The 57,671-nt window shown below is 40.3% G+C and carries 46 protein-coding genes (1 of these 46 running past the window's edge); 21 read left to right on the forward strand and 25 right to left on the reverse strand.

From position 1 onward, the window contains the following. The 9 genes from CRJ00_RS08175 to CRJ00_RS08215 form a co-directional block, all read right to left on the reverse strand. A partial coding sequence (locus CRJ00_RS08175) for a transposase (RefSeq protein WP_144038127.1) occupies positions 1-925 on the reverse strand: 925 nt, incomplete at its 3' end. Positions 926-1,073: 148 nt separating this feature from the next. Continuing rightward, positions 1,074-1,874, reverse strand: coding sequence for a hypothetical protein (locus CRJ00_RS08180; protein ID WP_099366386.1), 801 nt, complete (start codon positions 1,872-1,874; stop codon positions 1,074-1,076). 18 nt (positions 1,875-1,892) lie between these two features. Then, positions 1,893-3,434: a RagB/SusD family nutrient uptake outer membrane protein gene (locus CRJ00_RS08185; RefSeq protein WP_099366387.1), complete on the reverse strand. Its 1,542-nt coding sequence runs from the start codon at positions 3,432-3,434 to the stop codon at positions 1,893-1,895. Between the two features lie 19 nt (positions 3,435-3,453). Further along, a complete protein-coding gene (locus CRJ00_RS08190) occupies positions 3,454-6,624 on the reverse strand; it encodes a SusC/RagA family TonB-linked outer membrane protein (protein WP_099366388.1) in 3,171 nt (1,056 codons plus the stop codon). Between the two features lie 647 nt (positions 6,625-7,271). After that, a complete protein-coding gene (locus CRJ00_RS08195; protein WP_099366389.1) occupies positions 7,272-8,771 on the reverse strand; it encodes a SusD/RagB family nutrient-binding outer membrane lipoprotein in 1,500 nt (499 codons plus the stop codon). A gap of 5 nt (positions 8,772-8,776) precedes the next feature. After that, entirely contained in the window at positions 8,777-11,839 is a 3,063-nt protein-coding gene (locus CRJ00_RS08200; protein WP_099366390.1) for a SusC/RagA family TonB-linked outer membrane protein, read from the reverse strand. A 609-nt stretch (positions 11,840-12,448) separates the two neighbouring features. Beyond that, the gene (locus CRJ00_RS08205) at positions 12,449-13,327 is read right to left on the reverse strand and encodes a DUF7015 domain-containing protein (RefSeq protein WP_099366391.1); all 879 of its coding nucleotides are present in this window, start codon (positions 13,325-13,327) and stop codon (positions 12,449-12,451) included. A gap of 11 nt (positions 13,328-13,338) precedes the next feature. After that, positions 13,339-14,769: a SusD/RagB family nutrient-binding outer membrane lipoprotein gene (locus tag CRJ00_RS08210; RefSeq protein ID WP_099366392.1), complete on the reverse strand. Its 1,431-nt coding sequence runs from the start codon at positions 14,767-14,769 to the stop codon at positions 13,339-13,341. 10 nt (positions 14,770-14,779) lie between these two features. Continuing rightward, positions 14,780-18,022, reverse strand: a complete 3,243-nt coding sequence (locus CRJ00_RS08215) for a SusC/RagA family TonB-linked outer membrane protein (RefSeq protein WP_099366393.1) — start codon at positions 18,020-18,022, stop codon at positions 14,780-14,782. A 397-nt stretch (positions 18,023-18,419) separates the two neighbouring features. Between CRJ00_RS08215 and trmD the strand changes: the two genes are divergently transcribed. The 5 genes from trmD to dusB all read left to right on the forward strand — a co-directional run bounded on the left by trmD (position 18,420) and on the right by dusB (position 23,165). After that, positions 18,420-19,100: a tRNA (guanosine(37)-N1)-methyltransferase TrmD gene (gene trmD, locus CRJ00_RS08220; protein ID WP_099366394.1), complete on the forward strand. Its 681-nt coding sequence runs from the start codon at positions 18,420-18,422 to the stop codon at positions 19,098-19,100. A gap of 242 nt (positions 19,101-19,342) precedes the next feature. After that, positions 19,343-20,746: an anthranilate synthase component I family protein gene (locus CRJ00_RS08225; protein ID WP_099366395.1), complete on the forward strand. Its 1,404-nt coding sequence runs from the start codon at positions 19,343-19,345 to the stop codon at positions 20,744-20,746. Next, on the forward strand, positions 20,746-21,315 hold the full coding sequence (locus CRJ00_RS08230) for an anthranilate synthase component II (RefSeq protein ID WP_099366396.1): 570 nt from the start codon (positions 20,746-20,748) through the stop codon (positions 21,313-21,315). Before CRJ00_RS08225 ends, CRJ00_RS08230 begins: the two co-directional genes overlap by 1 nt. Positions 21,316-21,346: 31 nt before the next feature. After that, on the forward strand, positions 21,347-22,129 hold the full coding sequence (gene trpC / locus CRJ00_RS08235) for an indole-3-glycerol phosphate synthase TrpC (protein ID WP_099366527.1): 783 nt from the start codon (positions 21,347-21,349) through the stop codon (positions 22,127-22,129). 37 nt (positions 22,130-22,166) lie between these two features. Beyond that, on the forward strand, positions 22,167-23,165 hold the full coding sequence (dusB, locus tag CRJ00_RS08240; protein ID WP_099366397.1) for a tRNA dihydrouridine synthase DusB: 999 nt from the start codon (positions 22,167-22,169) through the stop codon (positions 23,163-23,165). An 81-nt stretch (positions 23,166-23,246) separates the two neighbouring features. Here dusB and CRJ00_RS08245 read toward each other — a convergent pair whose 3' ends face one another. From CRJ00_RS08245 to CRJ00_RS08255, 3 genes are read right to left on the reverse strand one after another with little or no spacing between them, the layout of a single operon-like run. Next, positions 23,247-24,731 carry a lipopolysaccharide biosynthesis protein gene (locus CRJ00_RS08245; RefSeq protein ID WP_257213722.1) on the reverse strand — a complete coding sequence of 495 codons (1,485 nt, stop codon included), beginning with the start codon at positions 24,729-24,731 and terminating at the stop codon, positions 23,247-23,249. A gap of 1 nt (position 24,732) precedes the next feature. Continuing rightward, positions 24,733-25,014 (reverse strand): acylphosphatase, encoded by a 282-nt coding sequence (locus CRJ00_RS08250; RefSeq protein WP_099366399.1) that lies wholly within the window; start codon positions 25,012-25,014, stop codon positions 24,733-24,735. A 34-nt stretch (positions 25,015-25,048) separates the two neighbouring features. Continuing rightward, positions 25,049-26,212 carry an amidohydrolase family protein gene (locus CRJ00_RS08255; RefSeq protein ID WP_099366400.1) on the reverse strand — a complete coding sequence of 388 codons (1,164 nt, stop codon included), beginning with the start codon at positions 26,210-26,212 and terminating at the stop codon, positions 25,049-25,051. 342 nt (positions 26,213-26,554) lie between these two features. Between CRJ00_RS08255 and CRJ00_RS08260 the strand changes: the two genes are divergently transcribed. The 3 genes from CRJ00_RS08260 (at position 26,555) to CRJ00_RS08270 (ending at position 30,077) form a co-directional block, all read left to right on the forward strand. Continuing rightward, a complete protein-coding gene (locus CRJ00_RS08260) occupies positions 26,555-29,017 on the forward strand; it encodes a TonB-dependent receptor (protein WP_099366401.1) in 2,463 nt (820 codons plus the stop codon). A 165-nt stretch (positions 29,018-29,182) separates the two neighbouring features. Next, the gene (gene dtd, locus CRJ00_RS08265; protein ID WP_099366402.1) at positions 29,183-29,641 is read left to right on the forward strand and encodes a D-aminoacyl-tRNA deacylase; all 459 of its coding nucleotides are present in this window, start codon (positions 29,183-29,185) and stop codon (positions 29,639-29,641) included. A 103-nt stretch (positions 29,642-29,744) separates the two neighbouring features. Next, positions 29,745-30,077 (forward strand): nucleotide pyrophosphohydrolase, encoded by a 333-nt coding sequence (locus CRJ00_RS08270; protein WP_099366403.1) that lies wholly within the window; start codon positions 29,745-29,747, stop codon positions 30,075-30,077. A 297-nt stretch (positions 30,078-30,374) separates the two neighbouring features. On the opposite strand, the gene CRJ00_RS08275 is transcribed toward CRJ00_RS08270, so the two are convergent. Continuing rightward, positions 30,375-31,133 (reverse strand): endonuclease/exonuclease/phosphatase family protein, encoded by a 759-nt coding sequence (locus CRJ00_RS08275; protein WP_099366404.1) that lies wholly within the window; start codon positions 31,131-31,133, stop codon positions 30,375-30,377. 65 nt (positions 31,134-31,198) lie between these two features. Here CRJ00_RS08275 and ggt point away from each other — a divergent pair, with 65 nt between their 5' ends. Then, a complete protein-coding gene (gene ggt, locus CRJ00_RS08280; protein WP_099366405.1) occupies positions 31,199-32,893 on the forward strand; it encodes a gamma-glutamyltransferase in 1,695 nt (564 codons plus the stop codon). A 127-nt stretch (positions 32,894-33,020) separates the two neighbouring features. Here ggt and rmuC read toward each other — a convergent pair whose 3' ends face one another. After that, complete coding sequence (gene rmuC / locus CRJ00_RS08285; RefSeq protein ID WP_099366406.1) at positions 33,021-34,340, reverse strand: DNA recombination protein RmuC; 1,320 nt, start codon at positions 34,338-34,340, stop codon at positions 33,021-33,023. 27 nt (positions 34,341-34,367) lie between these two features. Next, a complete protein-coding gene (locus CRJ00_RS08290) occupies positions 34,368-35,555 on the reverse strand; it encodes a formimidoylglutamase (protein ID WP_099366528.1) in 1,188 nt (395 codons plus the stop codon). 111 nt (positions 35,556-35,666) lie between these two features. Here CRJ00_RS08290 and CRJ00_RS08295 point away from each other — a divergent pair, with 111 nt between their 5' ends. Both CRJ00_RS08295 and CRJ00_RS08300 read left to right on the forward strand, forming a co-directional pair. Beyond that, positions 35,667-36,632, forward strand: a complete 966-nt coding sequence (locus tag CRJ00_RS08295; RefSeq protein ID WP_099366407.1) for an SDR family NAD(P)-dependent oxidoreductase — start codon at positions 35,667-35,669, stop codon at positions 36,630-36,632. A 24-nt stretch (positions 36,633-36,656) separates the two neighbouring features. Continuing rightward, entirely contained in the window at positions 36,657-37,952 is a 1,296-nt protein-coding gene (locus tag CRJ00_RS08300) for an HAD-IB family phosphatase (RefSeq protein WP_099366408.1), read from the forward strand. Positions 37,953-38,104: 152 nt separating this feature from the next. Here CRJ00_RS08300 and CRJ00_RS08305 read toward each other — a convergent pair whose 3' ends face one another. The 7 genes from CRJ00_RS08305 to CRJ00_RS08335 all read right to left on the reverse strand — a co-directional run bounded on the left by CRJ00_RS08305 (position 38,105) and on the right by CRJ00_RS08335 (position 44,554). Then, on the reverse strand, positions 38,105-38,677 hold the full coding sequence (locus CRJ00_RS08305) for a 5-formyltetrahydrofolate cyclo-ligase (protein ID WP_099366409.1): 573 nt from the start codon (positions 38,675-38,677) through the stop codon (positions 38,105-38,107). A 71-nt stretch (positions 38,678-38,748) separates the two neighbouring features. Further along, positions 38,749-39,309: an elongation factor P gene (efp, locus tag CRJ00_RS08310; protein ID WP_099366410.1), complete on the reverse strand. Its 561-nt coding sequence runs from the start codon at positions 39,307-39,309 to the stop codon at positions 38,749-38,751. 49 nt (positions 39,310-39,358) lie between these two features. Further along, positions 39,359-39,979 (reverse strand): ABC transporter ATP-binding protein, encoded by a 621-nt coding sequence (locus CRJ00_RS08315; RefSeq protein ID WP_099366411.1) that lies wholly within the window; start codon positions 39,977-39,979, stop codon positions 39,359-39,361. A 19-nt stretch (positions 39,980-39,998) separates the two neighbouring features. Further along, entirely contained in the window at positions 39,999-40,793 is a 795-nt protein-coding gene (gene lpxA / locus CRJ00_RS08320; protein WP_099366412.1) for an acyl-ACP--UDP-N-acetylglucosamine O-acyltransferase, read from the reverse strand. Positions 40,794-40,801: 8 nt separating this feature from the next. Further along, positions 40,802-42,199, reverse strand: coding sequence for a bifunctional UDP-3-O-[3-hydroxymyristoyl] N-acetylglucosamine deacetylase/3-hydroxyacyl-ACP dehydratase (locus CRJ00_RS08325; protein WP_180268452.1), 1,398 nt, complete (start codon positions 42,197-42,199; stop codon positions 40,802-40,804). A gap of 39 nt (positions 42,200-42,238) precedes the next feature. Then, complete coding sequence (gene lpxD / locus CRJ00_RS08330; RefSeq protein ID WP_099366414.1) at positions 42,239-43,276, reverse strand: UDP-3-O-(3-hydroxymyristoyl)glucosamine N-acyltransferase; 1,038 nt, start codon at positions 43,274-43,276, stop codon at positions 42,239-42,241. A gap of 15 nt (positions 43,277-43,291) precedes the next feature. Continuing rightward, positions 43,292-44,554: an HD domain-containing protein gene (locus CRJ00_RS08335; protein ID WP_099366415.1), complete on the reverse strand. Its 1,263-nt coding sequence runs from the start codon at positions 44,552-44,554 to the stop codon at positions 43,292-43,294. A 324-nt stretch (positions 44,555-44,878) separates the two neighbouring features. Between CRJ00_RS08335 and CRJ00_RS08340 the strand changes: the two genes are divergently transcribed. The 6 genes from CRJ00_RS08340 to CRJ00_RS08365 all read left to right on the forward strand — a co-directional run bounded on the left by CRJ00_RS08340 (position 44,879) and on the right by CRJ00_RS08365 (position 50,122). Next, positions 44,879-46,432: a PglZ domain-containing protein gene (locus CRJ00_RS08340; protein ID WP_099366416.1), complete on the forward strand. Its 1,554-nt coding sequence runs from the start codon at positions 44,879-44,881 to the stop codon at positions 46,430-46,432. 1 nt (position 46,433) lies between these two features. Then, positions 46,434-46,844, forward strand: coding sequence for a tRNA (adenosine(37)-N6)-threonylcarbamoyltransferase complex ATPase subunit type 1 TsaE (gene tsaE / locus CRJ00_RS08345; protein ID WP_099366417.1), 411 nt, complete (start codon positions 46,434-46,436; stop codon positions 46,842-46,844). Between the two features lie 65 nt (positions 46,845-46,909). Next, entirely contained in the window at positions 46,910-47,473 is a 564-nt protein-coding gene (locus tag CRJ00_RS08350) for an RNA polymerase sigma factor (protein WP_257213723.1), read from the forward strand. Then, positions 47,454-48,188, forward strand: coding sequence for a hypothetical protein (locus CRJ00_RS08355; protein WP_099366419.1), 735 nt, complete (start codon positions 47,454-47,456; stop codon positions 48,186-48,188). The genes CRJ00_RS08350 and CRJ00_RS08355 overlap by 20 nt, the downstream gene beginning before the upstream one ends. A 4-nt stretch (positions 48,189-48,192) precedes the next feature. Continuing rightward, positions 48,193-49,002: an outer membrane beta-barrel protein gene (locus tag CRJ00_RS08360; protein WP_099366420.1), complete on the forward strand. Its 810-nt coding sequence runs from the start codon at positions 48,193-48,195 to the stop codon at positions 49,000-49,002. 61 nt (positions 49,003-49,063) lie between these two features. Further along, positions 49,064-50,122, forward strand: a complete 1,059-nt coding sequence (locus CRJ00_RS08365) for an ABC transporter ATP-binding protein (protein WP_099366421.1) — start codon at positions 49,064-49,066, stop codon at positions 50,120-50,122. Here the strand turns inward: CRJ00_RS08365 and CRJ00_RS08370 are convergent. Continuing rightward, positions 50,088-50,960 carry an alpha/beta hydrolase gene (locus tag CRJ00_RS08370; RefSeq protein ID WP_099366422.1) on the reverse strand — a complete coding sequence of 291 codons (873 nt, stop codon included), beginning with the start codon at positions 50,958-50,960 and terminating at the stop codon, positions 50,088-50,090. The genes CRJ00_RS08365 and CRJ00_RS08370 overlap by 35 nt on opposite strands. A 20-nt stretch (positions 50,961-50,980) precedes the next feature. Then, a complete protein-coding gene (locus tag CRJ00_RS08375) occupies positions 50,981-52,192 on the reverse strand; it encodes an alanine dehydrogenase (RefSeq protein ID WP_099366423.1) in 1,212 nt (403 codons plus the stop codon). Between the two features lie 131 nt (positions 52,193-52,323). Between CRJ00_RS08375 and CRJ00_RS08380 the strand changes: the two genes are divergently transcribed. The 4 genes from CRJ00_RS08380 to CRJ00_RS08395 all read left to right on the forward strand — a co-directional run bounded on the left by CRJ00_RS08380 (position 52,324) and on the right by CRJ00_RS08395 (position 56,314). Continuing rightward, complete coding sequence (locus CRJ00_RS08380) at positions 52,324-54,249, forward strand: polysaccharide biosynthesis protein (protein ID WP_099366424.1); 1,926 nt, start codon at positions 52,324-52,326, stop codon at positions 54,247-54,249. 81 nt (positions 54,250-54,330) lie between these two features. Next, a complete protein-coding gene (locus tag CRJ00_RS08385; RefSeq protein WP_099366425.1) occupies positions 54,331-54,993 on the forward strand; it encodes a tetratricopeptide repeat protein in 663 nt (220 codons plus the stop codon). A 61-nt stretch (positions 54,994-55,054) separates the two neighbouring features. Next, positions 55,055-55,543 (forward strand): 6,7-dimethyl-8-ribityllumazine synthase, encoded by a 489-nt coding sequence (gene ribH / locus CRJ00_RS08390; RefSeq protein WP_099366426.1) that lies wholly within the window; start codon positions 55,055-55,057, stop codon positions 55,541-55,543. 207 nt (positions 55,544-55,750) lie between these two features. Beyond that, entirely contained in the window at positions 55,751-56,314 is a 564-nt protein-coding gene (locus CRJ00_RS08395; protein WP_099366427.1) for a hypothetical protein, read from the forward strand. 78 nt (positions 56,315-56,392) lie between these two features. Here CRJ00_RS08395 and CRJ00_RS08400 read toward each other — a convergent pair whose 3' ends face one another. Next, positions 56,393-57,671, reverse strand: the 3' portion of a protein-coding gene (locus tag CRJ00_RS08400) for a family 20 glycosylhydrolase (RefSeq protein ID WP_099366428.1). Its footprint extends 1,238 nt past the window's final position; only the last 1,279 of its 2,517 coding nucleotides appear in the window; its start codon lies beyond the right edge, outside the window; it ends in the stop codon at positions 56,393-56,395.

Raw genomic sequence — 57,671 nt, forward strand, 5'->3', positions numbered from 1 at the left:
GGTGTTCGGGCAGGGTTGTGGTATCTRCGGCCGTTTGATGGATGCTATAATGGGTGATGAACTGCTCTTCGGTGCTGATCTGGGTATTGTAGGCCGGTTTAAGCTGGCCATTTTTCATGTGGTCCTCTTTCATCCGCATAAACACGGCATCGGTATCGGTCTTGCTATAACTATTGCGATCTCCCAGTACTTCCAGTTGCTCCTCATATTTCTCTAGTCGGGGCAGATAGTCGTCTTCAAGCTTCCTCAGCTGCCTATCGGTAGATCTATCCACTCCTTTGAGCTTGGCATTGATCGATTTGATCTTTTCCCTCAGCTGGGCACTATCGATGGCCCTGCCGACCTGCTGATCCCCTAATGAAGATTGGTCCTGGCTGATCTGTGCATCGATATCCGAAAGGACCGAAGCGATGTTCGCCTCCAGCTTTATCTTGTTCTTCTCGATCGATCTCTTCCAAACGAACGTATAACGACCGGCGGCCGATTCGATCTTGGTACCATCTACATACTGGACTTTCAGGCTGACATACTCCATATCATGCAGCATCCGAACGATACTGGCAAACAGCTCCTGTATCTGTCCCTTAAGACGCTTTCCCCTGAAATAATTGATCGTACGGTAATCCGGTGTACTGTTGCCCGAAAGCCACATGAAATGGATGTTCTCATGCAGGGCGCGCTCGATCTTGCGGCAAGAATAGATATTGCTCAGATACGCGTAGAACAGTACCTTAATGAGCATCCTGGGATGGAAACTGGTCGTTCCCCCTCCTTTATACTGACGGATGATATGTTCCAGATCCAACTGGTCAACAACCTGGCTCACCAAACGAACCGGATGGTTCAAGGAGATACGGTCTAAAATATTCTCAGGAAAAAGACTAGGACTATTGGATGGAAGCGCTTTGAATTGTATGTTTGCCATATTGTTTTTTGGTTGCACCTTAAGATACAAAGTCTTGAGGACAAAAAACAGAAAAACCCCGCCATTTTTTAATGACGGGGTTCTCTTTTAAGAGACCTTTTTAGACAGCCTCTTCTTATTTTAAACTCAAACTATTATTAGTTTTTCTTTATGGTAATGTTAATATTTCCACACCAGAACCAAAGGATCCAGCAGATACATTGTAACCAGCAACATTAATAGTAACTGTTTTTCCAGATACCGTACCTGTAACATTCGTCATAGAAACCGGTCCATAATCAGGATGGTTATAGATAACTTGGTTAGGGAAAGTCAAGGTTTTACCGTCGGATTTAATCATGAATGCAAAGCTACCACCACCAAATGGGTTCACCACTTTATACACATTCGCACCTTGTGCTTTTTGAATCTTAACATCCAATACAGCGCCTTCCCATCCTCCTTTAGAATCCAATTTAGTAGTACCTAAATCTTCAAAAGTCAAAATATTGGAAGCATTGATATTGATTTTCTTGATATTGCTATAGCTGATGTTTTTATCATCAATATTAAGAGAGATCGGGAAAGCCAAACCAGCCCTAACATCCGTTCCTACTGCAGAAACAGATAGGGTACTAGGGTCAATTTTAGAGAAATCTCCGTAATTGATTTTAGCATAAGCTTTACCTTCACCTGCTTTGAATTCAACTGGACCAGCCACTTGGAACACGTCCGTATATCCTGCTCCAGTTGCTGTAAGGGTAACAGGAACAGAAAGGTCGCCAGCTGTTGAAGTACGACCAACAGGGATTTCCAACACACCAGATTCCATTGCAAGACTTGTAGTACCACTCATGAAGCTGATTTTGTCTTCCGGTCCTTGGTACAAAGGTCCCTCTGTTTTGTCACAAGAAGTCATGCTTAACACAAGAGCAAAGACCCCTAAAGCGTTTAATATATTCTTTTTCATTTTATTCAAATTATATAATTACATTGGGTTTTGATCCTTTGTAGCATCCAAACTTTTATTACCATCAAATTCCTTTTGCGGAATGGTCAAGATCATTTCTTTGTTCGCTGGTTCTAATGTATTCCAGTTTACGAAGAAAGAGTGGTTGGTATTTCCTGCTTTTCTATCAAATCCAGTTTTTAAACGTAAGATATCGAATGCACGTTCTGCTTCACCCCAAAGTTCAATACGTCTTTGAAGAATAATGTGGTCCATCAACGTTCTTGGAGCTCCGATAGATCCCATGGTCAAGTCTTTAGACATGGTCACATTCGCTAACATAGCTTGGTAACCAGATGGGTTTCTTAGTTTCAACAAATCCTCAAGCGCTGTTTTTGCTTCCGCTAAACGTCCAGCATTTGCTAAAGCCTCTGCTTTTACCAATTGCATTTCTTCTGCACGCATGAAGATATAATCTCCCAAATCAGACGCTTTATCAGCATATCTGAATTTTACTTGGTTATAAGGTTTTGTTTCTGCCTCACCTCCATCAGTTTGATTATTCCACCATTGCTTACGAATATCGGAAGCAGGGATCTGATCATACAACCAGTTGTAAATACATTTACGTGAAGATGCTGCATATCGATCTGCAGAAGCATCCATATGAGAGAAAAATGAAGCATAGACAGTTGCTTGATCCGCAATGATTTCAGCGCCCCAAAGTACATTTTTCAAACCGGTATTATTGAAACCTGATAATAGTTCATCACCAGAGATCATCGCCAAACCTGGTTTTGTTAAAGCTTCCTCAGCGTATTTAGCTGCATCATCCCATTTGTTCTGAACCAAAGAAACATTTGCTTTGATCGCATTAGCTAAATAATAATCGATATTGGTTTTTTGCAACTGCAATCCTTTATTCTTCGCGAAAGCGGTAATGGCATCATCCAAATCTTTATTGATTTGCGTGTAAACTTCTTCCACGGTACCTCTACCAGCTCCTTGAGAAGAAGAAGTAGTAGGTTCAGTATACAAAGGTACACCTGGAGCAGATTCATGGCCTTTGTAAGTCTGTTGGAATGCTTGGATCAATTGGAAATAAGCGTACGCACGAATGGCACGTGCTTGAGCCATTACATTCTCAATTTTATCAGCATCACCTGTTACGGTAGTTTCCGCTGCTAGGATATAGTTCGCATTACTGATCAAGGTGTAATAGAAGTTCCAAGTTGCATACGATCTCCAAGTAGTAGCTGTGTAACGACTACGAACATCGAATTTATAGTCAAAATAGAACCATCCGTTTCCTTGCGCGTCCTGAACCATATCCTCTCCCATTAGGGAAGTATACAATTTGGTAGACATGATACCAAAGTTCTGGTCTGTATTACCAGTAGACCAACCACTAAGGTATAACATACGATAGATACCGTTCATGGCAACTTGTGCACCATCAGCATTTTCCAACATGGTTGGCGCATCAATTCTATCGGTAGGGCTTGTTTCTAAGAAATCCTTTTTACATGAGGTCATACCTAATGCTAAAGAAATAATAGAAGCATATATTAATTTTTTCATGATTATCTTCAATTAAATATTAAAATTTAACATTTACTCCGGCAGCAATTGTTTTATTCGGTGAATAAGAATAATCTGTTGTACCAGTAAAGTTGTATTGTGGATTCAGACCTTTACGTGCTGAGAAGATGGCCAAGTTATCACCTTGTGCGAATACTCTCAATGATTTCAGACCGAAACGTTCAAATCCAAAAGTATAACCGATAGAAATGTTTTTGATAGCAAAATAAGATGCATCTACCAACGCTCTGTCAGTTAATGTATGCGTATCTTCTTTTTGTACACGAGGAACATCTGTGATATCTCCTGGTTGTTTCCAAGCTCTCAAGATCTCACGAGAGAAATTGTTACCAATATACAATGGGTTGTAGTAGTTGTAACCGATTACATCGTAGATTTTACCACCAATTGAATAGGTAGTCATCATGGAGAAATCAAAGTTTTTGTAAGCTACATTGGTTGACAATGAACCACTGATTTTCGGAATACGGTTACCTTGGATGATACGGCTTGCTGCAGCTTTGCTTTTATCACTAGAGATGTAGTGTTTGCTTAAGTCTGTTTCGTCAGCTTTATTGTCGTATACCCAGTATAATTGGCTACCTGTTGCTGGATCAACCCCTGCACTTCTAGCCATATAGAATGAGTTGATCGCTTCACCTTCACGAATAATAGAAGAACCACCGATGATCTCTTTATTTTCATCCGTTAATTTGATGACTTTGTTATTGATTTTTGAACCCATTGCAGTCACATTCCACAACACGCCATTGTCTTTCAAAATATCATATCCGATCGATAAGTCAAAACCTTTGTTTTCCATATCACCGATATTATCAAAATAACCATCAAATCCTAAAGAAAGGGCTAATGGACGGTTTAATAACATATCGGAAGTTTTTCTGGAGAACCAATCGAAAGTCACGGTTAAACGGTCGTTTAAGAAACGTCCATCAAAACCTACGTTAAAGTTTCTGTTTTTCTCCCAAGAAGTTTTCTTGTTTTCTACGGACACCACCCCAGCACCATTGCTGTTACCATTGTTGTAAGTTAGGTCGTAGAAAGCTTGCCAAGCATAATATGCTTGAGATCCAGATGCGGTTAACAAACCATTGTTACCTTGCTCACCATAGCTACTCTTAAGGGTTAAGCTGTTGATCCAATCATTTCCTTGAAGGAATTCTTCTTCAGAAATTTTCCAAGCACCTCCTAATGACCAGAAGTTACCCCATCTGATATCTTCATGGAAACGAGAAGAACCATCTGTACGGAAACTACCAGAAAGGAAGTATTTGTTGTTATAATCGTATTGTACTCTGGAGAAATAAGACTCAAGCGTTTCGTTATTCTCGTAAGAGTCAGATCCTGTAATAGAAGAACCTGGAGCCAATTCAAAGATTCCACCAAAAGGGAAACCTGTTTTTTGACCAGATAATAAATTGAATTTAAAAGCATAGCTTTCATGTCCAATCAAGGCATCCACGTTATGTAGTCCGAAAGAACGGTTATACGTCAATAACTGGTTGAAAGTATAAGAGAATGTTTTAGTCCATTCCTTATTCAAACGTCCAGATCCTGCCGCATTACCGAAATACGGGTTGTAATAATAGGTATATGCATTAGAAACATAGTCAGTTCCTAGGTTGAATGCTAAAGCAAAACCTTGGAAAGCACCATATTTTTCATCTCTTGTATTGAATTCGATGGTACTACGAACTCCGGCATTATCGCGGAAGTCAAAATATCTATCATCGTATAATACGGCGATGGAATTGAATTTTTGTTGCGCTCCTGAAGCACGGTTCGGGCCATAATCAAATAAACGCTCACCATCTGCATCCAAAACATATCCACCATCAGCATCACGTTCCCAGATCGGATAGATTGGAGCCATTTGCTCAGCAGAATACCATACGTTCGAAGTTGATGAACCTGTAGCATTCAACATATTTGATGATGTTTTGGAGAAATTACCACTCAAAGAAGCTTTAAACCAATCAACAGGTGTGAATTCGTTGTTCAAGCGACCAGAATAACGATCAAAAGCCGTAGTTTTCAATAAGCCTTGGTCTTTCAAGTAGTTCATAGATGCCATAGCTTTAAACTTATCGGAACCACCAGAAGCATCAAATTGATATTCTTGACGAACAGGATTGTTTGCCATCACCTCGTCTAACCAGTTATCTTCCCATTTCAAAGAAGCATTAGGGTTGATTTTTCCAGTAGCTAGATCGAATAATTGATCAACAGGAACATTATATGGGTTATATTGCTCGTTAAGACCAAAAATTGGATCTACAGTACCTTTCATTTTGTTTACCGCATTTTGTCCCGCTTCAGATTCAGGAACGCCTAACAAAAAGATTTCACGGTTTTTATAGGATTGGAATACAGTTTCAAGATATTCTTGTGAATTCATCACATCATATCTTCCAACTGCTCTAGAATTTACACCTACATTAGCTTTGAAGTTAATGTTGATTTTACCATTCGTATTCTTACCAGATTTTGTAGTGATCATCACCACCCCATTCGCTGCTCTAGAACCATAAAGAGTAGATGCTGCTGCATCTTTCAAGATGGTTAAACTTTCCACATCATTAGGGTTGATGGAGTTCAAATCGCCATCGAAAGGAATACCATCAACAACATATAGAGGATTCGAAGAAGCATTGATTGATCCGAAACCACGAACTCGCACTGTTGCATTTGAACCTGGCTGGCCAGTACCTAAGGTAGAAACCACACCTGGAGCTGCACCATCTAATGCTTTTGTAATACTCGAGATGGAACGGTTTTCGATTACATCTGACTTAACGGTTGAAGCAGATCCTGTAAATGATGATTTCTTAGCTGTACCATAAGCTACAACCAAAATTTCGTCCAATTCTTGGTCTGAACCTGTCAAAGAAACGTTAATGGTAGTTTGAGTACCTACCGCAACACGTTTGCTGGTGTAACCAACATACGAAAAGTTAAGTGTAGCATTTTCCCCAACAAAAATGCTGTAGTTTCCTGAGGCATCAGTTTGTGTAGCCGTACTTGTGCCGACCAAATTTACTGATACTCCGCCAAGCGGTGTTCCATCTGCTTCAGATGTCACTTTACCACTCACTTGACGATTTTGTGCAAACGCCAACCCAATAAGGCATGTTAACACAAAAATTAAGCTGAGTAACTTGTGTTTCATAAAGTTTTTTAATAATTAAAAATTTTAAAACAGAGACTGTTAAATTTTGTTAAACAATTGTCAAATATAGCCTTTGTTTAAATATTCAACAAATTAATGCGCTGTTAATTCAAATCTTGATAAAACTATCCTCTAAAAAGTTGCTAATTCAACCTATTTTATTTTGCTCTATAATTTTTTTAATGTACAGATTATATTTAATAAAAAAATGGCAAAAAATGATAAACATAATACTAAAAAGTGGGATAAAATCAGCTATTATCTTTCTGTTTTTCAGAGGATTGAATATTACTTGAATATTATTAAAACGTGAATTATTTTTTAAGGATAGGATGGTGTTAATGCAAGAAGTATTAAATAACGTATAACGTTATATTAGAAAAATTTTAATTCAATTCTTATTCAAAAAAACAACTTCTAAAACAGCTAAATAATGTAACACAGAATTTTATATCGTCAACAAAATGATTTTCATAAACTCAATTAGACGGTTGTAGAAAATGGATTAAATCGTAATTGTAACAATTATGCATTATTTGGAAAATTTTAAAATTTGACAGGAAATATTCATTTAAAAATGGGGATTTACAAAAAAGGCCGACAATTGAACTTGTCGGCCTTAATCCATTAATTTTCAAGAGTTATCTCTATTTAGTATCCCAGAAAATCTTGGAAGTGAATGTATCGATATCTCCTTGTTTTTCTACTTCATCCCCGTTTCTACCATATTCAGAAGAAGGGTAAACTAATCTTTTAGGATGGATAGGCTTAATAGCGTTCAACGAAAGCGGGTTGTCCGTAGGGAATTTAGTACGTCTAAATTCTGTCCATGCTTCCCAACCACTGACACTGTTCAATGCCAACCATTTTTGGTATATAATGGCTTCCACTTTATTGGTAGATGCATCATATCCTACTTTATTGATTGCCTGTCCAGCATAGGTTGCAGCAGCTGCAGCTGCATCAGGCACCCCTAAGAAAACAAAGGATTCTTCAATGGCTTTGTTGTACAATGCTTTAGCATCACCTGTCATCCATCCTCTTGCCACTGCTTCAGCCTGTAAGAACAGACTTTCAGAAGGCAACATAATGACTGCTTTTTGGGTTGCGCTTTTTAGTATCCCACCATTGGTAAGAAATGCAGAGGTAACTGATGACTTATATAAAGCCGCTTCTGAGTCTCCGGTATTTCTTCCTAATTCAATACCTTTAAATGCTCCAGAGACCTTCAGGTACATTTGATCAATACGTGGGTCATTATTTGACAAATAATTGTTGACAATGTATTTTGTAGGTCTAGTCGCTTTATAGTTACTGGTAGCCGACCCAGCGGAATTGGCATAATAGCCTTCCCAAAATGGGTTCATTTTAGTTGCTGAAGAGGTGTACCCCGGCTGACCATACACTCCTGCATCACTAAAACCAGAACCTTCTGACACGATTTTCGCAATCTCGGCTTTGATGGTCGCGTCTTTTCCAGGTATTTCCGATTGACGCAATAGGATACGTAATTTCAGCGTATTGGCAAACTTGATCCAGTTGGTCATGTTTCCTGCAAAATAGATATCTTCTCCCTGAGGTTTAGCTTCTGTTTCAGGAGCAGATTTGATCAACGCAATAGCTGCATCCAATTGTTTGATCAAATCATCATAGATTGCCTGACCTTCATCATATTTGGGACGGATGTTCTGCGTGTTTTTCAATGCTTCGGTATATGGCACATTATTATAGGCATCCACTAAATTTTGGAAGTGGTAGGCCTTCATGATACCTGCAATACCTTGGTAGTAGTTCAAGTTTGCAGCTACTGCAGCATCTTGAACCGCTTGGAAATCACTTAGGATATCAAATGACGTTTCAAAAACTGCCGTACCGAAGTTAGGCGTTACGTTATACTGCTTATTGTTGATATACCATAAATAATCGGTTGCTGGAGCCCAATACCCTGCCCAAACCGATCCAATCTCATTTAAAGTGGTACTAACTAAGGCAGATGTTCTATTTAAACCCGATGTTAAAATCAGGTTAGGTGTTGCAGTAACGGGTCTATTTGGATTTTCATTAATGTCCAAAAACCCCATTCCGCATCCTGCCAGAACGGTCGATGCAATTGCAATACCAGCTATATATTTGAAAATCTTTTTCATTGTTCTTAGAATGTAATATTAAGATTAAAACCATAAATCCTGGTTGGAGGATTGATCATATCAGAAATACCTTGACTGTTTCCATCCGTGAAACTGAATTCTGGATCGGTGTAGATATTTTCTTTTGGCAACCACATGAATAGGTTACGACCAACCAAACCGATAGAAGCACGTTTAACTACTTTTTGGTTTTCCAACCATCTGTACGGCAAGCTATAGGTTAATGAAACCTCTCTTAGTTTTAGGAAAGAAGCATCTTTAACATAGTTTTCTTGGATGGTATTGTGTTGATTGTACCAATATTCAAAACCGCCATCTTGGGTTTTGATCGATGTGTTTTCGATGTAATTACCATTTTCTAGGTAAACAGAATTTGGAATCACGAATGGCTGACGGTCATACTGCGCACTTTCCCATGATAAACCGGTGAAATTGTTGGTATTACCTACGCGGTTGTAGAATACATTACCGGTACGGTAATCCAATTGTGCGGCAAGCGTTAATTCTTTATAACGAACTGAAGTGTTCAAACCAAAGTTTTTAGGCGCATTGGTCTGTCCCATAATTTTCATTGCTGCGGCACGAACAGGATAACCTGTTTCTTTATCGACAACAATTCTTCCTTGCGGGTCGCGCTCGTAAGCGGTAGTCTTGATTACCGGATACGCTTCACCTTTCACTGCATAAACATATGCGGAGTTTGCATAACCTCCCAATGGGATCTCATCCAAACCTTGGTAAAGATCGGTAACCTTGTTATCGTAGTGGGTAAAGTTCATACCGATATCCCATTTCCAGTCATTAGTTAATACCGGTGTTCCTCTCAAGGATAATTCGATGGTATTATTGGTTACTGTACCAGCATTTACGTAAGCACGATCATAACCTGTTGCCCAAGAAGTGGAGATCGGGATGATCTGACCATCGGAGATACTGTATGCATAAGTACCTTCAAAATTCAACCTGTCGTTGAACATACCCAATTGGATACCACCTTCATAAGAGTTTACAAATTCTGGTTTCAAATCTGGATTAGCGAAAGTATTACCAACTGTAAATCCAGGTCTATTGCCATAAGGGAAACCAGGAGCGATATCAAATGCTGTCTGTAGGTTGTAAGCACCTAAGTTAACATTCGCTGTTCTATTACCTGAAGCATATAACTTCAAGAAGTTAATAGGCGTAGTTTCTTTGATGGAAGGAAATGCTTCCGATGCGATGAATGACAAGGATACTCCTGGATAGAAGTAACTTCTTTTTGTTTCATCCAAAACAGAAGTCCAATCATTTCTACCACTTACCGACAGGTATAACATGTCTTTGTAGTTTACATCAATCTGACCGAACAAGCCGACAGTCGTTCTTTTTGAATAATCGGAACCTACTGTAGCTTCTCCCAAACGGTTGGACACATTATATAATCCTGGAACAACCAATGCATTGGCTGTAATCGAGTTGAATTTGGTATAGTCGGTTCTAACGGTATTACCTAAAATAAATCCTAGATCGAAATCACTTACTTTCTTTTGTGCTTGCACGAAAATATCGGAGTTCAATCTATTGACGTTATCGGAACGGTCAGTAACCGAACCTGGATTATCCGTAGGTCTATCGTATGCTTTGGTATAAGAAACCTTCGCATTATATTCTTTGTAGTTGGTATTGAACGCATAGTTTCCTAAACGGTATGTTGCGGATAACCAATCAGCAAAATCATATTTCAATTCCAGATTTCCATTGAATGTTTCTTGACGTGTATTTCTACGGTTGTTATCAATTCCAAAATATGGATTGATAAAATAGCCCGAGAAATAGCCATCAGGAGTAGCAAATTCATTGTTCTGCCAATCTTTCAATTGGGTAATAGGAATGTTCTGAGGAACGTTCAATAGGTTATCATATACACCAGATACAGTCATATCAGGGTTTTGATAGGCATAATTCAAGTTGAAGGATGAAGTCAGGTTTCCAAACTTACGGGAAGCATTAAAACGTCCACCAGTTCTTCTGTTCTTGTCTTTAGGGACAATACCTTTAAGCACTACATCCTGGAAACTTGCATAATAAGTACCATTATCATCACCACCAGAAACAGAAACATCATTCTGGATAGTTGTTCCTAAATCCCAGAAGTTCATCTTTTCATCTTTGACATAAGAATAAGGTAATTTCCATTCGTTACCATTCACCAAAGTAGGACCAACAACCACTTCACTTCCATCATATTTTGGACCCCAAGAGGTATTTTCGTAAGGAACATAGGTTTCTAGGTCATATCCATTACCGAATTTGTCCTGCATTTTTGGAAGAAAAGAAACCGATTCTAAGGAGGTAGTATTGGAGAAATTGATGACAGCAGATCCTTTAGCACCTTTTTTGGTGGTAATGATCAACACCCCGTTTACACCTTCGGAACCATAAAGGTTAGCCGCATTGGCACCTTTCAATACCGTAGTCGACTCAATGTCGTTCGGGTTCAAGGCTGCCAGCATGCTGTTTGGAACAGGTGTACCATCGATAACGATCAATGCTTGGTTATTACCTAACAAGGAACGGTTACCGCGCAATACCACACGCGTAGATGGGTTTACCCCATTGTTCAATAAGTTTACCTGTAGACCTGCTACTTTGGATTGTAAACCAGTAACCAGGTTCACCACTTTACCTTCAGTCAAGGCTTTGCTGTCTAAGGTTTGGTTGGAATAACCGGTAGATGCGGCAGATCTTTTGATACCATAAGCTGTGGTAACCAATACTTCTTCAATGGCATTATCAGAAGCTACCATTGCTACATTTACGGTTGTTTTTTCGCCAACACGAGCACGTTGAGTCTCATAACCTATGTATGAGAAAATCAAGGTGGATTCGTTTGCAGCGGAGATGGTATAATTACCATCAGCATCAGTTTGGATACCAGTCGTTGATCCCGCAACCGTTACGGAAACTCCACTTAGCGGAGCACCATCACTTGCCGATGTCACTTTCCCACTCACTTGGCGATTCTGTGCGAACGCTACCCCTACCAGGCAGGTCATCACAAAAATTAAGCTGAGTAATCTTTGTTTCATAGATGTTTAGTTATTAATTAAATTATTCTTAACAGGAGTTGTTAAATTTTGTTAAACAGTGGTCAAATATAGAGTTTGTTTAAATATTCAACAAACAAGTCCAAATTTTATTTAAAATTTAACAATTGGAATGGTTAAAAGTTGTTGTGAAAACCTAATTTTAAGGTGTAGGATAAATTTTGTCGACAAAGTCCTTCTGAAATAATATTTTGACTTAAATTGATAATTAACGAAGATTTCGTAGCTAATTATTGTAATTATATCTTTCTATATATGAGTTGCTTGTACAACTATTTATTTTAAGTCAATAAGTTATCAGAACATTGTAAATAACGATTATATTAAAGAAAAAATATTTGGCAGAATTTAATACGTTAAAATCCAATGGTTTTTATGGATTATCCATTTTTATATGATAATTATTTTATAATTATTTAATGATATGTTCTTATACCGAATAATATTTGGAAAACAATCAGCACATCAATTGAATGAAAACACGACACTTTCATCCCCAAAAAAATGACAAAAAGTTTGTAACAAAAAAAAAGACCGCACTAAAAGGTGCGGTCTAATTATTTATGAAATTTACTATTTAAAAAAATTGTACTATCTAGCCCTTAAGAAGGTAAAGGTTTCCTCAAAAGTTCGACCTCCATTTCCTTGTTTCCAGAATACGGTCAGGATTTTCTTTTCAGGGTCCCAATTACTTCTTGCATCTTGTGGAGTCTGAACCCCTAACGATGGACAAGTAACGGTTACATGGAATGTTACTGGGTCAATAGTATAAGATACCTCATTGGAATAGGTAGCCAATAGACCTGGATATAAACGAACTGTATGTTCACCAGTTGTCTCTAAAGTTACCGTTTTATCTAAATTAGGCTGCAATGAAGTAGCTCCTGATGTTTGATAACGATATACACCATCATACGCATTCTTCAATCCCAATTGCACAACAATAGTATCTGTTAGATCAGAAGATGGCGTTAGATTACCATAATCAGTGATTTCAAATGCCAATGCATATTTGGAAGCTAAATCAGTCCACTTTGAACCATCCAATTCAATGGAAAAATCCCCATAGATTAAACCATCCCCAAAATTAACAGAAATGTTATTTCCAGCGACTTCTACACCTTGACCATTTGCCCAAGTATAAAAATCAGATGGCAATGGTACTAAATCCGTTTCATGCTCTTCATTATATGCATCAATAATACTCTGGTTGAACAACATTTTAACAGTTTGTTTACTGTTCAACTCCGTACTGTTATGCGCATCTTTAAACAAATCAAAAAGACTAATCTTTTGTTTCGTTTGAAAAGGACTCAACCATTGCACAACAAAGTCTCCAGCAGGAGTTTTTAAAAACGTTGTACCATTATCTCCTAGATCATCCCCTGGGAATGATTCTTTAACACAACCTTGTAAAGTAATACTTAGTACAAAGAAGGCCAATAAATATTTAAAAAAGTTGATTTTCATTTTTCACGATTTTATTTGTCCCACCATATTCTAGAAGACATCTTATCTCCACCTTCTAATCTTGCTACCGCCTCGTTAACACCTTCATTCGTGGTGTACTCATTAGGAGAATATTGGTAACGGCGCGGAATTGTAGATCCTGCTACGGCATCCGGTGCAGGAACCAATGTCGGAACCCCTGATTTACGCCAGATATTCCATCCCATTCTACCATCCGGATAATGAGCGATATATCGTTGTAATGCAATTTTGGTTAGATCTGAATCATCACCAGCTAAGGAAACTCCATTCTGCGCAAAATACGTTGCAGCAGCAGTTTGCCCCCACTGTTTGAAACTTAATTCGATACCCGTTCTGTATACATTAGCTAATACATCAGATGTCCAGCCTCTTTTTGCAGCTTCTGCTCTAGCCAAAAGAACCTGTCCGGCACTCATCACGACCAAAGGAGATGTCTCCGTTCTGAAGTCTCCTCTTAAAACACGCGCAAAATCGGTATTTGCCGTAGCGAACGCTTCTGCATTCGCCCTTCTTAATCCGTATGGAAATCCCTTATTGGAAGTTAACAATGCATTTGCAGCATTGAAGTCATCATTCGCCCCGCCAAAAGCATTCTGACGGTTATCCGCAAGACTGGCCATGATATCGGTCATGGTTTTGCTTTCTGCATAATCTTTACGACCATCATACGTATTACGCCATGGGTTTTTAAAATTTCCTCCAGGGTAATTGATCACAAAGTTATCTTCGTTGGTTGCAATACTACCATCTGAATCTGCTAATGCCGCTTTAAATTCTGTAGCCGCATATTCTGAGGCTCCTGGATAACGTTTTGATAATTGTAGGGAATAGATCATACGAATAGAATTCGCGAATTTTTTCCACTTATCTACATCTCCATTAAAGATGATATCTCCGGGAACTGACCCAGCAGATGGTGACAATTGGCCTTCTGCCTCGGTTAATTTCGCAAGAATACCTTTATATATTTCCTCTTGGGTATCATATTTAGGCACGACCTGTTGCAATGCTTCAGAATACGGAACATCACCCCACAAGTCCGTCACATACCCGAAAATATATTGTTGAAGAATAGTAGCAACTGCTGAAGCATTTACACTACCTTCTGTTCTTTTTTTATAATCCACCAAATCTGTCAAGTGACCCGAATAATAACCCGTAAATGCTGGCTGTGCTAATGCATACAACGAAGCATCGGTATATTGTGTTTCTGACAGATATTGAGAATATAATGCAGGGGCATATTGACCTGTCGATGTATAGCCTCCAAAGCCGGCCAAAACATTGGTCAATAAAGCGGATGCTGCTGGATTGGTAGTCGCATTTGGATTGTCATTCATATCCCCAAAATCCGACAACGCATCACAACTCGACGCCAAAAGGCCAGTAGCAATTAGTATATATATTAATCTCTTTTTCATCTTTTAAATATTAAAATCCAATACGTAAATTAAATCCAATCCCTCTAGTACCAGGCAATTGTCCGCGCTCACCCTCAACTGCTGAAACTTCTGAAGGATCAAAGTCTTTCGTCTTTGCATAAATCAACAATGGGTTATTTGCAACCACAGAAATGTTTGCAGAACGGATAAATTTGCTCCAAGTAAGGTTTCTAACCGGCACATTGTAACCAAGTGAAACGGCTCTCAATTTTACAAAAGTCAGATCATAGATATAATCATCAAATGTTGAGTTATTGTACAAACCTTGGAAATATTCCTGTGCACCAACATAGGTTGTTACGGCCTCACCATCTTCAGTAACACCATCGACACGTACACCACCACCATCAGCAACCGCATCACGGATAGGATTTCCTTTGTCATTCAATGTTGCTGTTCTTGCAGTTAGACCAGAGAATGAACCAAACATGTTGGAAAGGGATACGAACTTACCACCAAACTGCCAGTCAATATTTGCACTCAAAGAGAAGTTTTTATAACTCACGGAGTTTTGAACACCACCTGTAAAACGAGGTAAAGCCGATCCAAAGAATACTTTATCATTTAATGGCATACCATCATCACCTACGATTTGAACACCATCCGCATTACGTTTGATACCATTACCATAGATCTGTCCCCAACGTTTACCAACTTCATGAATTAAAGTAGGCATGGTACTACCCCAAACACCAGCTACTACAATACGATCAACACCATATTTTTCGCTGATTTCAGTCACGTCATTGTCCTTCAAGTCAGACAAGGTTGCTTTAATATTCCAAAGCACATTATCGTTCTTAACTGGAGTACCTGACAAAATATATTCAAAACCTTTTTTCTCAATTCGACCCACGTTCGTTAAGATAGAGCTATATCCAGAAGCTCCATTCAGCGTGATGGATCTTGGGAAATCGATTTGGGAACCATCAAAGTATGTGAACTCCAATCCGATGCGATCATTTAAGAACCTCAACTCAATACCCATATCTTTTTGTGAGACAACAGAACCTCTCAAGTCTGGATCAACCAATCCATCTGGTGTTGAGGTCAAGGCCATTCCGTTCCATTTATATTGATTCACGCCATACGCCATCCCTGGATATGCATAGGCACCAAAAGACGTCCCTGTACCGAATGCCATTGGAATCTCTCCCCAAGCAAATCTTAATTTACCATAACTTAACCATGGTGTACTTTCTTTGATTAGATCAGAGAAAATGAAGGAAGCACCAAATGATTTAGACAATACGGAATTACGATCCGCTGGTAATGTAGAGAACCAGTCATTTCTCAAGGTAATATTCGCGAATAACATGTCCTTATATCCAAATACACCTCTTCCTAAAATGGCATTGTAACCTTCTCTACTTCTATAGTTATACTGATTAGCTTGGCTTTTTGAATTAGATAAAGTAAATAGATTATCTACGGTTAGACCATCCACTGTATTTCCGGAATTTTCATTTGAACGTGCTCTGAAGAAATCGGTTACTACATTTGCATCAATTGAAAAATCACTGATTCTCTTATTGTAGCTTGCCATGATCTCAAAATTCGTACGGTTTGAGTAGGTATTACCTGTTCCATAATATCCCTTAACCAATGGATTGTTTCCAGAAGTCTGTAAACCTGATTGATCTAAATCAGACCTGTACATATACTCCCAAAATGTTGTATTCTGTTGTTTACGATAAGTCGCTGTAAAGCTCAAATCCTTATAAACCTGATATTTGAAATAAATATTTCCGTACAGTCGATCTCTTTGGTTTGCACGATCGATGTTATCATAATAGGTATAAGGGTTATACCAATAGTTTGCTGCATAGAATCCACGTGGATTTTCTGGGTCATACGCTCCTGGGTTAGCTTTGTTCCAAGAAGCAAAGATGCCATCTTCTGTTCTTAATCCTCTTAATTCTTTTAAGATATCCATATCCAAATCACGGTGGAACCATTGGTTAAATGAACCAGTCGTTTGATTGGAATAGGCATCATCAATTTCACCTTTTAAGCGTTGGGTGACATAGTTGATATTAACCCCCGCTTTAAATTTAGTGCTTAGATCCAATTCACCTGTGACATTCAGAATATTTCTTTTCAATCCAGAAGTAGGGATTAAACCATTGATATCCTGGTTGGTATAAGAAATTTTGGTCATGTAATTTTCACCACCTTTTGAAATGGCGATGCTGTTGTTCAAAACAACCCCAGTCTCGTAAAATTCCCTAGCATTGTTTTCTTGAGGAACTAAACTTGTCGTTTGGAAAGAGCGAGAATGGCCACCATACCAAGCATACCATGGAATATATTCCTGTCCTACCATACGTGGTCCCCAGGAAGCATCATCCGAATAGTCATGATAGTATTTACCGTCCAATGCTTTCCATTCTTCAGGTTGCCCGGGTGTCCATGTATACTTTTTCATGGCAGCAGAAGAACCTCCAGCATAGGAGTTTTGGTAGTTCGGCAAAATGTACACATTGTCAAATGTTGCTCCTAAGTTCAAATCAATACCAAGATAATCTCCACGATAGCCTTTTTTCAAAGTAATCACTACAGCTCCATTAGCTCCTTGGGAACCAAATTGAGCAGATGCTGCTGGACCTTGAAGGACTGTCACACTTTCAATGTCATCAATGTTAATATCATCAGAGTTTGGAAGGATGGTTCCGTCTACTACGTAGATTGCTCCATCTCCTGCACCAAACCCAGAAGCACCTCTTAACCTGATCTCGGTATTTCTACCTAAAGCGGCAGCAGATTGAGAACGAACTTGCAAACCCGTTACTTGACCTGCCAACGCATTATTCAAGTTTGGTTGACGAGTAACATTCACCGCATCTGCTTTTAATGTTTGTGAGCTGAATGGCGCAGCCTTTGTATTTTCCCGGATACCATAAGCTCCGGTTACCACAATTTCTTCCAGATTGCCCTGGTCAGCCGTTAATTGAACATTAATTGTACTTTGAGTACCAATGGTGATAATTTGGGAGGTATATCCCACATATCGGAATGATAAACGCCCATTGGCTGGCGCATTGATGGAATAATTTCCAGATCCATCGGTTTGTGTAGCAATGTTGGCCCCTTGAACAGATACGGTAACACCACTAATTGGGGATCCATCCTCTGCAGAAGTCACTTTACCACTCACTTGGCGATTTTGCGCATATACCACCCCGATAAGCATGGTACAAAGCAAAAATACACGGAGTAATTTTTGTTTCATGTTTGTTGTTGTTTAGTTAAATAATCTGGTAATTACCGGCCTAAAACGTTAATAATTGTTAAACCTAGTATCAAAAGTATTTTTACTACATGATTGTTACAAAAAAATGCCATTATTTCTGATTTTATTTCTAAATAAACAAAGAAATAGAATGAGAAATATAATTTTTTTAATGAATATGATATTACAATCATAAACGTCTATTGTAACAAAATGATTTAATTAATAATTTTATATATTAAATAATATATGGGTAAAAATTTATCTGATTAATTATTGTTTTTGGGACTATTCAATTATATTATTATAATACTGCAACAATTTTTATATTTTAATTATTAAAATTTCTCCAAATGGATTATACCCACTTTTAAGCACAATATCCTACCTTTGCAAGATGCGATTTGATATCATTACCGTGTTACCGGGCTTATTGGAAAGCCCATTTGCACATTCCATATTACAAAGAGCCCAGAAGAAAGGTCTTACTGAGATCCATGTCCATAACCTGAGGGAATACGCTACGAATAAGCAAAAATCCGTAGATGATTACCCTTACGGAGGCGGATCAGGTATGGTGATGCAAATTGCGCCATTTGCGGCCTGTATCGAAAAGCTGCAGTCGGAACGCACGTACGATGAGATCATCTACATGACCCCGGATGGAGAAACCCTCAATCAGGAAATGGCCAATGGCTTATCTTCAAGCAATAAAAACATCATTATCCTATGTGGTCATTATAAGGGCATTGATCAACGGATCAGGGATATCTATGTTACGAAGGAAATATCCATAGGAGATTATGTCCTATCAGGCGGAGAACTTCCAGCGGCAATCCTGGTGGATGCCATCGTTCGGGTAATTCCAGGGGTATTATCGGATGAAACTTCTGCCCTTTCGGATTCGTTCCAAGATGGACTTTTGGATGCGCCCATTTATACCAGACCCGTGGATTGGAATGGCCATAAAGTACCCGAAATCCTTTTGAGTGGTCATGAAGCCAAAATTACAGCCTGGCGCCATGAACAGCAATTGCAACGAACAAAAGAAAGAAGACCAGATTTGCTAAATGACTAAGAATAACGACCATTTTTTGTTTTTTTTACAAAAAATGTTTGCTATATCAATTTTTCTACTAATTTTGTGAATTATGTTGACACAAAATAAATATACTAACCGTTGGTGGCTTCTGACTAAATAAGTCGGGAGGTGGTATATTTTATAAATAAAGATTTTCATAATCAACCAAAACCACAGAATGGTAGCCCGACGAATAATCGTCGGGCTTTTTTTATTTTAGATATTAATAAAACGCATATATGAACTACAACTTCAAAACGAACCACAAGCAGATCCTTGCAGACACGACCACTGCAGTGAGCATCTACTTAAGGCTTCGCGACAGCTTCCCGAACAGCCTGCTGCTGGAAAGCTCGGAATACCATAGCAGGGATAACAACATCAGCTACATCTGCTGCCAACCCATAGCGGGCATTGTCCTGGACAAAGGTGAACTCAGCATCTCCTACCCTAACCAGGCCAAGGAGATTAAAAGTGCCACTGGCCTTAATCTTCGCGAAGAGGTTTCCAACTTCCGAAAAGCATTCCATGCCGATGTACTGCCAGAAGTCAATGTGATCACCACGGGTCTTTTTGGTTATTTCACCTTTGATGCGGTAGAATTCTTTGAAGATATAAAACTGACCACAAAACCATCTCCCGCCAAACAGCTCCCTGAACTTCAATACCATGTGTATAAATACGTTATCGCCATAGACCATTTCCGCAATCAACTGCATATATTTGAAAACTTACTTGATAATGACGCGAGCGAGTTGGATAAAATGCAGCACCTGATCCAGAACAAGAATTTCCCTGAATATAGTTTCCAGACCAAGGGAGAAGAAACATCCAACATGACCGATCAGGAATTCAAGAACCTGGTTCTTAAAATGAAAGAACATATCCAAAGGGGGTATGTCTTTCAGATCGTACCATCCCGAGGTTTTGCCACCCCGTTTGCAGGAGATGAATTCAATGTGTACCGTGCTTTACGCTCCATCAACCCGTCGCCCTACCTCTTCTATTTCGATTATGGTGATTTTAAATTATTCGGATCATCCCCAGAAGCACAATTGACCATCAAGGCCGATGTGGCCACCATCTACCCCATCGCAGGCACCTTCAAGCGTACCGGGAACATGGAGAAGGATGAGCAGATTGCCGAAGAACTCAAAAATGACCCTAAAGAAAGTGCTGAACATGTCATGCTAGTGGATTTGGCTAGGAATGATTTGAGTCGTCATTGCAGTAATGTACAGGTTAAATCCTATAAAGAAGCCCAATATTATTCGCATGTGATCCACCTGGTTTCTAAGGTAAGCGGCAAGCTGAATCCAGCAGCGAATCCATTCGATGTGGTCGGAGATACTTTTCCGGCAGGAACGCTATCGGGCGCACCGAAACACATGGCATTGACCTTGATCGATCGGTATGAAGGCATGCAACGTTCTTTTTATTCCGGGGCGATCGGATTCATGGGATTTAATGGAGATTTCAACCATGCCATCATGATCAGATCTTTTTTGAGCAAACAGAACGTGCTTCATTATCAGGCCGGGGCAGGAATCGTATTGGATTCCGATCCAGAAAAAGAATTACAGGAAGTAAATAACAAAATATCCGCTCTTCGCAGAGCATTAGAATTAGCAGTAAGCATATAATGAATAAGCCCATCTTAGTAATCGACAATTACGATTCATTTACCTATAACCTGGTCCATTTGCTACAGGAACTGAACCAGCAATACGAGGTGGTTCGTAACGATAAATTCGAACTGGAATATGTAGAACAGTTTGATAAGATCCTTTTATCACCTGGCCCAGGCATCCCTGAAGAAGCAGGACTGCTAATGGATGTGATCCGGACATATGCGCCGACAAAAAGCATACTTGGCATCTGTCTTGGCCAGCAAGCAATTGCGGAAGTATTTGGCGGAAGCCTTTTCAACATGCCCAAACCTTTACATGGGGTAGCCACAAATATTGAGGTGATCGACGAGGAAGAAACCTTGTTCCATGGTTTTCCAAAGGATTCCAAAATAGGGCGATACCATTCCTGGGCGGTATCTCCAGATGATCTACCGGAAAGCCTAAAAATTACTGCTTTAGATCCGCAGGGAACCATCATGGCGCTTGCACATAGGGAATATGATGTGCGCGGGATGCAGTTTCATCCAGAATCCATCCTGACTGATAATGGTAAAATCCTTATAGAAAATTGGTTGAAATAATATGTTGGCATCTTATATTGATATAGAAAAAATGACTATCCTAGATAAAATCGTTAAAAGAAAACGGGAAGAAGTAGCGTTGGCGAAGGAAAAGGTTTCCTTGGAAGAGCTAGAAAAATATCCATTATTTGGAAGGTCTTGTTATAGTCTTCGTGACAGCATCCTTGATCTGTCGAAAAATGGCATTATTGCTGAATATAAACGTGCATCACCTTCCAAGGGGATCATCAATGGTTCTGCTTCTGTTCAGGAGGTGGTAAAGGGATATCAGCATGCTGGAGCTTCGGCAATTTCGGTATTAACCGACCAGGATTTTTTCCAAGGTTCCTTAACCGATCTTACCGAAGCCCGAGAAGTGCTTCAGATCCCTTTGTTGCGCAAGGAATTTATAGTAGATAAATACCAAATTGCGGAAGCAAAAGCCTACGGAGCTGATATCATCCTGTTGATCGCAGCATGTCTGGGAACACTGGAAGTCCGCGAATTATCGAAGTATGCAAAATCCCTTGGATTGAATGTGTTATTGGAAGTCCATAATGAAGAGGAATTGAACCGAAGCATTTTCCCTAGCATCGATGCAATCGGAGTGAACAACCGAAACCTGAAGGATTTTGAGGTTTCTTTAGATCATTCTTACAGTTTGGTAAATAAGATCCCGGCTGATTTCATCAAGGTTTCGGAAAGCGGAATTTCGGATCCTGCTACTATCCAGGAATTGAAAAAGGCTGGTTTTCAAGGCTTCCTGATCGGAGAGAACTTCATGAAGACGAATGACCCTGCAGGGGCGATCAAAGAATTTGCAGGACAATTGTAGGTAGATTTACTTACCTTTGTAAAAATTTTTTAAAAGCATGTCGGTAAAAATTGGCGAAAATATAGATTTAGGGGAGTTTCCGTTATTGCTAGCACCTATGGAAGATGTGAGTGATCCTCCATTCCGTTATGTGTGCAAGCAAAATGGGGTCGATATGATGTATACGGAATTCATCTCTTCGGAGGGGCTAATCCGTGACGCGGCTAAATCACGTCAGAAGCTGGATATTTTTGAATACGAGCGACCTATTGGTATACAGATCTTTGGATCTGACATCGAGCACATGCGCCAATCGGCGGAGATCTGTACACAAGCTAATCCAGATCTGATTGACATCAACTATGGATGTCCGGTAAAGAATGTGGCATGTAGAGGTGCGGGAGCCAGTCTTTTGCAGGATATCGATAAGATGGTTGCCATGACCAAAGCGGTGGTGGAAGCCACCTATCTACCGGTTACCGTGAAAACGCGTTTGGGTTGGGACGATAATACTAAAAATGTATATGAGGTGGCTGAAAGGCTGCAGGATATAGGCATCAAGGCACTGGCGATACATGGCAGGACACGTGCGCAGATGTATAAGGGTCAGGCAGATTGGTCAATGATCCGGGATGTGAAACGAAACCCGAGGATCCATATTCCGATCTTTGGGAATGGTGATATCGATTCGGTGGAAAAAGCTGCTGCGTGGCGTCAGGAATTTGAGGTGGATGGTATTATGATCGGTAGAGCATCTATAGGATATCCTTGGATATTTAGGGAAATAAAACATTTTTTCAATACAGGAGAAATTTTGGATGGACCCACTGTTTCAGAAAGGGTGGATGTGTGTTTGACGCACTTGACCAAATCTATAGAATGGAAAGGTGATAAAACCGGGATTTTTGAAATGAGAAGGCATTATGCTAATTATTTCAAGGGGATTCCGAATTTTAAGGAATATAGGATGAAGTTGGTGGAACTGATGGATGTGAGGGATATTATGGAAGTGCTGGAAGAGATTAGACATAATTTCGCTGAGGAGTTTTCAGGGTAGGATTTCAAGAATTTTTGTCCCTTTACAGTCATTGGGAATTGCCGTCCCTCGCGATGACGGCAGCTCGCAATGAGGTGGCATCTACCTCCTCAAAACCCTTCTTATCGTATCTTTCTCCAAATAAGCCACTATCCCGATAAAACCAATAAACACCAAATTCCCCAACCAAATATTCAGCTCATAAACAAGCCAAGCCAATCCCGCACCAATAACTAAATAAACACAGATCTTCCCTACCTTATACGGAATCGCATAATTTTTCTGACCCCAGAAATAAGACAAACTCACCATCAACACATATGTTATCGTAGTAGACACCACGGCCCCCACATACGAATATTTAGGTATCAACAACAAGTTCATCCCTATGGTCGCAATTGCTCCTAAACCCGAAATATAAAGTCCATATCGTGTTTGGTCCGATAATTTGTACCAAACAGAAAGGTTCATATAAATCCCCAGCAAGACATAATTGAACAACAATAAGGGAACAATAAACAAACCCGACCAAAACTCCGCCTGCTTTTCTTTTGTACCTCTAATAAATTCCTTTAACCATTCCAGATTTGCACTCAACCCTACCATCACCAACAGCATCACAATCACAAAATACTCCATGATCATGGCATAAGTCTTCCTTGCATTTTCATTTTTAGCATAGGAAAAGAAAAATGGCTCTGCCCCTAACCTAAATGCCGTAACAAACAGGTTCAGGAAAATGGCAAGCTTTGCCACCGCACCATAAATACCCACATCCAGATCGCCCTTTCCTTCTGGCAATAAATGTGGCATCATCATCTTATCCAAATTCTCATTGATGATGAAAGAGATATTTGCAATCAAGATCGGGAAACTATAGGTCAGCATATTCTTTAAAAGGGCAGTATCCACCTGCATCCTAAAAGTTATCACCTGAGGTATCAGAAGAAACAATGTAGCCGCTGATGCAATCAGGTTTGCTACAAAAATATTCCCCAACCAGCCTTCCCTGTACCAAATAAGCGACCAGCTCTTAAAAGATTCAGAATAATCCTGTAACCAAGGAATCCCATACAGGAAAAGAAAAATAAAAGTGATATAAACCAAGATATTGATCAGCTTAATTAGGCCATAGCGAATAGGTCTACCATCTGCCCGCAGTTTTGAGAAGGGAATTACAGCAATGGCATCTGCAGTAACAATAAGGGCGATGAGCTTCACATAAGCCGTGAAATCTCTGAGATCCTTTCCATTTCCTGCCCATCTGGCCAAAGGATCAGCAAATACAAACGCCGTGATAAGGAAAAGAATGGCCATAAAAAGGGTGACAAAGAAACTGGTATCAAATACCTTTCTTTTGTCACCCTCTACTTTTTGTAAATATCTGAAAAAGGTGGTTTCCATCCCGAATGCCAAAATCGCGTTCAACATGGAAGCGTAGGCAAACATCTGGGTAAATATCCCGTATACGGAAGCTCCAAAGCTCCGTGTTAGGAATGGGGTGATGAGAAAACCCAACATCCGGGATATAATGGTCGAAAGACCATATATCATCGTATCGCTGACAAATTTTTTTACAACTGACACCCTATTTTATTTTCTTGATCACCTCAAAATTCCGATATCCTTTCAAGGCATCCTCTTCGGTGTGCTGAACAGTGGTAACCTCCGCATGCTCAGGACCTTCCAGGCAGAATTCCATAAAGGACTCCAAGGCAAAGGCATCACCTTCTGCCTCGATCAAAACCGAACCATCCGGCTGATTGATCACATATCCTTTTACCCCAAGTAGGTCTGCAACAGCCTTGGTACTGGCACGAAAACTCACTCCCTGTACCTTGCCTTGAACCTGAATATTCCAGTGTTTCATGTTACAAAGGTAGAAGAAGAATTAGAAAATAAAACTACCTTAATCTTCTAACCTTAACTTTAGGTGTCAATTTGAAGGAGTTCATTCCTACTAACAAAAGCAGCCCAGGCCTTTTTCCTACTTCCAGACTACCAAACTGTTCGTGGAGATTTAAGGCTTTAGCTCCATTAATGGTCGCCCATTTTATGGTTTCATTAAAATCCAATTCAGGGAATTCCTTATGGATGACCTTTAATTCCTCCAAAATATCTAAAGTGTCATTAGAGGCCAAGCTATCTGTTCCTAAAATAATATTATGATCGCCTAATAGGAAATTACCGATTTTCGGGATCCGATTTTCGATATAAAGATTGGCCTTTGGACAGAAACAAAAATACACCTGTCTACCCATACGGTCTACAAAATCCAAATCTTTGATAGAGGTATAGGTGTTATGTACCAAGATCAGCTTGTTTTTTGTAGGAATATAAGGTAGGAAGGATTGCAGCGAATTTCTAGCTTGCGCCCTGAAATCCTCCACTTCGAAATTCATGCGTCTATAGAAGTCCAAAAACTCCCCTGTTTTATACCTGTAAAGCTTATTCTCTTCATCACTTTCTTGGTTGTGGATAGATATGATATTATCTTCAGATACTGCTTTTTTAAATGTTTTGAACAGGGATTTTGACCCTGAGTAGGGTGCATGGGGCGTAATGGATGTATGTTTATAGTCGAAATGGAATTCTATCTCCTTCGCTTGGTCTATTCTTTCCTCCACATCTTCCTTGCGCATGGCCATGATCTCAACAAATGTATGGTAGGTAATAGGGCTTTGCTCTTTTACCTTCGCTGTAGCGGCAGTATTCACGTGGTCACCAACGGCCTGAATACCATTTTCAAACATTTTCCTATCCGCCTCAACCATAGCTTGATGGATGGCAACTGCTGAGTGATGGCGTTCGCTCATCACTTTTGTTAGGAAGTTAGTTAAACCGGTACCCTTTGGCACCACATTCAACATGTGAGAAAGTTCCAAATGGCAATGTGCATTGATAAATCCCGGGATTAGGGCGCCCTTATGATGCTCGATTTTGCTATCATCAATTTCGCCAGGATTAAATACCCCCTTGATTATTCCCTCATCGTCCATGGCTACGATACCTTTTTTTATTGCTTGCCCAGCAATAGGAAATACTATATCAGCACTGTAATACTTCATACAATTTAATTGTTCTATGTTATGTTAGCGTAATCCTGCCTCCTCAGCAGGTCAGCCAAATTACAAAAAAAACACATATGGTTTAACTAATAAAAAAATATTTTTGAATTTGTTACAAAGCTATCGTCATTTTGATTTTATCGAGATAAAGATTAGCTTTGCAGCATCAATTAGGGGTGCCTTGTTTTGACGACACGAATAAAGGCTGAGATTATACCCTGTGCAAATGACATTGCACTCACCTGATCTGGATAATGCCAGCGTAGGGAAAGGGAGGTTAAATTTGACCTGTTGTGACCCCTTGCAACGGGATGTTTAACTCAAATAACAAAATTACGTATTATGCTTAACAAATTGATGGCCTTGGCTTTCACCTGCCTATTTGCTATTAACTGTCTTGCCCAAACAACACTCTCGATTAAAGTGACCGACGAGCAGAACAAACCTTTGGCTCTCGCCACGGTAAACCTTGATGAAAAATCCCAGAAAACCAACAAAGATGGGATTGCCGTATTTCAGGACCTCAGTAACAAAACTTATGCACTTAAAGTAAGCTACTTAGGTTTTGAACAGATCAATGGAAGTTTTAACCCCCAGAACAGCAATTTCTTACATTTAGCCATGAAGCCAACGGCCTATCAGACGGAGGAGATCTATATCTCCGCGACAAGAGCCAAGGTTAACGCGGCTACTACATTTAAGAATATTGGTAAGGAAGAAATTCGAAAGAAGAATCTGGGCCAGGATATTCCCTATTTATTGGATCAGACACCAGGTGTGGTAATCGGATCAGATGCGGGGGCTGGAATCGGGTATACCAACATGACCATTCGTGGATCGGATAATGAACGTATCAATGTGACCCTCAATGGCATCCCATTGAACAACTCGGAAAGTATGGGATCCTTTTTCGTGAATCTACCTGATTTTGCTTCCAGTACACAGAGTATTCAGGTTCAGCGTGGTATAGGAACTTCCACCAATGGTGCTGGTGCATTTGGTGCATCGTTGAACATCCAAACGGATGGCTTAGAAACTATACCTTATGCGGAACTGAACAACAGCTTTGGATCTTTCAATTCCTGGAAGAACACTCTGAAAGCAGGTTCTGGTTTAATCAATGGAAAATACGCCTTCAACGCCCGGTTATCCCGCATCAGTTCAGATGGTTATGTGGAAAGAGCATCATCTGATCTAAAATCCTTTTATGTAGATGGAGGGATCTTTACCGATCGCCACTCCCTAAAAGCAACGGTTTTTTCCGGAAAAGAAAAGACCTACCAAGCCTGGTACGGATTGGCCGAGCCTTTGTACTTTGGTAACCGGGATAGAATGGACCATTATATCGCAGCCATGGAAATCTATGACCCGATTGAAATTGCCCGTATTAAGGCAGCAGATGAAAGATACAATATTTACACCTATGATAACCAGACGGACAATTATGTGCAGACGCATAGCCATCTGCAGTATAGCTTCCGAATGGACGATAGAACAAGTTTAAATGCGGGTTTGCATTATACTCGAGGGGCTGGATATTATGAAGAATATCGGATAGACGACAAGTTTGAAAGTTATGGCCTTCCGAATGTCAATATCAATGGAGAAATCAAGAAAAAATCCGATTTGATCCGCCAGCGGTGGTTGGATAATCACTTCTATGGATTTACCTACGCTTTGCAGCATAAATGGAACGAAAACATCAATCTTACCTTAGGAGGTGCCTATAACCAATATATTGGTGGACATTTTGGAGAGGTTTTGTGGAGTAAATTCAATGCGGGTATCCAGCCAAACCATCGGTATTATTATAATGAAGCGCATAAGAACGATTTCAACATCTACGCAAAAGCGGATATCAAACAGGATGATTGGATTTTCAACATCGATCTTCAATATAGAAACATATTCTATAAGGCCGAAGGGGATGACAACAAGATCAAGGATCTAAATTTCAGGGACAATCTCAACTTCTTCAATCCGAAAGCAGGAATCACCTATCTACTGAACGAAAATGCAAATATCTATGCTTCCTATGCTTATGCCAGCAAAGAGCCAGTTCGTAAGGATTATGTGGAAAATCCGCTCAATATGTTCCCGAAGCCTGAAAAAATGCAAAATGTGGAAGCTGGCTACCGGCATCGCGCTAGTGATTTCAATTTGGGAGTGAATGTATATGCGATGCTGTACAAAGATCAATTGATTCCAACTGGTAGAATCAATGATGTTGGCGAGGCTATTCGTCAAAATGTGGATGAAAGTTATCGAATCGGAGTGGAATTGGATGCAGGATGGAACATCACAGAGCAGTTTAATTGGTCGGCTACTGCAGCATTAAGCCAGAACAAGATCAAAAACTTCACAGAAATCTTAAGTGTTTATGATAATAATAGCGATTGGGGTTATGTGGGTGAGAAGGAGATATTTTATAAAAGTACCAATATCGCAAAGTCTCCATCAGCGGTGTTATCGAACAATTTCACATACAAGCCAACAGAAAGTATTTCCTTCAGCCTTTTGAGCAAATACATCTCCAGAATCTACCTAGATAACAGTAGCGCATTGGAACGTAGTATCAAAGCATCCTTTGTCAACAACGTCCAAGGAACTTATACATTCTCTGCCTTTGGCATCAAGAGAATAGACCTGAATGCCACCGTATTTAATATCCTGAACGCCAAATACACTACTACCGGCTATACTTGGGGTCAATATTTCCAGAACACCAACAGCAGAGATTACTATAACTTCTACTACCCTCAAGCTGGTCCGAATTTTATGATCGGACTTAATATTAGTATTTAGTAGTTAGTATTTAGTACTTAGACCTTGGGTTGAGTATTTAGCTCTTGTTTTGAGTATTTAGTAGTTAGTATTTCGTATTTAGACCTATATTTACAAACCATGGAATTGGTAGACTAATAGCAGACCATAGGTCTAAATACTAAATACTTTATACTAAATACTAATATGAGGTGTGTAATTCAGCGTGTAACGCAAGCGTCCTGCACAGTAGATAATATTATAACAGGCAGAATTGATCTGGGTCTTTTGGTTTTGTTGGGTGTGGAAGAAGAGGATAGCCATGAGGACATGCAATGGTTGGCGCAGAAATTGGTTAATCTTAGAATATTTTCGGATGAGAATGGCTTGATGAATAAGTCTGTTCAGGATGTGCAAGGGAATATATTATTGATTTCTCAATTTACGCTATTTGCACAGACCAAAAAGGGAAATAGGCCTTCGTTTATTCGTGCTGGGAAACCCGACAAGGCAAAACCGATGTATGAGGAGATGGGAAAATTGTTGAGTCAGCTTTTAGGGAAAGAGGTGCAGATGGGTGTGTTTGGAGGGGATATGAAAATAGACCTTCGGAATGATGGTCCAGTAACTATTATCATGAATACGAAGGATAAGGACAATTTTTAAGGCCTGAGATCTCCAATTTGAATCGCAATCTTCTTTTCAACCAAATATCTAATTTTGATATACTAATTTCTAATTTTGCTATACTAATTTCTAATTGATTTTTATGACCATAGAAGAAGCTCAAAAAACAGTAGATCAATGGATCAGAATCACTGGCATCCGTTATTTCAATGAATTAACCAACACTGCTATTTTGATGGAAGAAGTTGGGGAAGTAGCTAGGATAATGGCCAGAAAATATGGTGAGCAATCCTTTAAGAAATCAGATGAGGAAGTCAATTTAGCCGATGAAATGGCAGATGTGATGTTTGTCTTGATCTGTTTGGCAAATCAGACTGGAATTAATTTGACTGAAGCTTTGGAAAAAAACCTCCAAAAGAAGACCCTTCGTGATAGCGAAAGGCATAAAAACAATGAAAAGCTAAAAGGAGGATAGCTCCATGGCATTTATTCCTCATGAAAAGGGGCTGTCTAAAAAGGTCTCTTAAAAAAGAACCCCGTCATTAAAATTGAATCATAGGTTAGCTTCGAAGATAAACCATACTGAAAGTATACTAAAAGTATGTAAAATCTATGCTTTACATACTTTTTCTATACTTTAACCCCGCTTTAACCCTACTTAAACCACGATTTTAACCCTAATTCAAACATATTTTGAATATACAATATGGATACTGGGTACAGAAAATGGAATATATAGGTTTAGAAGATGCCTTTTTTTATAAAGATTAAACTATTTGAAAGTGATTTCAGCTACCAAAGGTAAGTGATCAGAAGCATACGTTTCATTGATGGTAGTATAGCTCTTCCACTCAAATTCACGGTTCTTTAAGACCATGATATAATCGATTTCACTTTTAGGATTAATCACTGGAATGGTAGGTTTATTCGTGCTGGTATTGCGCACAAAATATTCTTCCAAGATCTTAATAGGTTTGGAATCGGGTCTCGCATTCAGATCTCCTACCAAAATCAATGGTTTACTGTACAGTTCGCCTAATTCATTGATGAATGCTGCTTGCGCAATTCTGTTTTCCTCTTTTAAATCCAGATGGGTATTCGCCAAAGAAATGGTCTTACCATCAGGAAGCTGTACATCTACAATCGCTAATGATCGGTTTTCACTTGCTACGGGCATTGGAAGATCATACCTTCTTTTTCCAATGATCTTATGTTTAGATAAAATCAAAACACCGTAATATCCCATTTCCAAATTGATACCCTTAGAAAAAAAGTATTCCATTCCCGTCATTTCAGCCAACTTCTCCGCCTGATTGATCATCTCGGACCGAGAAACGTTGATATCCACTTCCTGAATCCCTACAACATCAGCTTTTGCTTCATTGATCACTTTAGCAATGGCTTCCATATCGATAACATTCGGTTTGGAAGGTGGATTCGCATGATGGATATTATAGGTTAGAATTCTAACTGTTTGGGCTTGCAATACCATCGAGAAACATAACGATAAAAAAAGAATGAAATAGCGCATAAAACAATTTTTGAATTAAGTTAATTATATTTCCCTAATAATTCCAATTTATTATCTTTATCCTCATGAAAAAACCGAATTTACTCTATATCCTTTGTTTATTTTTATTTCTAGGATCTTGTTCTGTCAATCAACAAACAGGTTCTGAAGTCAATGAATTCGCAAATGCGGCCGTGGTGACTGCCAACCCCATTGCTTCACAAGTCGGTGTGGATATTTTAAGAAAAGGAGGAAATGCGGTGGATGCAGCCATTGCAGTTAAGTTTGCTTTAGCTGTGGTCTACCCCAATGCAGGGAATTTAGGAGGTGGAGGTTTTATGGTCTATCGGGGAAAAGATGGGTCGGTCTCTTCGTTGGATTTCCGAGAAAAAGCGCCAGCTGCGGCATCCAGGGACATGTACCTTGACAAAGAAGGCAATCCAATAACAGATTTGAGCTTATATGGGCAACTAGCATCTGGTGTACCGGGTTCTGTAGCAGGAATGGATGAAGCATTTAAAAAATATGGTTCTTTGTCTTGGCAAGAATTGATTCAACCAGCGATAGAACTTGCCGAAAAGGGTTTCAAGATCACCGAACAACAGGCAGGAGAATTCAATAGATATAAAGAACGATTTACTCGTTTGAATCCAAAAGGTGCTGCTATCATCAAAGAGCAATCTTGGAAAGCAGGCGATCTTTTTGTACAGCAAGATTTAGCGGAAACATTAAAACGAATTGCGGCACAAGGACGCGATGGGTTTTATAAGGGTAAAACAGCAGATCTGATCGTGGAGGAAATGAAGAGTGGGAATGGCATCATCACACATCAAGATTTAGCCGATTACCAAGCGATTTGGCGTAATCCAATTGTAGGGACTTATAAAATCTACAAGGTGATATCCATGCCGCCGCCATCTTCTGGTGGTGTGGCATTAATGGCCTTGCTGCAATCAGTAGAGAAATATCCTCTGTCAAAATGGGGTTTCCAACACGACAGTACGGTGCGCGCTATGGTAGAAGCGGAACGTAGAGTTTATGCGGATAGGGCAACACATTTGGGAGATCCTGATTTTTATAAAGTACCGGTAGAATTCTTGAACGATGCAAAATTCAATCAAGATCGCATGGCGAAAGTAAGTCTTTCAAAAGCTACGCCTAGTGATTTGATCAAAGCGGCTAAATTTCCGGGATATGAATCCGAAGAAACCACGCATTATAGCATTGTGGACAAGGACGGAAATGCAGTCTCCTTAACCACCACCATTAATGGCTCCTATGGATCTTGCGTATGGGTGGCTGGGGCAGGTTTTCTGCTGAACAATGAAATGGATGATTTTTCTGTTAAACCTGGATCGCCAAATATGTATGGGTTATTGGGAGGAAAAGCGAACGCCATTGAGCCTGGAAAAAGGATGTTAAGCGCCATGACCCCAACTATTATTGAGGAAAATGGAAAATTGAAGATGGTTGTTGGTACGCCTGGGGGATCGACAATTATAACCTCTGTTTTTCAGACTATTTTAAATGTGCTGGAATTTGATATGACGGCGCAGGAATCTGTAAGTGCAGCAAGATTTCATCATCAATGGAGACCTGATGTTATTGATGTGGAAGCAAAAGCGATTGATTCATTAACAAGGGTTAGCTTGACAAAGGATGGGTATAAGCTAAATAAAAGGGGTGCTATCGGAAGGGTGGAGAACATTGTTATTTTACCGAATGGCAAGAAACAGACAGGTGCTGATCCACGTGGAGATGATAAAGCGGCAGGGTATTAGGTTTCTATAAGCGTCATTGCTAGGAGGCACGACGAAGCAATCTTTACACTAGTCGTAAGATTGCTTCGTTCCTCGCAATGACGTGACGCGCCGCAATGACGTGAAGCCTCGCAATGCCAGATTGAAATCACTCCAAATACTTTCCGCCAATCTGCTTATTAGTCTTAGCGCCAAGGTTTTTTAGCTGTTCAATCTTCCTAACCACATTTCCAGGTCCTTCAGCCAATTTCTTCATGGCATCTTCATGCTTATTGGAGGCCTTTTGAAGATATCCTTGGATCTGTTCCATATCATCCAAAAAACCCACAAACTTATCATATAACAATCCCGCCTCCTTCGCTATTTCCAGCACATTTTTATTCTGTCTTTCCTGTTTCCAAACACTGGCGATCGTTCTCAGCGTAGCCAATAACGTAGAAGGACTGACAATAACCACCCTCCTATCCCAAGCATCTGAAAAAAGCTCGGGTTTTTGATTCACAGCCATGCTCAACGACGATTCTATCGGCACAAACATCAGCACAAAGTCCGGAGAATGAATTCCATAAAGACTATGGTAATCCTTAGCCGACAATTCACGGATATGGTTTTCCAAGGATGACACATGCTGTTTTAAAGCAATAATCCTATCCTCCTCCGTATCTGCATTTACCGCGCGCTCGTAGGCCACCATGGATAATTTAGCATCTACTACCAAATGTTTCTCATCCGGTAGGAAAATGATCGCATCAGGTTGTAACCTCTTCCCCCCTATTTCCTGCAAAGAGGCCTGCAATTTATACTCCTGATCCTTGATCAAACCTGAACGTTCCAGAACTCGTTCTAAAATGATCTCCCCCCAATTGCCCTGCTTTTTATTATCCCCCTTCAATGCCTTGGCCAAATTGTTGGCTTCCTCACGAATCTGCACACTTTGCTGCATCAATTGCTCCACAACCCCTTTCAGCACATGCCTCTCCGCAGATTCTTGTTGATAGCTCTTGGCAACCTGCTCCTCAAATGATTTTATCTTTTCCTTTAACGGATTCAGCAACAAATTCATCTGCTCTTGGTTATGTTGCGTGAATCGTTGGGTCTTTTCTTCCAATATGCTGTTTGCCAATAACTGAAATTCTTTATTGAATTGGGATTTTATAGCTTCCAGCTCCTCCTTTTGTTCCACAAATTTATCCTGTTGGGCCTGCAAATAAGCATTAGTGGCTTCCAACGTACGCTCAACACTTTGACGCGCATCCATTTCCTCCTTCCAAGAAATATTAACCCGTTCCCAATCCTGCTTCAACAACAGCTCCCGCTCGCCTGACTTGGCATGAGCAATCTGCATTTCCTGAAATTGTTTTTTCAGATCTTCATGCTGTTCAAAAGATATGGATTTTGAATTCCGGACAAAAAGCCAAATACAAATCACCACCAATATGATCAGGACAATTGGATAAAGAATTTCCATGAAAGAATAAATTAAACTTATGATTTATTATTGCAGCTTCTGATGGGTTTTCCACCAAAGATCAGGCATTTCCCCTGAAACCGCCATCTGGTAATCCTCATACCTACAAGGCACCAGGTAAAACCGTTCATTAACTGATTTTGAACCAAAATAAGGCACCTGCATCCACCAACGATCCGACTTCTTGCTCTTCACAAACACCAATTCATAGTCATCAGCCTCCAAGGTCGTGCGATAGATGATATAGTTTGATTTTGGATACATTGGCGCATCTTTCTTGCGGCTATAATACCCATCTACGAAACACCAGATCATCTGTGCAATCAGCATGGCTGTCTGCCCCATAGGATCGAAGGTTGGATTATACTCATAGATCCCGAAAGAAGTACATTTATCAGACATCCCAGCATACCTCGCCAATTGGCAAGCCTCATCCCCATACAGTCCATTAGGACCAGCATTGGCATTCCCCCCAGCTTCGGAAGCACGGATAGCTCCGATATCAAAACTGATCATATCCGCTGCTCTGATAATGGGCTCTGCCTGATCCAATTTCCCTGAAAATGAACCCAAACGGATCGCATTGAAAAACAATTTATCATACATATTGATGGACTCCTTGCTCACCAAATAAGTCTGATAGGCGATATTGCTCAGATTGAACAGGTAATCCGGTTGATGCAGAATAATATGGTTCAAATAGGTATTGGAATTCAATGGCATATTGTCCGGATTATCCTGATCCAGATCGAATTTGGAATCTATGATCCCCACATCAACACGTTGCTCTAAATTTTCATATGCCGTATACTGCGCATAGGTCAAGTCTTGCCCTCCACCGATAAGGATAGGTAGGATATCCATTTTCATCAGTTCTTCCAACAACAACCTCACAGCCACATAGGTATCCTTGATGGTCGAGCCTGCCTTCACATTCCCAAGATCAGCAATCTTAATCTTATAATCACCTTGATAGAGCTCGTAGAAATGCTTTCTCACCGCATCAGCAGCCTTTTGGGTTCCATTGTTGTTTACCGAACCTCTGCCCTCTTCCACACCGATCAGAGCGATGTGTGGGCGGCTTTCCTCTTCTTCTAAATCAGGAAAACTGTCGAGATATTTTGTGATGGTATGTCCAAATTGTGAATTATAATATTGGCTTGGATCGCCAATGCTTTCTGGCTTAATGGGTGATAAAAAATCTGCTAATGACATATTGATCTTATAAATACTGATTTTTTCTAGGGAATATCCTATTGTATTTAGCAAATATGCATTTATTAGCTTACTTTTGGTTAACATAATTTTTCAACAATAAGTTAGGAAGTGATTTTAGTAACTGGAGGCACAGGATTTTTAGGTTCAACTTTATTGCAAAGGCTCATTGATGATGGGCAAAGCATTATTGCTACCAAACGTGAATCCTCCAACATTCCTGAACAGCTTAAATCTTCCTCCTTGATCCAATGGGTGGATGCCGATATCACAGATTATTATGCATTAGAAGAATTGGTTTCCCAAGTAAACCAAGTTTATCATTGTGCTGCAGTGATCTCCTACCACAAATCGGATGCCTCTAAAATGTTCCAAACGAACATTGAAGGCACCAAACACATCGTCAACCTTTGTCTGCATCACGAAATCCGACTGGTTCATGTCAGTTCGATTGCTGCATTAGGGACCAATAAACAGGGGCACCCAGTAAAAGAGAACGACAAATGGGAGTTTTCCCCTAATCTGTCCAAATATTCGCTTGCTAAATATGAAAGTGAAATGGAAGTTTGGCGAGGAATTGCGGAGGGCTTAGATGCCGTCATTGTCAATCCTTCGGTGATCATGGGTGTTGGGACTGATAAAAATGCGTCCAAAAGTATTTTTGAACTTGTAAAGAAAGGGAATAAGATCTATCCTTTGGGATCTATTGGTGTAGTGGATGTACAAGACGTTGCGAAAATTATGATGATGTTAATGAATAGCGAAATTTCTGGTCAACGCTTCATACTCAACGCGGAGAACATCAGTAATCGGGAATTGTTGGAGAAAATCAGCAGCAGGATGAATAAACCTGCTCCGACCATCAAAGCCACCCCGACATTACTTTCCGTTGCATGGCGTGTATCCAAAGCGCTGGCATTGCTACAGGGCAAAAAGCCGGTATTGACACGAGAAACTGCTCGTGCTGCCACCAAGAAATTAGCTTATGATAATACGAAGATCATTAACACCTTAGGCGTCAACTTCAAATCCGTCGATCAGATCGTGGATGAAGTTTGCCAGGCATATTATGCTTAAAACAATCTAAACAAACCATATACAGTGAAAAATTATTACATCATCGACTTCGACTCCACATTTACACAGGTCGAAGCTTTGGACGAATTAGCACGAATCTCACTCGAGGACCATCCCGACCAGGAGAAAATCTATCAAGAAATTGAACGCTTTACCAATTTGGCCATGGATGGTAAGATATCTTTTAGGGAGAGCCTTGCAGGTCGGGTAAAATTGCTCCAAGCCAATCGCAGCCATTTGGACAAACTCATCACTCATTTAAAAAAGAAAGTATCCAAATCTTTCAGCCGTAACAAGGAGTTCTTCAAAGAAAATGCTGATACCGCATGGATCGTTTCGGGCGGCTTTAAAGAGTTCATAACACCTGTGGTGAGCCAATACCATATCCGCAAGGAAAACATCTATGCAAACACCTTTAAATTCGATGAGGATGGCAACATCATTGGTTATGATGAGAACAATCCATTATCAGATGAGGGTGGAAAGGTAAAACTACTGCAACAGTTGAACATTGATGGCCGCATCTTTGGCATCGGGGATGGCTATTCTGATTTTCAATTGAAGGAATCGGGATTGATCGAGAAGTTCTTCGCTTTCACGGAAAACATTGCACGTCAATCCGTGACCGATAGGGCGGATCATATCACCCCGAGTTTCGATGAATTCCTCTATGTAAATGATCTACCAAGGGCCATTTCCTATCCTAAAAACCGCATCCTATGCCTTATCGTGGGTGATGTTCCTGAAATTGCTGCCCATATCCTAAAAAGGGATGGATTTTCTATCCGCATTAAGGATACCTTAGAAGAAAAATACGTGAAGGATGTCGGGATGCTTTTACTGGGCAAGGATATGAAAATAGCCGAAGATGTACTGTCCAGGGCAGATAAGCTAAAAACAATTGGCTTTTTAGGTGATGTCAAAGGGCATATTTCCAAAGCGATCTGCAACGAAAAAGGCATTGTGGTATTTGATGATAAAAAGAATAAGAAACGCAATGCGGAATTCATTCCGCGCCGGATGGCTGATTTCATCAATAATGGCGATACGGACCAGAGTCGTAATTTTCCCAATCTGATCCTACCGAACCTAACCAGGGCCCATCGATTGTTGCATATCCATAAAAATGTACCAGGAATTATGGCACAGATCAATAATGTGTATGCGGAAAACAACATCAATATCTTTTCTCAATTCCTGATGACAAGAGGGGAAATAGGCTATGCAGTTACCGATATCGATGCTGAATATGATAAAAAGATGCTGAAACAATTAAAGCAGATTGATAACACCATCAAATTCAGGATTCTATATAAATAAAAGGAATAGCTAGTAAGAAAGGTTATGTCTAAAAAGCCAACGAAAATCGAGCTTCTGAAAAGGTTAAGGAGTAAATAACGAAAATAGATTCTCTATGCTTTTTAGACATCACTTTCTTTAAATATTTTACAGGCCGCTCCCTATTATAACGGTTACTTTAGGTAATAAGTATCCAAAGGGGTAAAAACTACATCCATGGGAACATCCCATTCGTTCACATCACTTACCTTTTCGACAGGTTCAAAATAGGAAACACCGAGCTTTTTTACACCTGGCTTACAGGAGGCAAAGAACCGATCATAGAAACCTTTTCCATAGCCCACCCGATTTCCCTCTTTATCCACGACCAATAAAGGTGTAAGGACCGCATCCATTTTAAAAGGCGCGATTTGTTCGGATATTACGGGCTCAGGGATCCCATAAGCATTCAATTCCAACGGCGTATCCCGATAGAAGGTAAAATGCCTTAGCTCATTGCTCAGAAAATCTGATTTGGAAACCACTATCGTAATTTCAGGATGGTTAGCCCAGATCCACTCGATAAATGGCAGGGTATGGTATTCCTTGAACTTCTCAATGGAAAGATAACAATGTAAATATTTGATTCCGGACCAATCATACTGGATAAGCTGTTCAAAAAGCTGAGCATCCAAGGAAAAAACTTCTTCTAAACTCAGTTCATTCCTTCTGTTTTTATATGTCTTCCGAAGATCTGCTTTTAACATCGCTCTAAATGAAAACGGCCTTGAAGCTTTGGGGGCTAACAAGACCGAATAATCAACCTAAACCTAAGTCTTTATTTTACACGTTCGATGTAATCACCAGAACGCGTATCTACACGTACCTTGTCACCTTGATTGATGAACAAAGGAACTTTAATTTCAACACCGGTCTCTACTGTAGCATTCTTCAATGCATTCGTAGATGTATCGCCTTTAACAGCTGGCTCGGTGTAAGTAATCTCTAACTCCACACTTGCTGGAATCTGGCCCATGATCGGCTCTTCGCTCTCGAAAGCTACAATCACATTCATGCCCTCTTTCAAGAAGCGAGCGGAATCACCAAACAACTGTTTTGGAATATTGAATTGTTCGTAGGTGCTGTTGTCCATAACCACGAAAAATTCGCCATCATCATATAAATAGTTGTAATCGTTCGTTTCTACACGAGCAATTTCAACCTCTTCGTCTGTTCTAAATCTATATTCTACTAATTTCCCAGTCTTCACATTACGCATTCTAGCTTGGTAGAAGGCACGTAAGTTACCTGGAGTACGGTGAATATATTCTTCTACGGCAACTAACTCACCATTGAAGCGAAGAATATTTCCACTTTTTACCTCTGAAGCTTTTGACATATTTTATTTCTTATTCCCTGCAAAAATAATAAAAACAATGATTATAAGACTATTTGTAATTCAGAATTTCCACAAATTCATTACAAAAGCCATATTCATGTTCTTGGTTTGACCCAATTATTACAATCCTATCGGATTTGGTGTCTTCCACCAGTTCCAAATACCATTTTTCACCCGATTTATCCAGATTACTGGTGGGTTCATCCAGAAAAAGTATTTTACTGTCCGAGCAACAGGCCAAAACAAGTTTAACGCGTTGCTTCATTCCTGATGAAAAATGTCGGATTTCTTTTTGAAAAACCGTATCCGCAAATTGTAGTTTGGATTTGATCAATTCTTTGGTGTAACCCGATCGGAAAGCTTTGAATTTAAAATGAAAATCGATCAATTCGTTCAAGCTAAACTCCTCTATCAATTCTACATAGGGTGCAGCTACACTGATATATTGATAGGATTGCTCTATTTCAGTAGCCTTATTGTTCCACTCGTATTGAATCGTCCCTTCACTTGGCGTCAAGGAGCCAGTAAGTACTTTCAGCAGCGTAGATTTTCCGGATCCATTCGGCCCTAGGATGGCATAGCTGTTCCCAAAAGAAAAGGTATAATCGAGATGGCGAAATATCCATTCTCTATTATACCTTCTTCCGATATCTTGTAAAATTATCTTCAAATATCCAATGAATTAAATTTTATATACTTGCTCTACCTTGGCCAAAGCCTTTCACTACACCTCGGTTAGAAGCCCGAACAAAACCTAAAATCTCGTCCCTTAATTCTGTCGCCTCAAATTCTGCTTCAACGATGTCCAATGCTTTACCTAGGTTACTATGTTGAACAAACAACACGCGATAAATATTTTGGATCTCATTGATCTGTTCATTACTGAAACCTCTCCTTCGCAATCCTACGGAATTAATACCTGCATAGGAAATAGGTTCACGTGCCGCCTTGATATAAGGAGGAACATCCTTTCTAACCAGTGTACCACCGGTAACAAATGCATGGGATCCAATTTTACAGAATTGATGAACCGCCACCATACCAGCCAATACCACGTAGTCTCCTACCGTAATATGTCCAGCCAAGGTACTTGAGTTTGAAAAGATACAATTATCTCCGATAAAGCAATCGTGTGCAATATGGCTATATGCTTGGATTAGGCAGTTTTTACCGATCACCGTTTTATAACGGTCTTTGGTACCACGGTTGATGGTCACACATTCCCGGATGGTCGTATTATCACCAATTTCCGTAGTCGTGACCTCGCCTTCGAACTTCAGATCCTGAGGTTCTCCCGAAATGACTGCTCCAGGAAAGATCCGGCAGTTCTTGCCAATCCTGGCACCATTCATAATGGTCACATTGGAACCAATCCAGGTTCCTTCCCCAATTTCCACATCCTTATGGATCGTAGTAAAGGGCTCTACAACAACATTCTGTGCTATTTTTGCCTCAGGATGTATATATGATAAGGGTTGTATCATTCGTTCTATTAATTTTCCTTGACCTTGACTATCTGAGCCATCAACTCCGCCTCACTCACTACTTTATCTCCCACCATGCCTACGCCTTTCATGCGTGCAATTCCACGACGGATAGGTTCCAACAGTTCACAACTGAAAATCACGGTATCACCTGGTACAACTTGATTTTTGAACCTTGCGTTTTCAATCTTCAAGAATAGGGTCAACCAGTTCTCTGGGTCAGGAACAGTATTTAAGACAAGTATTCCACCTGTTTGTGCCATTGCCTCAATCTGAAGTACACCTGGAAATAAGGGTGCTCCTGGAAAATGGCCCATGAAAAGATCTTCATTCATGGTCACATTCTTTAGGCCTACCACATGTGTTTCCGACAATTCCAAAATCTTGTCAATCATCAAAAATGGTTGACGATGCGGCAATATGTTCATGATCTGAACAGTGTCGTATACTGGAGGAGCATTTAGGTCATATACTTTTGCTCCTTTTTTGTTTTTTTCGCGTTTGATCTGTGCCTTAATGCGTTTTGCAAAGGCCACATTTGCCGCATGCCCCGGACGGGCAGCCATGATATGGCCTTTAATAGGTTTTCCTACAAGGGCCAAATCACCGATCATGTCCAATAGTTTATGTCTTGCAGGCTCATTCTGATGGCGAAGGGAAATATTGTTCAAAATCCCCTCTTGCGCTACTTCCACGCGTTTGTGGAATAAGCCTTGCAATTTATCCAATTCATTTTCATCCACTTCCTTATCCACAATAACAATGGCATTTGACAGATCGCCTCCTTTGATCAGGTTCTGGCTTACCAATGCTTCCAGTTCATGTAAGAAGCAGAATGTGCGGGAACTTGCAATTTCCTTGCTGAATTCATCGATATTGGTGATTGAAGCATGTTGGCTTCCCAATACAGGCGAATTAAAATCGATCATACAGGTGATGCGGTACCCATCAACCGGCATAGCCACGATTTCCACTTTATTATCTGCATCCGAATAATGAATGTTATCTGTTACCTCAAAGAAATCACGGTCTGCATCTTGATCCACGAAACCAACCTCTTGGATGCCGTCGATAAATATAGCAGAGCTACCATCAAGAATAGGAACCTCAGGAGCATCAATCTCGATCAAAACGTTATCTAATTGTAAACCGACCAAAGCAGCCATCAAATGTTCAATTGTACTTACAGAAGCGCCATTTTGGGTTATGGTAGTACCTCTAGCCGTGTTGCTAACATTGTCAGCATCTACACTAACGATCGGTTGACCATCTAAATCTATACGTTTGAATTTGTACCAATGGTTCTCTGGAGCGGGTCTCAACGTGACGTTCACCTGCTTACCAGTATGAAGGCCGACTCCTGAAAATTTTACATCAGATTTAATGGTTCTTTGTTTTACATTCATATCTAACATTCGTGTTATTGCAAAAAATATCGGGTAAAGTTAGCTATTATTTTTGTCTTTTAATTGCCTTTCAAGCTCTGCAATGCGCTTTTCCATTTCCGGAAGCTTTGCATACAATACCTGCGATCTCAGCTCATTATTGTAAGGAAAGGCAGGACTACCACCCCATTTCTTATTCTCTTCTTTCAAGGATTTGTTCACTCCGGATTGCGCCTGTACCTGGGTGCCTTTCGCAATGCTGATATGCCCTACAACACCTACCTGTCCGCCAAGAACCACTTGTTCAGCAATTTTTGTGCTTCCCGAAATCCCTGTTTGTGCAGCAATAACCGTGTTTTCTCCAATTTCTACATTATGGGCAATCTGAATCAGGTTGTCCAGTTTAACCCCTTTACGGATAATCGTGGATCCTAAGGTTGCCCGATCAATCACCGTATTGGAACCGATCTCCACCGCATCTTCCACGATCACATTTCCAATCTGCGGAATCTTGGCATAAGAACCATCTTCCTGAGGTGCAAATCCGAAGCCATCGCTACCAATAATTGCCCCTGCATGAATAATGACCTGTTTGCCAATCTTACAATCCCTATATATTTTTACGCCAGGGTAAATCACCGTACCATCGGCAATCTCTACATTATCCCCAATATAAACCTGGGGATAGATTTTAACCTGATCACCAATTTTCACTTGCTTACCGATATAGCTGAAACAACCTATATAATGATCTTGACCAATTTTTGCCGTTTCATGAATGAACACATTGTCTTCAATCCCCGAGCGGTCATTCAACAGTTGATCGTATAATTTTAATAATTCGGTAAAAGCCGAATAGGCATTTTTGACACGGATTAAAGTTGATTTTACTGGCTTTTGAAGGATTAAATCCTCGTTCACCACGATAACCCCTGCTTCGATCTGGTAGATAAATTGCTCGTACTTGGGGTTTGATAGAAAGGTCAAACTTGATGGTCCTGACTCTTCTATCTTGGATAGCTGGTCAACAACCACCTCTGAGTTACCTTCTACAGTACCTTGGAGTAAATTTGCTATTTGTTCTGCGGTAAATTGCATTAAAAAATACTAAAGTTATATGTTAATAATTGTATGTTGGTGCTGTGTTATATATCCGATTTCTTTTGGATAGGTTACGGCATATTTATTTACCCGTTTTGTCAGTGCTTCAATATTGGATAAATCCGAGGCTTCCGCAATATCCTTCAGCTCGCCATGCTTATCCAACACACATATCTTACCGGTCGATGAATCATAGGCACTATTCCCCACTACCTGATCATACACAAAATAACCAACTTCTTGAGCAGAAAGACCAAATTTCTCTGCTACCCGCTCTCTCAACTCTTCCAGATAGGATTCAGAAAAAGGTTCATTGCTCATCTCCGTTCTGAATAGTTCCCTACGAATTATTTTACCACACAACTTACTCAAAATCAAATCCGGATGATCGGCCCAAGATTTTATGGCAGACATGATGTCAGTGTCGTCTAAACGAGTGAACCATGTTAAATGCGACTCATCCAACAGAAAAGTTTCCTTGTTGATGCGATTCAGTAAAAAATGTTGCAATGCAGGGCTTGCAAAAAGCTTCTCGCCCCTGTTGCTTAACTCTTTAGCTCTAGCCAAAGCTTTTATCAGCATCTGTTCTGCTGCAATGACCGTCTTATGCAGATAGACCTGCCAATACATCAACCTCCTGGCAATCAAAAATTTCTCTACCGAATAGATTCCCTTTACTTCAACCACCAATTCATCATCCTTTACATTCAGCATTTTGATGATCCGATCAAAAGAGATGACGCCCTCCGACACACCGGTAAAAAAACTATCCCGGTTCAGATAATCCATCCGATCCGTATCCAATTGACTAGAGACCAATTGGTGCAGAAACCGACGATGGTATTGGTCCTTGAAGATGGTGATGGCCAGATCCAAACGTCCTGAAAACTCGATATTCAACTTATCCATCAATAAGGAGGAGATCAATTCATGCGATACCCCTTCCACTAAAGTATGTTCTAAGGAATGAGAGAATGGGCCATGACCAACATCATGCAGTAAAATAGCGGCCAAAACAGCTTCTTCTTCCTCTTCAGAGATCTGAACATCTTTTCCCCGCAAGGTTTCGATCGCCAATCCCATCAGGTGCATGGCGCCGATAACATGTTGAAATCGGGTGTGCAATGCGCCAGGGTATACTAAATGGGTCATCGAGACTTGCTTAATATAGCGTAATCGCTGAATAAAAGGGTGCTGGATTAGGTCGTAAATGAACCCCGACGGTATTGTCACAAAACCGTAAACTGGATCATTTATTATTTTTTTCTTGTTCAATCTGCTTTAAAGTGATTAAGTATTAGCCATTTACCATGAGTTTTCATCGAACGCTATGGCTAAGATACGCGCAAAGATACACAGATGGTACTTAATAAATGTTAAAATTATATCAAAAACCATCAAAATTGAGAGGAAAACCGCATTTTATAGTCCCAATTAACTTTCATATCTCGATCAATTGTTACAAATCTCATCAAAATTCCAATAAAAGATGTAATATATGTTATAAACACATAATTTTAATGATTACTTAAATTACTATCTTCTTTATTAGTTCTAAACATATATCCGTAAATTAGCCTCCATTACTCAGGACTATACATGCAGAAAATACACATACTTTGGGCAGATGATGAAATTGAGTTCCTAAAACCTCATATTTTGTTGTTGGAACAAAAGGATTACAAGGTCAAGACCGTGAACAACGGCGCGGATGCTGTAGAAGCATTCCAGAGTGAACCCTTTGATCTGGTATTTCTGGATGAAAACATGCCGGGACTTACCGGTTTAGAAACATTGAATATCCTTAAAGGTATCAACCCTTCCATTCCTACCGTACTGGTCACCAAAAATGAAGAAGAACATCTGATGGAAGAAGCGATAGGCGCTAAAATAGATGATTACCTTATCAAACCTGTAAATCCCAAACAGATCCTTCTGACCATTAAAAAGTTTACCGAAAACAAGCGGTTGGTATCGGAACGAACTTCCATGGCTTATCAGCAGGATTTTCGTCAATTGGGAATGCGCATGAATGAGGATCTCGATCATCAACAATGGGTAGAAGCCTATAAAAAACTCTTGTATTGGGAACTTTCTTTAGAAAAATTAGAGGATGCCGGCATGCATGAAATCTTGACCATGCAAAAATCTGAAGCCAACCTATTGTTCTCTAAATTCATCGAGAAGGAATATTTGAATTGGATCAAAAATCCGGAGCAGGGCCCCACCCTTTCCCACCAATTGTTCAAGAAAAAGGTGTTCCCGAAAATGGAGCCGGACAAGCCAACCTTCTTCTTTTTGATTGATAACCTGCGGTACGATCAATGGAAGGTCATCAATGAAGTCCTCACGGATTATTACCGGGTGGAAGAGGAAGATAGTTATTTCAGTATCCTTCCTACAGCCACCCAATACGCTCGGAATGCTATATTTTCTGGCCTGACTCCTTTGGAAATGGAAAAACGTTTCCCGAAAGAATGGCAGAATGATGATGATGAGGGTGGAAAAAACCTGTATGAAGATGTATTCCTATCTGATCAGATCAAAAGACTTTATCGAAGAGAAATCAAACATAGCTACACCAAGGTCATTACCTTAGAGCAAGGTAAAGATGTTTTGGAAAACATTAATAAACACATGCAGATCGACCTGAATGTGTTTGTCTATAATTTTGTGGATATGCTGTCACATGCTCGAACTGATATGGCCATGATCAGGGAGCTTGCCAATGATGAGGCTGCTTACCGATCGCTCACCCTATCCTGGTTTGAACATTCACCTTTATTGGAAGTATTGAAATGGCTTTCCCAACGGCAGGTTCGGGTTATTATTACCACCGACCATGGAACCATCCGGGTGAGAAAACCGAGTAAGATTATCGGTGATCGAAACACCAATACCAATTTGAGGTATAAACAGGGTAAAAACCTGAATTATGTGGATAAGGACGTATTTGTGATCAAAAATCCAACGGAGGCGCAATTACCAAGAATCCATGTCAGCTCTTCCTTTGTTTTCGCAAAAGAAGACACCTACTTTGTCTATCCGAACAACTACAATCATTTTGTGAATTATTTCGGCGGGACTTTTCAGCATGGAGGTATCTCCCTCGAGGAAATGATTATCCCATTCATTACTTATAGCCCAAAATAATATGGAATTTATCGCCAGTAACCTGGAAGATTTACCAGCAGCGGCAACATGGCTGCTCCAACAAGCGAACGATAAACGAGTGTTCATTTTCAAGGCCCCTATGGGTGCCGGAAAAACCAGCTTTATTAAGGTCATATGTGAGCAATTGGGTGTGGAAGATGCGACTTCCAGTCCTACCTTTTCTATTGTCAATGAATATAGCTCTGCCCTTGGACCTGTTTACCACTTTGATTTTTACAGGTTAAAAGATGAACAGGAAGCTTATGATCTCGGCTACGAAGAGTATTTTTATTCTGGGGATTACTGTTTTATCGAGTGGCCAGAAAAAATCCCCAACCTTATTCCTGAGGATGCCATCGAGGTCAGCATCCAAGTTGACGATCAGTTCAGACGTCACATTCAATTAATTTAATATTTTTTTCATACTGACGCAACCATCCTTGGCTCAGCTGCGTCTTACTTATAAACCGAACACAATTGGAGCCTGCGAAATTATTACATACCTGGAAAGAATGCCTATCTAACAATCGGAAGGCACAATCGGAATTGTACCAATATTTCGCCCCAAAAATGTATGCTGTCTGCCTACGATTTGCTGAAAATGCAGAATCGGCACAAGACATCCTACAGAATGGCTTCATCAAGGTGTTCAGCAAAGGTCAAAACTTTGAAGGTAAAGGTTCTTTGGAAGGTTGGATACGTAAGGTCATGCTGAATTCAGCTATAGAATATTATAGGAAAAACAAGACCGTTTTCCAAACCACAGACAGCATTTCTGAGGATCACCATGAACTACCGGCTGATTTTGACATGCACAGTTTGGGCTACAAAGACCTACTCAACATGATAAAGGAATTACCCATAGGTTACAGGACGGTATTCAACCTGTATGCTATTGAAGGCTATAATCATAAAGAAATTGCGGAGATGCTGGATATGTCAGAAGGCACTTCGAAATCCCAACTTTCCCGAGCTCGACAATGGCTAAAGGAAAAGTTGAAAAAAATGGAGGAAAACATACATGAAAGATCAAGAATTTGATAAAATCTTTAAGGATAACCTAAGGGATTTGGAGGTAAAGCCTCCAGAAAACCTTTGGGAAAAGATGGAGTCTGCACTCGATCAGAAACAGCCTGCAAAGGTTAAAAAGATGTTTCCTTGGAAAACATGGAGCATTGCAGCAACCTTATTATTGGCTTTGGGATTTACGTTTAAGCTTTCCCAGTTCAAGGAGGAGCAGGTGGATCCGAAAAAGGAATATTTACCCAAAATCAAGGAAGAAGTTGAATCCCCGAAACCGGAACAAGTGGTAGCGGAAAAATTGGAGGCACCTATTACCAAGGAAGAAGTTGTACTCCAGGAAGCAAAACCAAATGCCAGAACAATTGCCCTCAAAGAGCAACCCAAAAAAGCAGCGGTTATTCCAGTGGAGAGCAGGCAGCAGGTACAAGTACCGGCATTACAACCGATGGATACAGCAATGGAATTGGATGGAGCGGGTAGTCTGACAAGGGAAGCAGAACCCTTGACTGCCAAATCAACGGCTCCTCAGGTAAATTTAACAGCAGAACCTACGGAGGCCATTTTGAATAAGACAGAAATTGCTTCCACTAAGCCCAAACAAGGGTTATTTGTCAGGCTATTGAACAATGTTGCTGATAATATCAACATCATCAACAAGGATGTTGAGTTTTCAGAAGACGAAGAAGGAACCATTAAAATAGATTTATCCAAATTGATTACAAAAACCAAATAATACTATGAAACTTAAATTTTTACTGGCCAGCTTTGCCACTTTGATCCTTGGTTTATCCATGAGTTCTGCACAGATTGTTTATAAGAAAGAGAAAAAAGAAGGTTCTGATAAGGTAAGCATCAGCATTGGCAAGCAGGATTCCGAAAACCAGGATGAGCAAGAAGATGATGGCGATGCTGATTCCAAATACCCAAGAACTTATGGCGGAATTACCTTCACCAGGTTAGATTGGGGTTTTTCCAGGTTGTCTGACGATGGCAGCTTTACCCTTTCCGAGGACAATAAATTCATGAGCTACAAGAAGTCCTCCAATTTCGGATTTGATATTGCGCAATTCGGTATAAGGTTCAATGACAATTTCAAAATGTATCTTTCGGCAGGATTTGAATGGAATTATTGGCGATTGAAAAACGATGTGCTCCTATTACAGGATCAATCCCCTATCTCTTATGATGATTTGAATCCAGATGCTAAATATTCCAAGAATGTGATCACTTCAACCTATCTGCGAGTGCCTTTGAGTTTTGAATTGAGAACACGTCAATTGAGTGGCGGAAAAAGAGTGAAACTTGCCTTTGGCGCCATGACAGGGGTATTATTAAAAGGAACACAACGCTTGAAGAGCGAAGAGTTCGGTAAACAGAAATACAAAGACAACTATAACTTCCAAACCTTCCAATATGGTCCGTTTGTAAGGATAGGATATGACAACTTTGGTCTTTTCACCAAATATTATATGAACGACCTGTTCGAAAAAAGTCCTAATCAGGAAGGCCTACGAAACCTTGCTTTCGGTATTACCTTGGGCTTTTAAAAAGAAAAATGAAATGTAAAATGTATTTTTGTGTCGGATCCTAAAGGTCCGACATTTTTTTATGGGTAAACAAGCTAACTCTTGTCAATATATATTTTCTGATGTTCAACAACCGGATCTCCCCTTGATCCACGGAAAAGACCTTTCCTGTGTTTTCGAAGGGAACATTACTGTTACAGCGGTAGATCATGTACATTTTGGCATTGAGGAAGGACAGATTACGGCTATCATCGGGGAATCGGGAAGTGGCAAAAGTACCCTATTGAAACTAATCTACGGTATGTTGGAGCCAACAAGTGGCGAAGTGAGGTACAGAGGTTGGTTGGTTCCCACCCGAAAGGACAAGCTTATCCCAGGACATGATTCCATGAAATTGGTTTCCCAAGGACTTGATGATCTTAACCTATATGCCAAAGTATGGGATAATGTGGCTTCCCAACTTTCCAATACCAACCTTGCTCTAAAGGCGAGCAAAACCCAGGAAACACTGGAGCGATTAAGGATCGACCATTTGGCAAAAAAACGTGTGGCAGACCTCAGTGGCGGCGAAAAACAACGGGTGGCCATCTGTCGAGCATTGATCAATGATCCCGAGGTATTGCTTATGGATGAGCCATTCAACCAGGTGGATGCTGCCTTTCGTGACGAATTGCAACAGGACATCCAACAGATCGTTGCCGAAACCGGCCTAACGTTGGTAATGGTGTCCCATGACCCTGCAGAGGTTTTGGCCATGGCCAATAAACTTATCGTGATGAAGAACGGTAAAATTGCCGATGCGGGAGACCCACATGCTTTATATAATTGGCCGCATCATCCTTACACTGCCCGATTATTGGCTAAAAGTAATATCCTACAGCCCAATGAGGCAAAAATATTAGGTATAGAGACTGAGCATCCCATTGCTATCCAACAGGAACATATACAGACAGAATTGAACTTGAATGGCAATTATTGGATAAAGGAGGTCCGATTCCGTGGATTTTACAACGAATTGATCATTGGAAATGAAGAAGTTACCCTTCATCAGATCCAATTCCCAAGGTTAGATGTTAAAAAAAATACGAGAATTGATATTCTCGTAACTACTTACCATGTTTTTGAACCGAAATCCATTTAAGCATTTCAGCAAACCAATCGGCATCACTGGTTTTGTTATGCATTCCAAACCCATGTCCGCCCTTTTCATAGGTATATAGCGTATTTGGAACAGCGAATCTTTTCAAACTTTCCTGATACCTCAAACTATTTTCTATCGGCACAGCCTGATCATCTTTCGCACTCATCAGAAATGTTGGCGGTGTCTTTTTGCTGACCTGTTTATCCAATGAAAAAAGTTCCACATCAGTCTGCGATGAAACAGGACCGATCAGATTCTGCTTAGATCCTTTATGGGTTACTCCATCTTCCATCGAAATCACGGGGTAACAAAGTATGGAGAAATCAGGTCGAAGGTCAGCCTTTTTCCAGCCTTTTACTTGCGGTTTGTCATAAAAATTAGCCAATGTTCCCGCCAAATGACCGCCCGCCGAAAATCCAATCACCACTATCTTTTTCCCTTTGTTTTCTCTCCGTATCCTTTGCATCGCCATTTGTGCATCCTGTAGTGGACCAAAGCGCTTATCTTTCATGGTTTCTACCTTAGGCAAACGATAATCCAGCACATAGGCATGATATCCTAAGCTATTTAGCCTTTTTGCCACATCATGGCCTTCATGACCAATAGCAACCCGCGCATAACCTCCTCCAGGAATGATCAAGAACACCAAGTCATCTTTTACATTCGATGTGGCCAGATGGGCATAGAGCTTTGGCTTATCTGCTTCTTCCATTTCGGAAATAGGCTTAGCAGCATCCGGAATCTCTTGATCACCATATAAATAACTTTTAACCCCAGTCTCTTGGGCATTAATTTGCAAACTAATCACGGTAAATACGATCAACATTATTTTTTTCATAGGTTTAGGATTGGCTTTATTTACAGATTGGCCATGACAATCAGATTCAGATCCTTACAAGGTAGATTGAATTTTTCGCTCATATCCTTGTTGGTTAGGTTGCCATGGTACAAATAAATGGCACTTCTGATGCCTTGATTTGCCCAGATCATATTGTTCATTCCTCCTGCTTCACCGATCTCCAACAGAATGGGCGTAAAGATATTCGTTAGAGCATAAGTCGCCGTTCGAGCCACCCGGGAAGCAATATTCGGAACACAATAATGGATCACATCGTATTTCTTAAATACAGGCTTACCATGATTGGTCACTTCTGATGTTTCAAAACAGCCCCCTTGATCGATACTAACATCGATCAACACCGAATTGGGTTTCATTTTGGATACCGTATCTTCCGAAATCAGGCATGGCGTACGCCCGTTCTTTGCCCGCACGGCCCCTATAACCACATCGCAGGATTTCACGGCCTTGTTCAACACAATAGGTTGGATGATCGAAGTAAAGACACGGCTCCCCACATTGCTCTGCAACCGGCGAAGCCGGTATACCGAACTATCAAAAACCTTTACCTGAGCTCCTAATGCAATGGCTGTTCTTGCGGCAAATTCCCCAACCGTACCAGCCCCGATAATGACCATTTCGGTAGGAGGAACACCCGTAACACCACCCAACATCAGGCCCTTACCATCAAAAACATTCGAAAGATATTCTGCTGCTATCAGAACAGAAGTCGCACCCACAATTTCACTCATGGCGCGGACAACCGAAAGATGCCCCCCTTCGTCCTGCAGATATTCAAAGGATAAGGAGGTAACTTGTTTCTTCATCAAAGCCTTCAAAACTTCCAATGACATAAGGGATGGCTGCTGCGAACTGAAAAGCACCTGTCTGGTTTTCATCAATTCCACTTCCTTGAGTGTAGGACTGGATATTTTGATAATGATATCGGCCTGGAAAACTTCTTTTTTATCATGTACGATCTGTGCACCCTGTTCACTGTAGTGGTGGTCTAAAAAATTGGAGGCATTCCCAGCACCACTCTCCAGGATTACCCGGTGCCCATTTTCCACCAATAAACCTACGGATAATGGCGTTAGTGCGATCCTGTTTTCTTGAAAAGTATGTTCTTTTGGAATTCCTATGGCCAATTGTCCCCTTTTCTTCCCGCTACTTAACAGCGCTTCTTGAGGCTGTAACACACCCTGTTGCGCTAATTTGGACACATTCATCATTTTACACAAAAAATAAGTTATGCTAAAAATACATAATATTATTTCAATTAAACAGCCATAAAGGATTATATTTGACAATTAATCACATATTAGAAACAATAAATCGTAAGTTTACAAACTAACCAGGTACGATGAAACTACTAAAGCCTTTGAATCATATCAAGATTGTTCCTCGGTGGATAATCTTTAGTTTCGACATCGCTATTTCAGCATGTGCTTTTATTTTCGCATTCACGCTATACAATAATTTTCAACTCGATTCTTTTTCCAAAATCGATTTCTCGATCGAGTTCTTATTCTGCATGTCCCTGACTGCCCTTTCGTTTCTGGTATTTCGACTCTACAGTGGTATCGTAAGGTATACCTCTGCGGTAGATTCCATCCGGATTTTATCTACGATCGTCTTCACGGCCATCATCATGTTCATTGCCAAATTATTGCTGATCGCTTTAGCAATCCCGGTGAACATCCCGCTCAACCTGATCATCATCTATGCCCTGTTTGCTTTTACAGGCCTAACCACCTACCGTACTTGTATCAAGATCTTCTTCCAATATACCAAATCAACAAGAAACGGACGTAAGAATGCGGTTGTTTTTGGTGCTGGCGATCTGGGGATCGCCGTAAAACGGACTTTTGAGCACGATTTCCGATCGGAGAAGACTATTGTAGCTTACATCGATGATAATGAGGAAAAGATCGGAAAGTCCATTGATGGATTAAAGATCTACAGTTCGAAGGAATTCCCAAGGATGATCAAAAAATATGGGATCGATGAACTGATCATTGCCTCATCCAATATCGATATCGACAACAAGAACATGATCATTGATATCGCTTTGGAGCAGAACATCAATGTACTGACTTTACCTCCTGTAAATAAAATATTGAACGGGGATCTTTCCCCTGCCCAGATCAAACAGGTTCGTATCGAAGACCTGTTGGAAAGAGCGCCCATACAGATTTCCAATGAAAAACTATTCGATCAGTTGCGTGGAAAACGGGTGTTGGTAACAGGTGCCGCAGGCTCTATAGGTTCAGAAATATCCAAGCAATTGAGTAAATATGAGCCGCAGATGATCATATTATGTGATCAGGCCGAGTCGCCTTTACATAACCTTCAATTGGACCTTCAGGACCTCTATAAAAACCAGATCTACCATACCTTTATTGCCGATATCCGCAGCGAGGAAAGAATGCGCCAATTGTTTGAAACCTTTAAACCACATTTTGTTTACCATGCGGCTGCTTATAAACACGTGCCGATGATGGAGAACCACCCGAGCGAGGGGGTGAAGACCAATGTATTTGGAACCTATCTTTTGGCCAATCTATCGGTGGAATTTGACATCCAAAAGTTCGTTTTTGTATCTACAGATAAAGCCGTAAACCCTACGAACATCATGGGGGCTACCAAACGGATAGCTGAAAAATATGTACAATCCTTAAACGAATATCTATCCACGCAGAACGGCATCAAATCTACCCGCTTCATTACCACGCGGTTCGGAAATGTTTTGGGCTCAAATGGGTCTGTTATTCCAAGATTTAGGGATCAGATCGAAAAGGGTGGGCCTGTTACGGTGACCCATCCTGACATCACCCGTTATTTCATGACCATCCCCGAAGCCTGTCAGCTGGTTATAGAAGCCGGTAATATGGGCCAGGGCGGCGAAATCTTTGTGTTCGATATGGGGAAATCCGTTAAAATCGTGGATCTTGCCAAAAAGATGATCCGATTATCCGGTTATGTTCCTTTCAAGGATATCGAAATCAAATTCACCGGTTTACGTCCTGGCGAAAAATTGTATGAAGAATTATTGAACGACCTGGAGAACACCTTGCCTACCCACCATGAGAAGATCATGATCGCCAAGGTCCGTGGAAACGATTTCAACAGGGTAAAAGAAGAAGTTTTAAACCTTTCTAAGGCTTTAGAAAGCCACAACAACTTAAATATTGTCCGTCAGATGAAGGTCATCGTTCCTGAATTCCTGAGCCAAAACTCCATCTATGAGCAATTGGACAAGGAAAAGATGGCTTCCCTTAACCCTTAATTAAATAAATATTTTTCTATAATTATTGCAAGTATTCTTTAAAAGTGTATTTTTGCCTTCCATAATCTATTAAAACAAAGAATGTCACAAAATAATCAAACCGTTTCTTCAGGCACGAAGAAATCATTTTTCCAAGAAAACGAAAAGAGTATCACCTTTATTGTAGCAGGAATCATTGTATTGATCCTATTGTATATTGGGTACCAAAGACTATATCTAGCGCCACGTGCAGAGAAAGCAGCAAACCAGATGTACCATGCTGAAAACTATGCTACCATCGATTCTTTGCAAAAGAAAGCGATTGAAGGTGACGGTGCATTTCCAGGTTTCAAGGAAATCGCTGACGAATATTCAAACACCAAATCAGCAAACATTGCGAATGCTTACCTAGGTGGTCTATATTTACGACAAAAGAATTTCAAGGAAGCCATCAACCATTTAGAGCAGTACACCGAAACTGGATCGGAGATCTTAGATCCATTGGTTATCGGTCTATTGGGTGATGCCTATTCTGAAGAAAAGATCTATGATAAAGCCGCTAATTATTACAAGAAAGCAGCTGATAAATCCAAAAACGTTTATACTACCCCATTATTCCTTAAGAAGTTGGGTCTGGTTTACGAAGAGCTTCAAGATTACAAAAACGCAGAATCTACGTACCAACGCATTAGAGATGAGTATCCGCAAAGCAGCGAGTCGACTACGATCGACAGCTTCCTAGCACGTGTACAAGCGAAACAGTAATCCTAAAAAAATTGATTAACTTTGAGGGCTACCGATGGTAGCCCTTTTTATTTATACAAAAATGTCAAGTAGTTTAAAAAACCTTTCTGATTTCTCCCACATCGAAGTAGGAAATGCAGCGAATCTTAAATTTGCAATCGTGGTTTCACAATGGAACGCCCAAATTACCGGCGCATTATTAAAAGGTGCCTATAAAGAATTACTAGATCACGGTGCCACAGAAGAGAACATTGAACTGATCGAAGTTCCTGGAAGTTACGAACTGATATCAGGAAGTGATATCGCCTTGAGAAAAAGAGATATTGATGCTGTTATTACCTTAGGATGTGTGATCCAAGGAGAAACCCGTCATTTTGATTTTATCTGTATGGCGGTAGCCAATGGATTGGCAAATGTAGGCATACAGCATAACAAACCGGTGATTTTCGGAGTTCTGACCACCGATAACCTGGAACAGGCCATCGATCGCTCCGGCGGCAAACATGGCAATAAAGGCGAAGAAGCAGCCATAACAGCTATACAAATGGCCCTAATCGGCAAAAAATATTAATGGTATCGTTTTTGATTGACTAAGGATATGAAACACAGGTTAATAGTATCCAGGAAGCTAAGTGTGGTTTCCTCTTACTATTTCTGCTTATTCCTAACCCTGCTAAGTATATGTCCTAACTTAGCTAAGGCACAATCCAAGAACATAGTAGATAAGATATGGAACAGCGCGGGCGGTAAAAATAAGTGGGAATCAACAAAGTACATTATGTTTACTGTTTCAGGAAACAGCCAATTTGGCAGCATCACTGGAACCCGTAAATTTTTATTGGACAAGCAAAGTAACTTGGTCAGGTTTGAAGGAACATTTGATAATGAAAATATTGTTGCTATCCTCAACGTTCAGAACCAGAAACTAATCCGTCTATACGACGAAAACGGCACAGAACTTTCTGTCACCGACTTTAAAGGATTGGTTTCAGAACTAGCAGCACAATACAACATTGACCTCAAGGTCCTAGCCTTACCGGCGAGTATTGCAACCGCATCCTTGGATGGCGGCTCGGAGAGCAAGATCATCAATGCGGAAAAGTTGCAAAAAGTAGACTTTAACAATTTCCTTGGCGGAAGCGGAAGTGTATATGTCAATGAGGAGTCTGGAATGATCAAACGGATCGATATGGACAATAAGAGCTATATCGTCAATGGTTACAAGGATATCGGAAATGGCTTGGTGCTACCCACCATTTTCAAAGGCTCAAACGACAGCATATCCTACCAAAAGGTAGCTTCCTTCACAGAAATGGAAACCGAAAAGTTTAAGTCATTTTAGAAATTTAATTTATAGAATAGCAAAGGGCGAATCTAACCGATTTGCCCTTTTTTATCTTGTTAATCTTAATAATCTTGTTTAATTCCGGGTATAGGTACTTACTCGTCCACTTCTACCATGTTGATCAATGGCTGCCAGTTTCACGATCATATGATCTTTTAATGCAATCCCGCCTTTTGGATACGGACGGCTATTAACTGTTGGTATCGATCCATCTTCTGTATAATAGATCTGAAATCCAGGATATTCCGTATTGGCATGTAAAGTTCCCTTTTCAGCATTTATTCCTACCGATGGCAGCCGATACTTAAATCCGCCAAAGGCAAAATCCAATTTCTGAAGTTCATTACTACCTACCTTGTGCACAAAAGCATTATACGTTTTATCAAATTCGGATTTATTGAATTCCTTATCATTTTCCCAATTTCGTTTTGGGGCCCATGCCCGCTCTGCCATGGCAAACAAACGGGGGAACAACATGTAATCCATACGCTCCGCAGTCAGTACCGTTTCTGCCCACAGTGCGGCTTTGATGCCCACTAAGTTGGACCTCCCCTTCTCGGTAAGTCTTACTTTGCCTGCAATATATTCATCTTTCAGATCCTTGCCTGTCTGTGTGTATTTCATATTGGCAAAAAATGCTTCTGGCAACATGGAATAGGCATGGTATAGATCGGTTATGGAAGCCCATTTTAAGCCCGGTTCATTGAAATTCCTATCCCAGACCATGTCCAAATAATAATTTGCACAACTGGTAAATACCGTCTTATATCCCGCATTGGCCAATCTATAGGCCAAATCTTCCTGTCCTCCACCGATAACATTGTTCCATACATCTAGGTACATGTCCAAATGATTGAGTTCAGGATTGACCTGCATCCCTTTTCCTTGGTTGACCATACCAAATTCTTCCCATCCCGCAATGTTCATTCCCTTTGATGCACAGATGGCATTTATCTTTTCCACATAATATGGCCAAACTTCATAAACAGATTTCATCCCTTCTTTCGCCATCAGCTGCTTGATGATGGGTGAGCCTTCCCAAGATCCCGATGGAACCTCATCTCCGCCCAGGGAGACAAGTTTCAGTTCCAAACCCACTTCCTGATACATCTTCTTGATATCCTCCAATACCACGTCTATAAAGCGATATACAGAAGGCAATGCCGGGTTCATCACATTATCGTCCCAATATTGTGCGGAACTATATTTGGAACTATCAGTAGCTTCGTACAACAGGAATTCTTCAGCTTCTTTCTGCTTTCCGGCTTTCATCAAACGATGGTATCGTGTTTCCATGGCCTTTATGGCTGCTCTGGCATGCCCAGGGGTCTCTATTTCCGGAATGATGGTTACA

Source organism: Sphingobacterium sp. 1.A.4 (assembly GCF_002734245.1).
Classification (GTDB): domain Bacteria; phylum Bacteroidota; class Bacteroidia; order Sphingobacteriales; family Sphingobacteriaceae; genus Sphingobacterium; species Sphingobacterium tenebrionis.

What these genes read in the sequence shown, in the direction of transcription:
- CRJ00_RS08190 (WP_099366388.1), bottom strand. Translation starts at nt 6,624, where the DNA reads ATGAAACACAAGTTACTCAGCTTAATTTTTGTGTTAACATGCCTTATT.
- CRJ00_RS08395 (WP_099366427.1), top strand. Translation starts at nt 55,751, where the DNA reads ATGTTTACTGTTTCAGGAAACAGCCAATTTGGCAGCATCACTGGAACC.
- CRJ00_RS08185 (WP_099366387.1), bottom strand. Translation starts at nt 3,434, where the DNA reads ATGAAAAAATTAATATATGCTTCTATTATTTCTTTAGCATTAGGTATG.
- CRJ00_RS08250 (WP_099366399.1), bottom strand. Translation starts at nt 25,014, where the DNA reads ATGAAACACTGGAATATTCAGGTTCAAGGCAAGGTACAGGGAGTGAGT.
- CRJ00_RS08230 (WP_099366396.1), top strand. Translation starts at nt 20,746, where the DNA reads ATGAATAAGCCCATCTTAGTAATCGACAATTACGATTCATTTACCTAT.
- CRJ00_RS08370 (WP_099366422.1), bottom strand. Translation starts at nt 50,960, where the DNA reads ATGAAAAAAATAATGTTGATCGTATTTACCGTGATTAGTTTGCAAATT.
- CRJ00_RS08210 (WP_099366392.1), bottom strand. Translation starts at nt 14,769, where the DNA reads ATGAAAAAGAGATTAATATATATACTAATTGCTACTGGCCTTTTGGCG.
- CRJ00_RS08360 (WP_099366420.1), top strand. Translation starts at nt 48,193, where the DNA reads ATGAAACTTAAATTTTTACTGGCCAGCTTTGCCACTTTGATCCTTGGT.
- efp (WP_099366410.1), bottom strand. Translation starts at nt 39,309, where the DNA reads ATGTCAAAAGCTTCAGAGGTAAAAAGTGGAAATATTCTTCGCTTCAAT.
- CRJ00_RS08215 (WP_099366393.1), bottom strand. Translation starts at nt 18,022, where the DNA reads ATGAAACAAAAATTACTCCGTGTATTTTTGCTTTGTACCATGCTTATC.
- dusB (WP_099366397.1), top strand. Translation starts at nt 22,167, where the DNA reads ATGTCGGTAAAAATTGGCGAAAATATAGATTTAGGGGAGTTTCCGTTA.
- CRJ00_RS08290 (WP_099366528.1), bottom strand. Translation starts at nt 35,555, where the DNA reads ATGTCATTAGCAGATTTTTTATCACCCATTAAGCCAGAAAGCATTGGC.
- trmD (WP_099366394.1), top strand. Translation starts at nt 18,420, where the DNA reads ATGCGATTTGATATCATTACCGTGTTACCGGGCTTATTGGAAAGCCCA.
- CRJ00_RS08340 (WP_099366416.1), top strand. Translation starts at nt 44,879, where the DNA reads ATGCAGAAAATACACATACTTTGGGCAGATGATGAAATTGAGTTCCTA.
- ribH (WP_099366426.1), top strand. Translation starts at nt 55,055, where the DNA reads ATGTCAAGTAGTTTAAAAAACCTTTCTGATTTCTCCCACATCGAAGTA.
- CRJ00_RS08200 (WP_099366390.1), bottom strand. Translation starts at nt 11,839, where the DNA reads ATGAAACAAAGATTACTCAGCTTAATTTTTGTGATGACCTGCCTGGTA.
- CRJ00_RS08205 (WP_099366391.1), bottom strand. Translation starts at nt 13,327, where the DNA reads ATGAAAATCAACTTTTTTAAATATTTATTGGCCTTCTTTGTACTAAGT.
- trpC (WP_099366527.1), top strand. Translation starts at nt 21,347, where the DNA reads ATGACTATCCTAGATAAAATCGTTAAAAGAAAACGGGAAGAAGTAGCG.
- ggt (WP_099366405.1), top strand. Translation starts at nt 31,199, where the DNA reads ATGAAAAAACCGAATTTACTCTATATCCTTTGTTTATTTTTATTTCTA.
- tsaE (WP_099366417.1), top strand. Translation starts at nt 46,434, where the DNA reads ATGGAATTTATCGCCAGTAACCTGGAAGATTTACCAGCAGCGGCAACA.
- CRJ00_RS08225 (WP_099366395.1), top strand. Translation starts at nt 19,343, where the DNA reads ATGAACTACAACTTCAAAACGAACCACAAGCAGATCCTTGCAGACACG.
- CRJ00_RS08275 (WP_099366404.1), bottom strand. Translation starts at nt 31,133, where the DNA reads ATGCGCTATTTCATTCTTTTTTTATCGTTATGTTTCTCGATGGTATTG.
- CRJ00_RS08365 (WP_099366421.1), top strand. Translation starts at nt 49,064, where the DNA reads ATGGGTAAACAAGCTAACTCTTGTCAATATATATTTTCTGATGTTCAA.
- CRJ00_RS08355 (WP_099366419.1), top strand. Translation starts at nt 47,454, where the DNA reads ATGAAAGATCAAGAATTTGATAAAATCTTTAAGGATAACCTAAGGGAT.
- CRJ00_RS08255 (WP_099366400.1), bottom strand. Translation starts at nt 26,212, where the DNA reads ATGAAGTATTACAGTGCTGATATAGTATTTCCTATTGCTGGGCAAGCA.
- CRJ00_RS08270 (WP_099366403.1), top strand. Translation starts at nt 29,745, where the DNA reads ATGACCATAGAAGAAGCTCAAAAAACAGTAGATCAATGGATCAGAATC.
- lpxA (WP_099366412.1), bottom strand. Translation starts at nt 40,793, where the DNA reads ATGATACAACCCTTATCATATATACATCCTGAGGCAAAAATAGCACAG.
- CRJ00_RS08325 (WP_180268452.1), bottom strand. Translation starts at nt 42,199, where the DNA reads ATGAATGTAAAACAAAGAACCATTAAATCTGATGTAAAATTTTCAGGA.
- CRJ00_RS08375 (WP_099366423.1), bottom strand. Translation starts at nt 52,192, where the DNA reads ATGATGAATGTGTCCAAATTAGCGCAACAGGGTGTGTTACAGCCTCAA.
- CRJ00_RS08180 (WP_099366386.1), bottom strand. Translation starts at nt 1,874, where the DNA reads ATGAAAAAGAATATATTAAACGCTTTAGGGGTCTTTGCTCTTGTGTTA.
- CRJ00_RS08260 (WP_099366401.1), top strand. Translation starts at nt 26,555, where the DNA reads ATGCTTAACAAATTGATGGCCTTGGCTTTCACCTGCCTATTTGCTATT.
- rmuC (WP_099366406.1), bottom strand. Translation starts at nt 34,340, where the DNA reads ATGGAAATTCTTTATCCAATTGTCCTGATCATATTGGTGGTGATTTGT.
- CRJ00_RS08380 (WP_099366424.1), top strand. Translation starts at nt 52,324, where the DNA reads ATGAAACTACTAAAGCCTTTGAATCATATCAAGATTGTTCCTCGGTGG.
- dtd (WP_099366402.1), top strand. Translation starts at nt 29,183, where the DNA reads ATGAGGTGTGTAATTCAGCGTGTAACGCAAGCGTCCTGCACAGTAGAT.
- CRJ00_RS08305 (WP_099366409.1), bottom strand. Translation starts at nt 38,677, where the DNA reads ATGTTAAAAGCAGATCTTCGGAAGACATATAAAAACAGAAGGAATGAA.
- CRJ00_RS08195 (WP_099366389.1), bottom strand. Translation starts at nt 8,771, where the DNA reads ATGAAAAAGATTTTCAAATATATAGCTGGTATTGCAATTGCATCGACC.
- CRJ00_RS08385 (WP_099366425.1), top strand. Translation starts at nt 54,331, where the DNA reads ATGTCACAAAATAATCAAACCGTTTCTTCAGGCACGAAGAAATCATTT.
- lpxD (WP_099366414.1), bottom strand. Translation starts at nt 43,276, where the DNA reads ATGCAATTTACCGCAGAACAAATAGCAAATTTACTCCAAGGTACTGTA.